The organism is Scytonema sp. NUACC21 (assembly GCF_054684315.1).
On the sequence record NZ_BAAFZH010000054.1, the window covers coordinates 1 to 57,671 of the forward strand.

48 protein-coding genes and 7 pseudogenes are annotated in these 57,671 nt (G+C 42.2%); 30 read left to right on the forward strand and 25 right to left on the reverse strand.

Going from position 1 to position 57,671, the window contains the following annotated elements:
• From nifK to ACYRY3_RS07560, 7 genes are all read left to right on the forward strand, one after another.
• Positions 1–1,003, forward strand: a 1,003-nt coding sequence (gene nifK, locus ACYRY3_RS07530) for a nitrogenase molybdenum-iron protein subunit beta (protein ID WP_460201080.1), incomplete at its 5' end; no start/stop codon positions are given.
• A gap of 135 nt (positions 1,004–1,138) precedes the next feature.
• Positions 1,139–1,465: a Mo-dependent nitrogenase C-terminal domain-containing protein gene (locus ACYRY3_RS07535; protein WP_460201081.1), complete on the forward strand. Its 327-nt coding sequence runs from the start codon at positions 1,139–1,141 to the stop codon at positions 1,463–1,465.
• Positions 1,466–1,572: 107 nt separating this feature from the next.
• Complete coding sequence (gene nifE, locus ACYRY3_RS07540; protein WP_460201082.1) at positions 1,573–3,030, forward strand: nitrogenase iron-molybdenum cofactor biosynthesis protein NifE; 1,458 nt, start codon at positions 1,573–1,575, stop codon at positions 3,028–3,030.
• A complete protein-coding gene (gene nifN / locus ACYRY3_RS07545; RefSeq protein WP_460201083.1) occupies positions 3,031–4,368 on the forward strand; it encodes a nitrogenase iron-molybdenum cofactor biosynthesis protein NifN in 1,338 nt (445 codons plus the stop codon).
• Between the two features lie 143 nt (positions 4,369–4,511).
• Positions 4,512–4,925 (forward strand): nitrogen fixation protein NifX, encoded by a 414-nt coding sequence (gene nifX, locus ACYRY3_RS07550; protein WP_460201084.1) that lies wholly within the window; start codon positions 4,512–4,514, stop codon positions 4,923–4,925.
• Positions 4,922–5,398, forward strand: coding sequence for a NifX-associated nitrogen fixation protein (locus ACYRY3_RS07555; RefSeq protein WP_460201085.1), 477 nt, complete (start codon positions 4,922–4,924; stop codon positions 5,396–5,398). Before nifX ends, ACYRY3_RS07555 begins: the two co-directional genes overlap by 4 nt.
• Positions 5,399–5,631: 233 nt before the next feature.
• Positions 5,632–5,850, forward strand: coding sequence for a CCE_0567 family metalloprotein (locus tag ACYRY3_RS07560; protein WP_460201086.1), 219 nt, complete (start codon positions 5,632–5,634; stop codon positions 5,848–5,850).
• 271 nt (positions 5,851–6,121) lie between these two features.
• Here ACYRY3_RS07560 and ACYRY3_RS07565 read toward each other — a convergent pair whose 3' ends face one another.
• The 4 genes from ACYRY3_RS07565 to ACYRY3_RS07580 all read right to left on the reverse strand — a co-directional run bounded on the left by ACYRY3_RS07565 (position 6,122) and on the right by ACYRY3_RS07580 (position 10,155).
• Positions 6,122–7,258 (reverse strand): citrate synthase, encoded by a 1,137-nt coding sequence (locus tag ACYRY3_RS07565; RefSeq protein WP_460201133.1) that lies wholly within the window; start codon positions 7,256–7,258, stop codon positions 6,122–6,124.
• Positions 7,259–7,371: 113 nt separating this feature from the next.
• Positions 7,372–7,869: a phosphohistidine phosphatase SixA gene (gene sixA, locus ACYRY3_RS07570; protein ID WP_460201134.1), complete on the reverse strand. Its 498-nt coding sequence runs from the start codon at positions 7,867–7,869 to the stop codon at positions 7,372–7,374.
• A 76-nt stretch (positions 7,870–7,945) separates the two neighbouring features.
• A complete protein-coding gene (locus tag ACYRY3_RS07575; RefSeq protein WP_460201087.1) occupies positions 7,946–9,235 on the reverse strand; it encodes a DHH family phosphoesterase in 1,290 nt (429 codons plus the stop codon).
• Positions 9,236–9,657: 422 nt separating this feature from the next.
• Complete coding sequence (locus tag ACYRY3_RS07580) at positions 9,658–10,155, reverse strand: HNH endonuclease (protein WP_460201088.1); 498 nt, start codon at positions 10,153–10,155, stop codon at positions 9,658–9,660.
• A 336-nt stretch (positions 10,156–10,491) separates the two neighbouring features.
• Here ACYRY3_RS07580 and alr point away from each other — a divergent pair, with 336 nt between their 5' ends.
• Positions 10,492–11,682, forward strand: a complete 1,191-nt coding sequence (gene alr, locus ACYRY3_RS07585; protein ID WP_460201089.1) for an alanine racemase — start codon at positions 10,492–10,494, stop codon at positions 11,680–11,682.
• Positions 11,683–11,835: 153 nt separating this feature from the next.
• On the opposite strand, the pseudogene ACYRY3_RS07590 reads toward alr, so the two are convergent.
• The 3 genes and pseudogenes from ACYRY3_RS07590 to petJ all read right to left on the reverse strand — a co-directional run.
• Positions 11,836–12,150: pseudogene (locus tag ACYRY3_RS07590) on the reverse strand (PmbA/TldA family metallopeptidase); the annotation flags it as partial.
• A gap of 487 nt (positions 12,151–12,637) precedes the next feature.
• A complete protein-coding gene (locus ACYRY3_RS07595; protein ID WP_460201135.1) occupies positions 12,638–13,657 on the reverse strand; it encodes an aldo/keto reductase in 1,020 nt (339 codons plus the stop codon).
• A 75-nt stretch (positions 13,658–13,732) separates the two neighbouring features.
• The gene (gene petJ / locus ACYRY3_RS07600; RefSeq protein ID WP_460201090.1) at positions 13,733–14,068 is read right to left on the reverse strand and encodes a cytochrome c6 PetJ; all 336 of its coding nucleotides are present in this window, start codon (positions 14,066–14,068) and stop codon (positions 13,733–13,735) included.
• A gap of 385 nt (positions 14,069–14,453) precedes the next feature.
• On the opposite strand from petJ, the gene ACYRY3_RS07605 reads away from it, so the two are divergent.
• From ACYRY3_RS07605 to ACYRY3_RS07615, 3 genes are all read left to right on the forward strand, one after another.
• Positions 14,454–15,101: an HD domain-containing protein gene (locus ACYRY3_RS07605; protein WP_460201092.1), complete on the forward strand. Its 648-nt coding sequence runs from the start codon at positions 14,454–14,456 to the stop codon at positions 15,099–15,101.
• Between the two features lie 33 nt (positions 15,102–15,134).
• Complete coding sequence (locus tag ACYRY3_RS07610) at positions 15,135–16,586, forward strand: alpha/beta hydrolase (RefSeq protein ID WP_460201093.1); 1,452 nt, start codon at positions 15,135–15,137, stop codon at positions 16,584–16,586.
• 215 nt (positions 16,587–16,801) lie between these two features.
• Entirely contained in the window at positions 16,802–17,599 is a 798-nt protein-coding gene (locus ACYRY3_RS07615) for a histidine kinase (protein WP_460201094.1), read from the forward strand.
• A 235-nt stretch (positions 17,600–17,834) separates the two neighbouring features.
• Here ACYRY3_RS07615 and ACYRY3_RS07620 read toward each other — a convergent pair whose 3' ends face one another.
• The 3 genes from ACYRY3_RS07620 to ACYRY3_RS07630 all read right to left on the reverse strand — a co-directional run bounded on the left by ACYRY3_RS07620 (position 17,835) and on the right by ACYRY3_RS07630 (position 20,743).
• Positions 17,835–18,251, reverse strand: coding sequence for a hypothetical protein (locus ACYRY3_RS07620; protein ID WP_460201095.1), 417 nt, complete (start codon positions 18,249–18,251; stop codon positions 17,835–17,837).
• A gap of 20 nt (positions 18,252–18,271) precedes the next feature.
• Positions 18,272–19,624, reverse strand: coding sequence for a S8 family serine peptidase (locus ACYRY3_RS07625; RefSeq protein ID WP_460201096.1), 1,353 nt, complete (start codon positions 19,622–19,624; stop codon positions 18,272–18,274).
• Between the two features lie 555 nt (positions 19,625–20,179).
• On the reverse strand, positions 20,180–20,743 hold the full coding sequence (locus tag ACYRY3_RS07630; protein WP_460201097.1) for a hypothetical protein: 564 nt from the start codon (positions 20,741–20,743) through the stop codon (positions 20,180–20,182).
• 514 nt (positions 20,744–21,257) lie between these two features.
• On the opposite strand from ACYRY3_RS07630, the gene ACYRY3_RS07635 reads away from it, so the two are divergent.
• From ACYRY3_RS07635 to ACYRY3_RS07660, 6 genes are all read left to right on the forward strand, one after another.
• Complete coding sequence (locus tag ACYRY3_RS07635) at positions 21,258–21,485, forward strand: hypothetical protein (protein ID WP_460201098.1); 228 nt, start codon at positions 21,258–21,260, stop codon at positions 21,483–21,485.
• Positions 21,486–21,657: 172 nt separating this feature from the next.
• Positions 21,658–22,428, forward strand: a complete 771-nt coding sequence (locus ACYRY3_RS07640; protein WP_460201099.1) for a hypothetical protein — start codon at positions 21,658–21,660, stop codon at positions 22,426–22,428.
• Positions 22,429–22,480: 52 nt separating this feature from the next.
• The gene (locus tag ACYRY3_RS07645; RefSeq protein ID WP_460201100.1) at positions 22,481–23,707 is read left to right on the forward strand and encodes a hypothetical protein; all 1,227 of its coding nucleotides are present in this window, start codon (positions 22,481–22,483) and stop codon (positions 23,705–23,707) included.
• A gap of 27 nt (positions 23,708–23,734) precedes the next feature.
• The gene (gene rnc, locus ACYRY3_RS07650) at positions 23,735–24,454 is read left to right on the forward strand and encodes a ribonuclease III (protein WP_460201101.1); all 720 of its coding nucleotides are present in this window, start codon (positions 23,735–23,737) and stop codon (positions 24,452–24,454) included.
• Positions 24,447–25,541 carry a Gfo/Idh/MocA family protein gene (locus ACYRY3_RS07655; protein ID WP_460201102.1) on the forward strand — a complete coding sequence of 365 codons (1,095 nt, stop codon included), beginning with the start codon at positions 24,447–24,449 and terminating at the stop codon, positions 25,539–25,541. Before rnc ends, ACYRY3_RS07655 begins: the two co-directional genes overlap by 8 nt.
• Before the next feature lie 14 nt (positions 25,542–25,555).
• The gene (locus ACYRY3_RS07660) at positions 25,556–25,771 is read left to right on the forward strand and encodes a hypothetical protein (RefSeq protein WP_460201103.1); all 216 of its coding nucleotides are present in this window, start codon (positions 25,556–25,558) and stop codon (positions 25,769–25,771) included.
• Here the strand turns inward: ACYRY3_RS07660 and ACYRY3_RS07665 are convergent.
• Complete coding sequence (locus ACYRY3_RS07665) at positions 25,745–27,736, reverse strand: ATP-binding protein (protein ID WP_460201104.1); 1,992 nt, start codon at positions 27,734–27,736, stop codon at positions 25,745–25,747. The genes ACYRY3_RS07660 and ACYRY3_RS07665 overlap by 27 nt on opposite strands.
• 284 nt (positions 27,737–28,020) lie before the next feature.
• Between ACYRY3_RS07665 and ACYRY3_RS07670 the strand changes: the two genes are divergently transcribed.
• Together ACYRY3_RS07670 and ACYRY3_RS07675 are read left to right on the forward strand one after the other, a co-directional pair.
• Positions 28,021–28,716: a RibD family protein gene (locus ACYRY3_RS07670; RefSeq protein ID WP_460201105.1), complete on the forward strand. Its 696-nt coding sequence runs from the start codon at positions 28,021–28,023 to the stop codon at positions 28,714–28,716.
• Positions 28,717–28,907: 191 nt separating this feature from the next.
• Complete coding sequence (locus tag ACYRY3_RS07675; protein WP_460201106.1) at positions 28,908–29,495, forward strand: acyl carrier protein phosphodiesterase; 588 nt, start codon at positions 28,908–28,910, stop codon at positions 29,493–29,495.
• 153 nt (positions 29,496–29,648) lie between these two features.
• Here ACYRY3_RS07675 and ACYRY3_RS07680 read toward each other — a convergent pair whose 3' ends face one another.
• The 3 genes from ACYRY3_RS07680 to ACYRY3_RS07690 all read right to left on the reverse strand — a co-directional run bounded on the left by ACYRY3_RS07680 (position 29,649) and on the right by ACYRY3_RS07690 (position 32,201).
• Positions 29,649–30,287 carry a rhomboid family intramembrane serine protease gene (locus ACYRY3_RS07680; RefSeq protein ID WP_460201107.1) on the reverse strand — a complete coding sequence of 213 codons (639 nt, stop codon included), beginning with the start codon at positions 30,285–30,287 and terminating at the stop codon, positions 29,649–29,651.
• A 130-nt stretch (positions 30,288–30,417) separates the two neighbouring features.
• Positions 30,418–30,885, reverse strand: coding sequence for an SsrA-binding protein SmpB (smpB, locus tag ACYRY3_RS07685; RefSeq protein ID WP_460201108.1), 468 nt, complete (start codon positions 30,883–30,885; stop codon positions 30,418–30,420).
• A 725-nt stretch (positions 30,886–31,610) separates the two neighbouring features.
• Positions 31,611–32,201: an IS607 family transposase gene (locus ACYRY3_RS07690; RefSeq protein ID WP_460201109.1), complete on the reverse strand. Its 591-nt coding sequence runs from the start codon at positions 32,199–32,201 to the stop codon at positions 31,611–31,613.
• Positions 32,202–32,429: 228 nt separating this feature from the next.
• Here ACYRY3_RS07690 and ACYRY3_RS07695 point away from each other — a divergent pair, with 228 nt between their 5' ends.
• Both ACYRY3_RS07695 and ACYRY3_RS07700 read left to right on the forward strand, forming a co-directional pair.
• Positions 32,430–32,723: a WGxxGxxG family protein gene (locus ACYRY3_RS07695; RefSeq protein WP_460201110.1), complete on the forward strand. Its 294-nt coding sequence runs from the start codon at positions 32,430–32,432 to the stop codon at positions 32,721–32,723.
• Between the two features lie 89 nt (positions 32,724–32,812).
• Positions 32,813–32,998, forward strand: coding sequence for a hypothetical protein (locus ACYRY3_RS07700; protein ID WP_460201111.1), 186 nt, complete (start codon positions 32,813–32,815; stop codon positions 32,996–32,998).
• Here the strand turns inward: ACYRY3_RS07700 and ACYRY3_RS07705 are convergent.
• Both ACYRY3_RS07705 and ACYRY3_RS07710 read right to left on the reverse strand, forming a co-directional pair.
• Entirely contained in the window at positions 32,959–34,356 is a 1,398-nt protein-coding gene (locus ACYRY3_RS07705; protein WP_460201112.1) for an IctB family putative bicarbonate transporter, read from the reverse strand. The two genes, ACYRY3_RS07700 and ACYRY3_RS07705, sit on opposite strands and share 40 nt — an antisense overlap.
• Before the next feature lie 277 nt (positions 34,357–34,633).
• A pseudogene (locus tag ACYRY3_RS07710) lies at positions 34,634–35,653 on the reverse strand (sensor histidine kinase); the annotation flags it as partial.
• A gap of 3 nt (positions 35,654–35,656) precedes the next feature.
• Here ACYRY3_RS07710 and ACYRY3_RS07715 point away from each other — a divergent pair.
• From ACYRY3_RS07715 to ACYRY3_RS07725, 3 genes and pseudogenes are all read left to right on the forward strand, one after another.
• A pseudogene (locus tag ACYRY3_RS07715) lies at positions 35,657–37,138 on the forward strand (class I tRNA ligase family protein); the annotation flags it as partial.
• A 40-nt stretch (positions 37,139–37,178) separates the two neighbouring features.
• Positions 37,179–37,619, forward strand: a complete 441-nt coding sequence (locus ACYRY3_RS07720) for a hypothetical protein (RefSeq protein ID WP_460201114.1) — start codon at positions 37,179–37,181, stop codon at positions 37,617–37,619.
• 30 nt (positions 37,620–37,649) lie between these two features.
• On the forward strand, positions 37,650–37,928 hold the full coding sequence (locus ACYRY3_RS07725; RefSeq protein WP_460201115.1) for a hypothetical protein: 279 nt from the start codon (positions 37,650–37,652) through the stop codon (positions 37,926–37,928).
• A gap of 92 nt (positions 37,929–38,020) precedes the next feature.
• On the opposite strand, the gene ACYRY3_RS07730 is transcribed toward ACYRY3_RS07725, so the two are convergent.
• Positions 38,021–40,057 (reverse strand): ABC1 kinase family protein, encoded by a 2,037-nt coding sequence (locus ACYRY3_RS07730; RefSeq protein WP_460201116.1) that lies wholly within the window; start codon positions 40,055–40,057, stop codon positions 38,021–38,023.
• Here ACYRY3_RS07730 and ACYRY3_RS07735 point away from each other — a divergent pair.
• Together ACYRY3_RS07735 and ACYRY3_RS07740 are read left to right on the forward strand one after the other, a co-directional pair.
• A complete protein-coding gene (locus ACYRY3_RS07735; RefSeq protein ID WP_460201117.1) occupies positions 40,056–40,202 on the forward strand; it encodes a hypothetical protein in 147 nt (48 codons plus the stop codon). The genes ACYRY3_RS07730 and ACYRY3_RS07735 overlap by 2 nt on opposite strands.
• Before the next feature lie 179 nt (positions 40,203–40,381).
• A pseudogene (locus ACYRY3_RS07740) lies at positions 40,382–41,659 on the forward strand (DNA repair protein RecN); the annotation flags it as partial.
• 612 nt (positions 41,660–42,271) lie between these two features.
• On the opposite strand, the gene ACYRY3_RS07745 reads toward ACYRY3_RS07740, so the two are convergent.
• From ACYRY3_RS07745 to ACYRY3_RS07775, 7 genes and pseudogenes are all read right to left on the reverse strand, one after another.
• Positions 42,272–43,435 (reverse strand): BMP family ABC transporter substrate-binding protein, encoded by a 1,164-nt coding sequence (locus tag ACYRY3_RS07745; protein ID WP_460201119.1) that lies wholly within the window; start codon positions 43,433–43,435, stop codon positions 42,272–42,274.
• Positions 43,436–43,545: 110 nt separating this feature from the next.
• Positions 43,546–43,917: a TSUP family transporter gene (locus tag ACYRY3_RS07750; protein WP_460201121.1), complete on the reverse strand. Its 372-nt coding sequence runs from the start codon at positions 43,915–43,917 to the stop codon at positions 43,546–43,548.
• Between the two features lie 137 nt (positions 43,918–44,054).
• A complete protein-coding gene (locus tag ACYRY3_RS07755; protein WP_460201122.1) occupies positions 44,055–45,047 on the reverse strand; it encodes an acetamidase/formamidase family protein in 993 nt (330 codons plus the stop codon).
• A 147-nt stretch (positions 45,048–45,194) separates the two neighbouring features.
• On the reverse strand, positions 45,195–45,863 hold the full coding sequence (locus ACYRY3_RS07760; RefSeq protein ID WP_460201123.1) for an AIM24 family protein: 669 nt from the start codon (positions 45,861–45,863) through the stop codon (positions 45,195–45,197).
• A 158-nt stretch (positions 45,864–46,021) separates the two neighbouring features.
• Positions 46,022–47,188 (reverse strand): acyltransferase family protein, encoded by a 1,167-nt coding sequence (locus tag ACYRY3_RS07765; RefSeq protein ID WP_460201124.1) that lies wholly within the window; start codon positions 47,186–47,188, stop codon positions 46,022–46,024.
• 315 nt (positions 47,189–47,503) lie between these two features.
• A pseudogene (locus ACYRY3_RS07770) lies at positions 47,504–47,665 on the reverse strand (urease accessory protein UreG); the annotation flags it as partial.
• A 1-nt stretch (position 47,666) separates the two neighbouring features.
• A pseudogene (locus ACYRY3_RS07775) lies at positions 47,667–48,779 on the reverse strand (GAF domain-containing protein); the annotation flags it as partial.
• Between the two features lie 281 nt (positions 48,780–49,060).
• Here ACYRY3_RS07775 and ACYRY3_RS07780 point away from each other — a divergent pair.
• Positions 49,061–52,165, forward strand: a complete 3,105-nt coding sequence (locus tag ACYRY3_RS07780; protein ID WP_460201126.1) for a two-partner secretion domain-containing protein — start codon at positions 49,061–49,063, stop codon at positions 52,163–52,165.
• Here the strand turns inward: ACYRY3_RS07780 and cas6 are convergent.
• Complete coding sequence (gene cas6 / locus ACYRY3_RS07785; RefSeq protein WP_460201136.1) at positions 52,154–53,263, reverse strand: CRISPR-associated endoribonuclease Cas6; 1,110 nt, start codon at positions 53,261–53,263, stop codon at positions 52,154–52,156. The genes ACYRY3_RS07780 and cas6 overlap by 12 nt on opposite strands.
• Positions 53,264–53,722: 459 nt before the next feature.
• On the opposite strand from cas6, the pseudogene ACYRY3_RS07790 reads away from it, so the two are divergent.
• From ACYRY3_RS07790 to ACYRY3_RS07800, 3 genes and pseudogenes are all read left to right on the forward strand, one after another.
• Positions 53,723–54,472, forward strand: a pseudogene (locus ACYRY3_RS07790) (MiaB/RimO family radical SAM methylthiotransferase); the annotation flags it as partial.
• 121 nt (positions 54,473–54,593) lie between these two features.
• A complete protein-coding gene (locus tag ACYRY3_RS07795) occupies positions 54,594–55,706 on the forward strand; it encodes a D-alanine--D-alanine ligase family protein (RefSeq protein WP_460201128.1) in 1,113 nt (370 codons plus the stop codon).
• A 316-nt stretch (positions 55,707–56,022) separates the two neighbouring features.
• Positions 56,023–56,670 (forward strand): hypothetical protein, encoded by a 648-nt coding sequence (locus ACYRY3_RS07800; protein ID WP_460201130.1) that lies wholly within the window; start codon positions 56,023–56,025, stop codon positions 56,668–56,670.
• The last annotated feature ends 1,001 nt before the right edge of the window (positions 56,671–57,671 follow it).

Sequence of the window (57,671 nt, forward strand, 5' to 3'; positions counted from 1 at the left end):
CCCCGTACCTTTTGCCCACTCCCCCAGCGTCGTTGGTTCCCACATCACTGGTTACGACAACATGATGAAAGGGATTCTGTCCTACCTGACAGAAGGTAAGAAGAAAGACAAAACCAACGGCAAGCTCAACTTTATCCCCGGTTTTGATACCTACACTGGCAACAACCGCGAATTAAAGCGGATGCTGGGCTTAATGGGAGTTGACTACACTCTCCTAGCAGATAACAGCGATTATCTGGATTCCCCCAATAATGGTAAGTATGACATGTACCCAGGTGGTACTAAGCTAGAAGATGCTGCTGATTCCATTAACGCACAAGGTACCGTCTTCTTACAGCGCTACTCCACCCAGAAGACACAAGACTATATCAGAGACAAGTGGGGTCAACAAACCAAGGTATTGCGTCCTTGGGGTGTTAAGGGAACTGATGAATTCTTGATGACAGTTTCAGAAGTTACTGGTAAAGCTATCCCTGAAGAGTTAGAAATCGAACGGGGACGCTTGGTAGACGCCATGACAGACTCCTACGCTTGGATACATGGTAAGAAGTTTGCAATTTATGGCGACCCAGATTTAATCGTTAGTGTAGTTAGCTTCTTGTTAGAGATGGGTGCTGAACCAGTACACATCCTCTGCAACAATGGCGACGAGGAATTCAAGAAAGAAATGGAAGAAATCCTCAGCGCTAGCCCCTTCGGTAAGCAAGCTACTGTCTGGATTCAAAAAGACTTGTGGCACCTACGGAGTCTTCTGTTCACTGAACCTGTAGACTTCTTCGTAGGCAATTCCTACGGTAAGTACCTGTGGCGCGACACCAAGATCCCAATGGTACGGATTGGTTATCCTCTCTTCGACCGTCACCACTTGCACCGCTACCCAACCGTTGGTTATCAAGGTGGTTTAAACCTACTCAACTGGATTGTGAATACACTTCTGGATGAGTTGGATCGCTCCACCAATGTTGCTGGTAAGACTGATATTTCCTTCGACTTGATTCGCTAGGAACTACATCAACCTGCGACGTGCCAATCGACTTAGACCCTAAAGGTTAAAAGTTAAAAGTAAAAAGTAAAAAGTTATGTCTTTCACTTTTTACTTTTAACTTTTTTCTTTTACGTTTTTCTTGATTCATCTATCATGGAAACTGTCAACCACACCCACAACCATCCTAACTACCATCCACCCAATTCTAAAAAGTCTCGCTCCTTTGATATTCTATATCCTTTGCGCCGATTGGTGGATGAAATTCAAATTAAAAATGCTCACCTCGCTCATTTTCTTTGTCAAGTGATTCCCTGCTGTTGTCCCTTTGAGCGAGATATTAAATTATTTGGACGGACTTTTCACATTCCCCCATTATGTAAGCTCAATCCTTTGTATGACGAATTCGTCTCATTGCGTTTCCGTGCTTTATGTTACTTATCTGATGAATGTGGTGAAGATATTACGAAATATATTTGTTAGTCATTAGTCATTAGTCATTAGTCATTGGTATTACAGAAAAAACACTCGTACAAATGACAAAGGACAAATGACAAAGGACAAATGACAAAGGACAAAGGACAAAAGAAATGAAAATTACCCAAAGTAAAATTAACGAGTTACTGACTCAGCCCGGTTGCGAACACAATCAGAACAAGCATGGAGAGAAAAAGAATAAGTCTTGTTCGCAATTACCCAAGCCCGGTGCTGCTCAAGGGGGTTGTGCCTTTGATGGTGCAATGATTGCCCTAGTACCCATTACTGATGCGGCTCATTTAGTTCACGGACCGATCGCTTGTGCTGGTAATTCTTGGGGAAGTCGCGGTAGCTTCTCTTCGGGTCCTACAATGTACAAAACAGGCTTTACCACTGACATGGATGAGACTGATGTCATCTTCGGTGGAGACAAAAAGCTGTATAAAGCTATCCTAGAAGTAGAAAAACGATACAAACCGGCTGCAATCTTCGTTTACTCTACCTGCGTTACCGCTCTCATTGGTGAAGACTTGGATGGAGTTTGCAAAGCCGTTGCGGAAAAAATAGACACTCCCGTTATTCCTGTTAATGCTCCAGGATTTATTGGTAGCAAAAACTTTGGCAACCGCCTTGCTGGTGAAGCGTTGTTGGAATATGTTGTAGGTACAGCCGAGCCTGAATATACTACCCCCTATGACATCAACCTCATTGGTGAGTATAACGTTGCCGGTGAAATGTGGAATGTTTTGCCACTATTCCAGAAATTAGGTATTCGAGTCCTAGCAAAAATCACAGGTGATGCTCGTTATAAAGAAATTTGTTATGCTCACCGCGCTAAGCTCAATGTGATGATTTGTTCCAAAGCGCTGCTCAATATGGCAACAAAAATGCAAGAGCGCTATGGCATTCCCTACACTGAAGAATCTTTCTACGGTGTAGAAGACATGAACCGTTGTTTGCGAAATATTGCTGCAAAGCTGGGTGACCCCGATTTGCAAGAGCGTACTGAGAAGCTCATTGCTGAAGAAACTGCTGCTCTAGATGTAGCACTTGCTCCCTATCGTGAAAAATTGAAAGGAAAGCGTATTGTCCTTTACACCGGGGGCGTTAAGAGTTGGTCAATTATTTCAGCTGCTAAAGACTTGGGGATGGAAGTTGTTGCTACCAGTACCAGAAAGAGCACTGAAGAGGATAAAGCCCGAATTAAGAAGTTATTGGGTCAAGATGGCATTATGCTTGAACAAGAAAGCCCCAAGGAACTGCTGCGGATTATCAAAGAAACCAAAGCTGATATGTTGATTGCGGGGGGTCGAAATCAGTACACCGCCTTAAAAGCCCGGATTCCTTTCTTGCATATCAACCAAGAACGCCACCATCCCTACGCCGGTTATGCAGGAATGCTAGAGATGGCAAGAGAATTGTATGAAGCTCTTTATAGCCCAGTATGGGAGCAAGTTCGCAAACCCGCACCTTGGGAGAAAGCAGGAGTGGGAGAGAGAGAGGGACAATTTTCTGACTCCCTCACTCCCTCACTCCCTCACTCCCCCTCATTTTTAGAGGAGGTAATCTAAATGGCGATCGTAACTGTTACCAATTCATCAGTTGCAGTGAATCCCCTAAAGCTCAGTCAACCATTGGGTGCTGCTTTAGCTTTGTTGGGATTGAAGGGAATCATGCCTGTATTCCACGGTTCTCAAGGCTGTACTGCTTTTGCTAAATCTTTATTAGTGAAGCATTTCTGTGAAACAATTCCCCTGTCTACAACGGCAATGTCAGAAGTTAGCACTATTTTGGGTGGGGAGGAAAATGTTGAACAAGCTATTCTCACCTTAGCGCAGCGGTCAAAGCCGGAAATCATTGGTCTGTGTACTACTGCACTGACGGAAACCAGGGGGGATGATATGCCTCGCTTTCTTAAAGAAATTCGCCATCGCCACCCCGAACTAGATAATTTGCCAATTGTATTGGTTTCCTCTCCAGATTTTAAGGGTTCGTTGCAAGATGGTTATGCTGCTGCTGTGGAGAGCATAGTTAAAGAACTGGCTCAAAAAAGCGATAAGCAAAACCCCAATCCCATGCAACTTGTGATTTTGCCAAGTTCTGCTTTTACTCCAGGGGATGTTCAAGAGGTCAAAGATATTGTCGCTGCTTTTGGACTCAAGCCCGTTGTTGTACCGGATATTGCTGCTTCATTGGATGGTCACTTGGAAGATTCTTACAGTCCCATCACAGCCAGTGGTACAACTTTGACAGAACTGCGCTCAATTGGTAATTCTGCATTCACTTTGGCTTTGGGCGAAAGTATGCGGGGTGCAGCACAAATTCTGCACGATCGCTTTGGCATTCCTTTTGAGGTGTTTGACGAACTGACTGGCTTGGAAGCAGTTGATAATTTCTTACAGGCTTTGGCTGACCTAAGTGGTACTAGTGTACCAGAAACCTACCGACGCCAACGCCGTCAATTGCAAGATGCCATGTTAGATACGCACTTTTTCTTTGGTTGCAAGCGCGTGTCTCTAGCACTGGAACCAGATTTGCTACGCTCAACGGTTTACTTTTTGCAATCAATGGGTGCTGAAATTCATGCAGCAGTGACAACAACTCGCTCTCCTTTACTGGAAAAACTTCCTATCAATAGTGTGACTGTTGGCGATTTGGAAGATTTTGAGCAACTGGCTGTTGGATCTGATTTGCTGATTGGCAATTCTCATACGGTTGCGATCGCAAAACGTTTAGGCGTTCCCGTATATCGTCAAGGCATTCCCATTTTTGACCGTTTGGGTAACGGTGTATATACAAAAGTGGGTTACCGAGGCACTATGCAGATTCTGTTTGACATTGGCAATATCTTTATGGAGGAAGAAGAAGCCAAAGTTAAGCAGTTGAAGGAGCTAGTCAACACTCATTAGTTCTTCATTTTTTGTCAGAACTTTTGGATTTTTAACCCGAAACTTAAAACAGTGATAGTTATGAATTATGAGCTGTAGTAAACGTTGATTTACTGCTTATAACTCATAACTCATCACTCACAACTTGATGAGAGGAGAAAAGGATGAAAGTTGCATTCACGACCAGCGATCGAGTTCATATTAATGCTCATTTCGGATGGTCAAAAGAGATTGATGTGTATGAAGTTTCAAAAGACGGCTATACGTTCTTAGAAACTCTCAAGTTTGATGGTGACCTCAAACAAGATGGGAATGAGGATAAAGTAGGACCAAAACTTGATGCACTCGTTGACTGCAAGATTGTTTATGTTGCGGCGATTGGTGGTACTGCAGCTGCTAAGCTAATCAAAAAGGGCGTTACCCCAGTCAAGGCGCGTTCTGAAGAAGATTTAATTGGTGATATTTTAGACAAGTTGGTGACAACTTTAAATGGAAGCCCCCCACCTTGGTTGCGTAAAGCGCTGCAGGAAAAACCCCAAACTTTTGAGGATGAATTAGAAGAGGAGGCTACGGTATGACTGTATCTAACAGCGTAAACGGAACTGCTACAAGCGATATTTTAAACTCACCTTTTCTCAAGGCAATAGTGCAGCAAATCCGGGGTCAAGATAGTTATGGAACTTTCCGTAATTGGTCGGATGAGTTGCTGCTCAAACCTTTTATTGTTACCAAACAAAAGAAACGGGAAATTTCTCTAGAGGGTGAAGTTGACCCGATGACTGTATCGCGGATTATGGTATTTTACCGTGCTACAGCTGCCCGTATTGAGCAGGAAACAGGTTTGTTATCCCAGGTTGTTGTTGATTTGAGCCATGAAGGTTTTGGTTGGGCTTTAGTCTTTACCGGTCGTCTTTTGTTGGTTTCCAAGACTTTACGAGATGCCCACCGTTTTGGTTTTGAGTCATTAGAGAAACTAGCAGAAGAGGGAGAAAAGCTAGTTCAAAAAGGAGTTGATTTGGCTAAAAGTTACCCTGAAGTCAGTAAACTCTAAGAACTTTAGATTTTGGCAACGAGTAACATAACAGATGTCATGAATGGGATATCTTGAGAGAGATAAACCATGAGTTATATCCGCTACGTGCATCCGTTGCTATTCTCTAATGCTCAACAGTAACTGAAAATTGTAACCGCAGTCTGTAGCAAACGGACGCCGATATTCTTTCTTTTTTCTGCGTGCATTTGTGTCCGTCTGCGGTTCAAAAACCAAAATTTTAGGAGATGCCTATGGCTCAAACTGGTGGTGAAACAAATACTATTGAGGATTTGAAAAATCAGATAAAACGCCTCAATAGTAAGGCAGGTCAAATGAAAATGGATTTGCACGATCTCGCAGAAGGTCTGCCAACAGATTTTGAAAAACTTATGGACGTAGCTGCTGCCACTTATGAAATTTTTCGTAAGTTAGACGAACTCAAGCAACAGCTGAAACAAATGGAGCAATGAACATGACTTGGGATTATAGTAAATTCAAACAAATTGTACAAGCAGAAGAATATTTTGACTTTTTTCAGTATATCGTTGGATGGTTTTAGCCCCCCAAGCGCTAAAAGAGAATTTCTACCTATGGTATGAATTGGGTTTTGCCAATGAAAGGAGGGAGGGACGGAGGGACGGAGGGCAAGAAAATGAACGAGTTTTATGAGAAATTGAACGTAACAAACTGTTACTCAGTTATCCATTCTCCCTCACTCCCTCACTTCCTCACTCCTTTTTCCTATCTCTTCTCAATTGGGGTGTAAGAAATCTCGTGTCTACCGTTGTATACCTGGGTAGGTCGGTAAATCCGGTTTTCTTCTAGTTGTTCTTTCCAATGGGCTAGCCAACCAGCAACACGGGCGATCGCAAATATTGGTGTAAACAGGTCTGTGGGAATTCCCAATTTCCTATACACTAGACCTGAATAAAAGTCAACATTGGGATAAATACCTTTGTGCCCAAGTTTCTCCTCTACAACTCGTTCCATCTCCTGGGCAATATCATAGTATTTATCCGGGCCAAACTTATCAAACAACTGTTCTGCCATGTTCTGCAAGATTGTTGCCCGTGGGTCTTTCACCTTGTACACGCGATGACCGAAGCCCATAATCTTGGATTTATTTTCGAGACAATTCTCAATATAAGCTCGCACGTTTTCCACTGAGCCTATTTCTTCCAACATCTGAATAACTTCTTCATTCGCTCCTCCATGTAGCGGTCCTCCTAAGGTTCCCACTGCACTGGCAACTACGGCATAGGGGTCGGTTAGGGTGGAGGCGGTGACTCTAGCACTGAAGGTAGAGGCGTTCATCGTGTGCTCGGCGTGAAGTATCAAGCAGATATCAAAAATTCTCGCTGCCAGTGGTTCGGGTTCTTTCTCATGGAGCATATACAAAAAGTTGGCTGCATAATCCAAGTCATCACGGGGACGTACTGGATCGTTACCTCTTCGCATCAACTCAAATGCTGCCACCATTGTTGGAATTTTGGCTATCAGACGAACAACAGCATCTCGAATGTAAATTGGGTTGTTCAAGTCCCGCCGTGAATAAAATAAACCCAACGCAGCCGCAGAGGCTTGCAAAGCATCCATTGGGTGACCGCTTTCAGGAAAACACTTCATCATATCGCTAATGCGATATTTTATCCGCCTGTGATGGCGAACCTCGTGCTCAAATGCTGCCAGTTCTTCGGATGTGGGCAACTCACCCCAGATCAGGAGATAAGCAGTTTCCAAAAACGTGCTTTTTTGTGCTAAGTCCTCAATCCGAATGCCACGGTATTCTAATATTCCCTTCTGCCCATCAACATTACTGATACTTGATTGGGCGGCGGGAATGCCATCCAATCCAGGCTTGAATTCGCACACCATCATGGCAACACCATCTGCTTTGTAAAATATTTGCAAGAGAGCAACATACCAGAAATTTTTGTCGCCATAACAGTCTTCGTTTCCTTTGAAGTTCTTTCAAAAACGTTCCACTACTGTTAAAGCAAATACTTGGGTGGCGTCAACCAAAACATCTGACTGCGACCCAGAGGAGATCCCTTTTCTGGTAGTTTTACCCCGATCATACCCGCTTTTTTCAGGACTAAGGATCCTTTGTCTTGCCCCCAAACCAAAATTTCCGCCCAAGCGCTTAAATTTGGTTCGTGCCCAACTAATGCTAGTTGTGTTTGGTGTGTGTCATTTCTTGGTGCCAACCACTCTACAAGCCAATTGTGAATCTCGCCTGACGGGCTAAGATGGGTACATTCTTCTAACTTGGAACTCAGACCAGCAGCTATGAGGATTTCCGCTGTTTGGCGTGCTCTAATTAAGGGGCTTGTAGCAATCACATCAAAATGGAAACCCAGCTTTTTGAGTCGCTGGGCTACTTTCTCTGTTTTTTGCTGTCCCTCTTTTGTGAGTTCTCGCTCTTCATCTTTTTTAATCTTGGGTTGCTTCTCTTCGGCTATGCCGTGACGTATTAAATAAATTTCCACAATGTTTTTCCTTTGTCCTTTGTCCTCAGTCATCAGTTCTTAAAAACCAAGGACAAATGACCAAGGACTAATGGCTCTACTCTGATTGAATTGGATTATCCTTAGGATTTACCAATCTCAGCAGTTTTTGCTTAATCTGAGAATCAAAAACTTCCCATTTCATTTTCGCATAAGCAGAATTCTCATTACCTCCAGATAAAAAACCCATTGGGATTTCAAACCCACCAGCGCTCGTTCTCCCACCACCAAAAAAGCGTCCGCTGCTGTCTTGACCAAAGGCTTCCTTGATAAATTCATCGGGATCGAGAGTTAGTTTGGTGGTTCTAAGTGAACCAATCACAACTTCTAATTCATCATCTTCATCGTGAACAATGCCGTAAACTACAGCAGTATGAACATTTTCTTCTGTGACTAAAAAATCAGCTGCCTGAGGAATGGCATCGCGGTCATCGTAGCGCAAGTAACCAACACCAGCAATGGAAAAGTTATTTTGCACAATCCGGTTTTTTAGCGAGCGCTCAATCACATCCATGACTCGTTTGGAGCGATTAGCCTGCAGTACGGCATTGAGCAGTTGTGCGTCATAAAACCTACTCAGATACGCTGCTGCCATAAAATCATCTTCCTGTGCTTGCATCAGTCTATTAGTATCCGATCGCAAGCCATGCATCAAGGCAGTCGCACATTTAACATGCTGATTGATGCTATTGTCGAGCGGTAACAATCCTGCCTGTAAATATTGGGTGAAAATCGTTGCTGTTGCTCTTACAGAAGGACGAATGTCAATAAATTCTGACTTTATATCGCTCTGCAAACTATGATGGTCAATAATTGCCACCAATGGAATGCCTGCGTGTTCGATGGCAGGCACTAGCTGAGAAGTTGTCCCTTGGTTATCAATTAAGACGAAACCTTGATAAGATGACAAGTCCTTGCCTTTTAGCGTTTGTAGAGTCCAGCGCTGGGCGGGTAACCCAGTTAATTTTACCAAGGCAATATTTTCTTGGTGACTTAAAGCGCCGGCATAAATGATGTCACATTTGATATCGTATTGCTGTGCAATTAACTGGTACGTCCATGCACAAGACAAAGCGTCTGGATCGGGAAAATCTTGAAGAATCACTAGCTGGCGTTCGTGTCGGTGAGCAAGCAACATACCGCGCAGTTCTTCTGATTTCTGGTTTGTCACCGCGTTATTACGTTGACTTGAAGAACTGCTAGGCTCACTTGTCAATGCTGTTGTCACTGATTGCCGATTAAGTGGAACTTCAATTGTATCTTTGTCGTCTACTTCACCATCATCTGGTGCTGGGTCTGTTGTCAACGGAAAATTTTCAAACTGAGTTAGGGAAGAATTAAGTCGCATATTTAACGTTTTTACGTGTGAGGCCCTTTTCTGTCGTTAAAAAATACTACAGGTACTGATTTGCTACTTCAGCCACACGTCTACAATTTTCGCAGAACTTTTGACGACTGACACTATATCTGTCAGTCTATGTCTTTGGAAAAACCATTTTATTAACTTTTTTTTAAGGTCGCTTCTGTTGAAGAACGCTTTGTCGGCCACTTTTTTCAGAAATTTATAGCGCACCCTGGTTGCTTTTGAGTCAATATATGCTATATTAACAAAGTTGCTTACAAGCTTGCTAAAAAACTTGCAGCATCCTCTGCTAGCTTTGGGTGTTTGCATCCAAAAGAAGTCACACGCAGGCAAAGCTTCACCAAGCTGAGGGCAACAACGCGATGGTCTGAAAATCGGCTGCCGTTATTTAATTGGGACAGCGAGTGTCAGAGACCAATAACGTATTTTTGCCATTCGTTGTGCATTCCACTTTTCAGGTGTTTGCTGACCTCAAAGTAGAGACTACTGTAAGGTCTTCGGGGATAATGCCGTAGCATCATGTGAGCTTCACTCGGTGTACGATTTCCCTTTTTGACGTTACAGCGGACACAGGCTGTAACAATGTTCTCCCACGTATCGCCTCCCCCACGCGATCGCGGTATAACATGGTCTAAAGTTAAGTCGTCTCCCGTGTAACCGCAGTATTGACACGTATGGCCATCTCTATGCAGGATATTCCGACGGGTGAGAGGAATTTCCTTATAGGGAACCCGCACGTAATGCCGTAACCTAATAACGGTTGGCAGTGGAAAATCTGAGTAGAGTTGCTTATTGTTGAATTCAACCCGCTCAGCTTTACCTTTTATCAACAAGACCACGGCTCGCCGCCAGCTCGTGATATTGAGCGGTTCGTAAGAAGCGTTTAGAACTAAAACCTTCCCCATTGATAAACGCTCAAGCTATTAATTTTACATATATTAACACAAATCTATCCACCTTGGTTGATGAGGATAAATTATACTTCTTACGAAAGCAGGAATTTGGACAATAGTCAAGGGTTCTTTGTCGTTTGTCATTAGTCGTTTGTCATTAGTCCTTTGTCATTGGTCATTGGTCATCAGTTATTTTCACTCCCTCCCTCCCTCACTCCCTCCCTCCCCCTCAATGAACTTGTGCGATTTCCAAAAAGAACGTTAAACTGTTCCGATCGACTACAAAAGGCTTTGAGTAATGGGAATAATACTTGCAGCCAAAAAGTGGTGTGATAGGAGTAGGTTCAAATGTTAAGCCACGAAAAACAACATCTTACCTTCAATCAACAGCATGATAGCTATGCCTGGATGTCCCAACGCGCTTGGGTAGAAATAGACTTAGCGGCGCTATCGTACAACGTGCGTCAACTCATAAAGTTACTGTCACCAAGTACTCAACTGATGGCAGTGGTGAAAGCAGATGCTTACGGACATGGGGCAATAGTCGTTGCCCAAACAGCATTAGAATCAGGAGCAAGTTGGTTGGGAGTTGCCACAGTTCCAGAGGGAATACAGTTAAGAGAAGCGGGTATTGAAGCCCCGATTTTGATTCTAGGTGCAACCCACACCCCAGAACAAATCCAGGCTATTGCACATTGGGAACTTCAACCAACCCTGACAAGCCCGAAACAAGCTCTGGTATTTTCTGATACTCTAGAAGCGCTCGACTATAATTCCCCACTGCCGGTACATATTAAATTAGATACGGGTATGTCCAGGCTAGGAACAAATTGGCAGGAAGCTGGTGATTTTGTGCAGTTAGTGCAGCGCTTACCACATCTGGCTATCAAGAGCGTTTATTCCCATTTAGCAACAGCAGATAGCCCCGATCCTGCAGTGATGAAACAACAGCAACAACGGTTTGAGCAAGCGATCGCTAAAATTAGAGCATTGGGAATAGAACCTCCTTGTTTGCACCTGGCCAATTCAGCTGCCACCCTGGCTGAAAAATCATTGCACTATGATATGGTACGTGCCGGTTTAGTTATCTACGGTCTTTACCCAGCTGCTCATTTAAACTCAAGCATTGACCTGAAGCCAGTTATGCAAGTAAAAGCGCGAGTAACGCAAGTAAAAACTATTGCTCCTGGAACTGGTGTCAGTTACGGTCATCACTTTATAGCACCGCAAGAAATCCGGTTGGCGGTAGTGGGGATTGGTTATGCAGATGGGATACCTCGCAATCTTTCCAACAAAATGCAAGTGTTAATTCGAGGTCAACGAGTGCCACAAATTGGCGCAATTACTATGGATCAACTCATGTTGGATGTGAGTGCAATACCAGATGTACAGGAGGGAGAAGTCGTGATTTTACTGGGTAAAGACGGGGAAGAACAAATTTCTGCTGAAGATTGGGCAAATGAGTTAAATACAATCTCTTGGGAAATTCTCTGTAGCTTCAAACACCGCTTGCCTCGTGTAGCATTGGGCAATGATTAATTGTAGAAACGCTTCAAACAGGGCGTCTGGGATTTAGCGATGGCGCGTCTAGATTTAAAATTATCTATTGCCACAGACAATTTGTTGTGATACTATAAGTATCTGATGCGGATGTGGCGGAATTGGCAGACGCGCTAGATTTAGGTTCTAGTTTTCCAAAGCTGCTTTCAAGCCAGTAAAGGAAAGATCGTTTGTGCTGACGTAGCAATCTGCTTTACCACGAAACACTCTCACTCCCGCACCTGTAGAAAGACGGGGTGTAATACTGGTGATGGTGTCTTCTTCTGCAAGACAGCTAATATAATTGACCCGTTCTAAGAAAAATTCAATAAAGTCCGCACCAGCTGCGCGTCCCAGCCCTAGTAAGGTAGATAGGGGAGCTTCCCAGGTTTCATCGAATCGCTCTGGGGTGAAGGAGTAGTTTAGGGTAGGCAGTTGATTGGAGACAAGTGGAGTAATTGTAAGCATTAGTATTCTTGGTAAGCTGGGGTGATTCGGAGTTTTACAACGGCTCTGACTCGGACAAGAAACAATGAGCCCAACGTGACTGTGTATAACTTATAATTAATACCCAACCAGGGTCTTAGCACTAAAAAAGAAACTGATTTTGTATTAACTCCTTTTAGGCATTGCAATTAGTCTAACAAATACGTAGAAGTCGCTGTTGGAATGAAAGCGGTGTTGATTTCCACCCTTGGTCAAGAGTTCGTGCAGTACTTTGGCTGAAACGCTTCTAATGTAGGGTGGGCACTGCCCACCTGCAACCTCTGCTGCTTTGTCTTGGCTGCAATTTATCACATAGATATCTTCGGAATTGATTGTGTTTTATCTACAACCGTTGTAAAGACGCGCCATGGCTCGTCTCTACATTGTTTTTCGGGGATACCTAATGTAGGGTGGGCACTGCCCACCTGCACCCTCTGCTACAATTTCTCAATATAAATCATAAAAAATGTCATCTACGATACTCATCACCGCAGTCACCAATTAACTTGTATAAATCCCGTGACTTGCCAGACACAGCATCTATCCGATCCAAATCTTCAGCATCAAGAGTAAAGTTGAATACTTTGGCATTGTCCTCTAGATGTTCGGCTATACTGAGCCTTGCACCAACAATGACCCCTGCTACAGTTGGCTTGTCTAAAATGTAACGTACTGCTACGTTGGGAATACTAACGTTATGTTTATCAGCTATTTGTTTTAGGGTAGAAAGTAATTCTTGAAATAGCTGCCAACCACCCCAAGAATCTATCATATTTTTATACTTTCTTAAACTAACAGTGGTCAGTTCAAACCCTTTTGGTTCTGGAGCACCCAAGTATTTTTCTGATAAAAATCCACCACAAAGTGTACCGTAAGTCAACAGTTGTATATTATGCTTTTGGCAAAATTGAACCATATTCACTTCAGGGCGGCGATCGACAAGAGAAAACTGCACTTGATTGGAAACTATTTTGATACCTGCTTCCGCAATAATTTGCAGGTGTTCTGTATCAAAGTTAGTTAAGGCTAAATGCTTGATTTTCCCCTCTTGTTGCAGTTCTGCCATATATTTGAGGGCATCTAAATAATTCTTGTCTCGGTACTCCCACCAGTGAAATTGCATTAAATCCAGGCATTCTACTCCCATTCGTCTCAGGGATATATTAATATTTTCTTCAACCAATGCTTTTGTCATTTTGGTAGGACGTGGTACCCACTTTGTAAAAGCTTGAATATTAGCTAAAGCCTCTTTACCACGGGTCGCTATAAGTTGACGGCGGAACTCACCAATAAAGTCTTCTGCTGGACCATAATGATCTGCTAAGTCCCATGTGGTATAGCCTGCATCCACATACTTGAACATGGCTTCGATCGCTGCAGTTGGGTTAATGCGTCCGTGTGCGCCGGAAACCTGCCACATTCCGTTTAGCACGCGACAAATGTTTAGATCGTTCGTGAATTGTAGACGACTTGATATGGGTAGATTCATAGAATTAGTCATTAGTCATTGGTCATTTGTACTAGTTATGAACTATCGGCGCTTAGTCACCTTCTGAATCTCTAATTACCGCCAGCCTTTTTCAGCTTGCTCTAAAACATAAGCGGAGACGTCTTGTATTTCTTGCTCGGTTAAGCGGTCTTTGTAGGCTGACATATTGTTTTTGCCATTGGTAACGATCGCGGAAATTGCCTCTACAGAGTCCATACCATATTTTCTGAGTGCTTTCAGTTTCAAGTTTTTGCCCCGTCTGACGATATTACTACCGTTAATATGACAGCCAGCACAATTAACGCTAAAGATTTTTGCCCCATTAGCTGTATCTGCAGCTAAGGCAGTAGGTATGAAAAGTAAGTTGAAGACAATCAATGTTACCAAAATAAAGTTGATTAGCTTTTTCATGCCCACATTGTATAAGTTCGTTTGCCCCTTCAGTAAATATAGCAAGTTTAGCTTTCCAAACTTTACTTCTCCTTCAGCCAAAACATTTCCCCACTCATACAATTGCATTAACGTCAAGGTGCAAAATTTTGAATGGACTTGGGAAAATGCTAAAATTTTTGTAAAATTAATAGTTACAGGCTATTTTTTAAATAAATTTAAATTGCCAAATGTATTGTGTAGGTTGGGTTTCATTCCTCAAGATTGCCCAGACAAGACAAGCAATTGCCCGCAGCAATATGGATTAAATGTTGGGTTTCGTTCCTCAAACGCCACTTGCTTCAATGGGGGGAACCCCAGAACATAGTGGCTCCCAACCTACGGTTTCTATGTCAATATTGGGTGTATGGATTATTCTAATATTTTTATTAAACAATTAAAATTAAGATGGGAAAGTTTGTTACAACAGTTTGATGCAAGCAATCAAATTGGAGATGATATATTTATAGGAATAGTTCAAGCTTATTCTAATCCCAATCGATACTATCATAATTTAAACCATATTGAGCAAGTTTTAGATAAGATTACAGAATGCAGTTATATAGATTGCGATCTATCAACGGTTAAACTGGCTGCTTGGTTCCATGATGTTATTTATGACACTAAATCTCGGAACAATGAAGAGAACAGCGCTGAATATGCGGTATTGGCTCTAAGTAAACTAAAAATAGCGATCGCATCAATAACCAAAGTCAAAAGCCTGATTTTGAAAACTAAAACCCATCAACCCTTCCTAGATGATATAGAAAGTCAAATTTTAATAGATGCAGATTTATCAATATTAGGAGCATCCGAATTCAAATATATGAGTTATGCTCAAAGCATTCGCAGAGAATATTCTTGGGTTCCGGATAGAGAATATCGTCAAGAAAGAAAAAAAGTTTTACAGAGTTTTTTGCAAAAAGAAAAGATATATTCGACGGAACATATGTTTTTAACACTAGAAGAAGCAGCAAGGAAGAATATCAAAGCAGAAATATTAGCATTGTCGTAGTACCAATTTTATTTCTGAACGATCGTAAATTAGATGACTCGCAAGCGTTTATTGTTGATGGTCGCTGCACTTTTGTTAATTGCCTTGTCCTGGTGGGGTGTAGCAGCAGCACGGGCTGGGTTAGTTGTGCGTAGTCTTGAACGTGAGGGAGTGCCCATGTTGTATGTGACACCGCGTAACGCAGAAAAGATACCCGGTGTCCTCATAGCACATGGTTATGCAGGTTCCAAGCAATTGATGTTGGGTTATGCCCACGTTTTCGCACAAGCAGGTTATGCTGTCATGCTATGGGATTTTAACAGTCATGGAGCTAACGCCCAACCACTAGAACAGGGTTCACTTCAGGAAAATCTGAATGTTGCTTATGAAACCCTGACAGAACAACCAGAAGTAGATGCATCACGCATAGCATTGCTCGGTCATTCTATGGGAAGTGGTGCGGTGATGTCAGCAGGAATCCGGGATATCAATCGCTTTGCCGCTACTATTGCTGTTTCGCCCACAGGGGCAAATGTCACACCTTTTGCACCCCGGAATTTGCAACTGCAAGCAGGAAGTTGGGAAGGTCGTTTTGTTGCCAATGCACACCGATTGCTAAAAGCAGCTGGAGGAGAAAATCAAAATTTGGCTGGGGGAAAGGGACGTTCTTTTGTCATCGTTCCCAATGCCGAACATATTACTATATTGTTTCGCAATCCCAGTCACCAAGCCGCTAAAGACTGGCTTGATTCTACCTTTGGAGTGCAAAGCAGCAGTAACTATGTTGACCGCCGAATGATTTGGTATGGTTTGCACTTACTGGGATGGCTGGCTTTACTGGGTGCTGTTGCTCCTGCTTTGGCTTTGCCTTCCACCATATCCAAACTCACGGTCAATCAGTTAAAAAGCTGGGGTGGTTTACTTGCAGCCCCCTTTGTGGCGGGTGGTGTACTGACGTTATTGAGTCGCAGTGGCGATATTGGCAGTTTGGGCGGCTTGCTGGTAGGTGGTGCGGTGAGCATTTGGTTTGGTGTGGCGGGCTTGGTTTGGCTGCTTGTTATGTTTCGGATGCCACGTCCTACATTGCAAGCCCTGGGGTTGGGAGTGGGAGTGTTTATAGTATTGTGGATTGCTTTTGGTGCGATCGCGCAGGTAGTCTGGCTGCAGTGGTGGCTAATTCCAGCACGTTTGAAATTATTTCCCCTTCTATCACTGGTTTGTCTTCCTTGGTTTTTAGCATCAGGAGTCGCACAACAAAGCAGTGGAATTGGAAAGCGACTTTTGTGGTGGATGGGGCAAAGTGTGGTTTTGGTAGGAGGGTTTATTTTAGTTCTTTACGTATTACCCGAACTTGGCTTTATTTATCTTTTGCTGCCATTGTTTCCCCTAGTTATGGCTATTTTCTCATTTACTGCCAATTTGTTTAAAGAAAGTTGGAGTTATGCCATTAGCAGTACGCTCTTGTTTGGCTGGATGTTAGCAGCTGCTTTTCCTTTGGCTGGTTAGGTTTTTTCTACCTAAAGGATGTACACAACTTAGAAAATACTGCGTCACAATATCAATGTAGGATTATGAGCTTATAAATTTTGGTGTTGTATAGCTGAAAAATGTGATTTTGTAGAGGCTTCTTTATCCACTCTATTGATATGAAATCATGCAGCAATTATACAACACCTACATTTATCCAAATAAGTTGTTAAATCGCAAATTGGTAGTAGAAAATGCCTAATAATATCAAAGAGCAAATCAAAGCCGACCTTCAACAAGCAAAACAAACCGGGCAGCTAAGAACCGAACGCGTTCGGGAAATTGTGAAATCCGCTGTTTCCCAAGTAGCTGCTGAATTCAAAGAAGGTTCGGGCGAACTGCGTACTCTTGTCAAAGACGCAATTTCCACAGTCATTGAAAACTTGCAGGATAGAGGTAACGAACTCAAGGAAGATGTGACCGCTTCTATTGAAGGAGCGTTAGAAGCTGTGAATAGCAAAAGACATGAAGCTATTGTACAAACTCAGGCAGAAGTTAAGCAGCTTCAGGCAAAATTGGATGAACAAGAAAATAAGGTGCAACAGGAAGTTGAAGGTATCCTAGCAGAAATTCAAGACACGAGCAAAGAGAAATCTACTCATATAAAAAGTGCCCTTGACTCGGCTATCCATGGTATTAGAGATAGTGAGGAATTTACATTGCTACAAAAACGCTATGCTCAACTACAAGCACAACTCGCTATTGTACGAGCTAATTTAGCTGCCCGTTATGGTGGACGTTCTGAGGAAGTTCAAGGGTATCTAGACGAAGCTAAGAATTGGTTCAACAAAGCTCGTCCACAGGCAGAGGTTATGGTTACCCAGGTGCAGGAAAAGCACGCTCAAGTTGACCAAAAACTTGGTGAAGCAGGTACCGCATTAGCTAAAAAAGAGCGGCAAATCAGACAGATATTGAGGGACTTATTGCACACAGCAGCTGACAGATTTAAAGATAAAGAACCTGTAAAAGATAAAGAGCCTATTAATAAATAGAGCGTCATTATAATGATTGTAGGGTGGGCAATGCCCACCTTTTTTTATTAAAGTATGAAGTATCAAGGATGAAGGATGAACGTAGGTTGAGTCACGAAACCCAACAAATCACCAATTAATTGTGAACCTTATACAAATGACCAAGGACAAATGACCAATGACGCCAGATTTAAAGGCAACGGTCTATGAAGCTCGAAGCCCATCACTTACCGCGCTTTTCGGTAGTGTGGGTAGTTCACCACTCACTACTGTGAAGGTATACTCTATTCATAGAATGTGGCGGAATAATTTCTTGTTCCTCCATAACAGCTTTCACCGCATCGGATGCAGCAAGAGCTTTAACTCCTGCCACAGATATTTCAATAGCAATTGAGCCCAAGGCATCAGGGCTCTCTGCCAGTTGTTTGCCGCCAAAGTCCTGTAAGATTTTTCTGATGTAACCTAAGGACTTGTTTGCCGAGTTGCGTATGCCCTCTATAGTAGCTTTTCGCTCAGCTCGGGATAAACGGCAGTTTACAGGTTCGTCAAAATTCTCGAGCTTAAGAAGCACGATAACGCTGACTTTCTGTTGGGGTGCTAGGTTACTGAGCCGACAAGCAAACTCGGAACTTATCTTGTTTTTCTTGATAGTAGTGTTGTTTGTTGTGTACATGATGCACTTCCCGAAGACGCTCAACTAAGAGCCTTCAATGCTTCAACCGGCTGAACCACACCCCATCCCCAGCGATTGTCGGGACGACGGTTGTTACCACCTGGATGTAGAGCTGTCTCCTTTATTGCTTGCATTATATCTGTTACAGGTGCTGTTGGCTTAGCTGCCATCAATAGTGCTGCAACACCTGCTACATGAGGAGTTGCCATAGAAGTGCCATCCATATAGTTATACTCGTAGGTTCCGTTTGGTGTTTTCGTCGGCGGTATACAAGAGTATACTTGAGCCCCAGGGGCGACAACGTCTGGCTTTGTTACCAAACCGTTTGACTCGTCTCCAGGAAACACAAGGCTTGCTCCGCTACTAAAGAAAGCGACATCAACCCTGCTGTCTGGCAGTTTTTCTATTGCACCCACACTGAAGGCATTGTAAGCATTTCCAGGCGAGCTCGTATTACCGTGGTTTTCGTTGCCGATCGCTACTACTGGTAAAATACCATACTGTTTCACGAGGATGTCAAGTACCTCAGCGAAGAGTGGTTCGTAATAACTTAGACCCAAAGACATATTTATAATATCCGCGCCTTTTTCAATTGCCCAAGAAATGCCTTCCAACAAAGTTCGCAAGGTTGTATCTCCAATCAATACCCCAGCCACTAGCAAATTCACTTGTGGTGCAACACCGATAGATAGACCTTTTGAGGTTTGACCTCCAGCGATTGTTCCACAAACATGAGTACCATGCTGTCCGCAATCAAAAGCAAGAGACGCCTCAATTCGTCTTCCCAGGGGATCGATGACGACAAATTCCTTCACTCGTTTCTGGAGTGCTGGATGAGCAGCATATACCCCCGTGTCTAAAACAGCGACGTTAATGTTTTCACCTGTGGTTGTCTCCCACATCTTAGGAATTTCTAGTTGTTTGAGTCCCCAGGTAAAGTTCTCTTTATTTTCCTCAGCGAATAATTCAGAATATTCAATTTTGCGAGGCTGGATCAGGTGAATTTTTTGATTTGGTAAAATAGCAACCACATTAGGTTGTTCCACCAAAGCTGCCAAAGTCTTGGGAGTCACCTCCACTGTTGCGACTGGTAATGCACCCGAACCAATGGTAGAAAACTCTAGAGGTTCATCGTGGTAACCTTTATCAAGAGTTGCTTCCTGGTAGTCATCAAAAATTTCAGCGGCGACTAGAATCGTTGCCTCCCGTCGAACTTCAACTAGCCGCTTCTTGAGTTCCCGCAGACGCCCCCGAGGCGGTAAACCTTCTGTTGGGGGTGCTTCGTAAATTACGATCGCATCCCGTTTGTCATCCTCACCCATTTCAGCAAGAAACGGTTCAAAAGCTGGTGAAATTTTGTTGTCTAGAGTCATTGCAATCTACCTCTTACTCAATTAAGTGTTATTAGCTTAGTGGTTGACTATAGTAAAACTGCTGATTTTTAGCTCTGCTTGCGTATTCATTGAGTGCAAACCAATTTTTCCCGTTCGGGCATCCTACTAGGGAGTGAAAACTGTGTTTGTGTTAGTAGAACAATTCCTATGGAATTGATGGGCACCTTGATAGGGGGACGAATTTTCCTTTGTATAGTCCCCTGCTACTTTCAAAAATAGCAAAAATTTAATTTATTATGAATTTTTTATGTACTATTTGACGTTTGGCTGAAAATTGTGCTAATAATTTTTGCCAGCAAGTTTAAATAGAAAATCATTTATTATATGAATATACTCTATCTTACATAAAGCTGTCATACCAATAGAGTTTTAGACTCTTTAAATAATTTTGGGAAAACCACAATCAAAATCTCGCCTATATATATTATGTCGTTGCCAGTCATTACCAATCTTAAGTCTTTCTCAAGATAGATAGCTCTACGAAGGGAAATTCCCTACTTAGAAACTTTAATTTTACCCAGTGAGTTTTAATTTTTATTCTGTCGTCCTACTTAAAATTGCGGCTGCTTCCTGTAAAAGATTGTCTTGTTCTTGTTGAATTTCCTTGAGACGGACAGAAATTTCTGCTAATCTTCGCTGTCGGTCCTCGTGAACGGATTGAGCCATTTCGGGTATTAAAGTTGGTAAGCGATCGCTCTTAGAAGAATTGGACACTTGTTTGACAGCTGAATTACCTATTTTAGCTAATGATAAAAGACTAATTTTTACAAGAAAATGAATTCCCTTCAGTGGAACTTGCACAAGGGACAAACTAGCTGTTTCAATTAACCGACTTATTGCTTTTACAAAACTGCTGATTATAGCAAAAGTTATAAGCAGAACAACTATACTGATGATTGGGTGATGAGCCGCCCAATCCAAAATGTTTACAACCCAAAAAAGCATGGGATGTTGCTCAACCCATTGACCGATAGAAGAAGAAATAGCAGTTTGAACTGTTTGCGACGTTGTATTTTTTATTTTCTCTGCAGATTGTAATGTCTGCTCTAAAGAAACTTTTGCTTGCTCAAAGGTTGTTACCACTGTATCAAACGTCATCTCTGGGAGTCGTTATAAATAAAGTTAACAAGTTTTGGTTGTCATTAGTCATTTGTAAAGGTTTAGGCATTAGGGCGGGTGAGGTTATCTGTGATTACCGAAAAGCGTAGTAGCGGTCACGACCTGACTTTGTCTTCACACACCTACAAAAAATTAATCTTTACTTTACAAATGGTCTTTTATACCATATTGCAATACCTTTATGCCAAGCTTCCAATAAGTTCAATCGTTACGGATGTACCGAGAAGTTACATAAAATCTTTGACTGGTGTATCATGATAGTGTGAAGCTTTTGTAAAAGCTTAGAATGTCTTTGAACAAGCTAGTAGAGCCATACAGATCTCACATAAACTGCATCTACTCCAGAATAGGTATTCTATTAGGCTAGATAGAAATCTATTCTGCTCCCACCTAGGATGTTTACTATAATCGCTCTGAGGTAGGAAGAAAATAAATGTTACTCATTGTTAAAAATAAGACAAGTCAGCTAAAAAGCGACTAAGTAACAGTACGAGTGCCTTCTATCTGCCCATACGAAGCAGGCATGAAACAGGGTGCATCTTCCTTTGCCTACTCGGTAAAGCCTAATTCTCATGGGGGTTCAATTCTTAATATGACGATTAAGATAGCCAAACCATCAAAAAAATTCTTGTCCAAAGCGCAACCCGCTGATGTTGGAATCTGGCTGTTTTTGCTGCTAATAGCTTCTGAGAGCTTCTTTGACGCCGAAGTTCTAACTTAAGGAAGATAATACAACGTTTATTTAATTATTGTCAAGTTTTTCTCAAGACAAAAACTTAAGTAAACTTTTGGCTTTATTCATTTACAACGAAACACATTTTTTATTGGGCGGGTGCCTACCTATTTTAGTTGAAATCCCTTTGTGATAACACGTAATGCAAGCCTCACTTATTATGATTATTCGTTTATTAAGCACGTGCGCTCTTTCTGTCTCTGCATTGGTTATGATGTCTGCTGTCACCAACGCACAGACTACACCAACAACTCCCAATACTCAACCAACAACAACTACCGAAACTCAACCAGCAACGACTACCGAAACTCAACCAGCAACAACTACCGAAACTCAACCAGCAACGACTACCGAAACTCAACCAACAACGACTCCCAACAGCCAACAAGCAACTACACAAAAGATTTGCTCGTACAACACAGTAGAGGGTCTGTTACCTCCACCATCAAGCTCTCAAGGAAACTCTCCACTGTCCTATCTTGCAGAGCAAGGTTTTGTACAAAAGGCTGATGGCTCTTGGCTTTGCTATGCTAGCGATCCCCAAAAACCAGGGCGCTATTACACCCTTTTTAAAGTCCAGCAAGTTAATGGCGCACTCGTAGCAACTTCTTTTCTAGACCGAGGCAGCCTACTTCAAGGACAACGCGATCGCAGCGTCGATTTGTTCATGACGCTTATCCAGAATCATACAAGAGCAAATCCAGACAACCAGCAAAGTATCCAGAGATATTTAACATCCTTCGTTTCCTTGGTTGAAGAAGGTAAGATACAACCTTCACGTCGGGGTTATCTCTTCGACCAACCAAGTCGCGGTCTTGTTTTATATCATCCCGTGACAGGGGGAGATCTTCAAGGTACGGGAATCACGATAAATATCAACTCTCCGCAGAACTTAGCTTCGTCTCCTGCGTCATTAAAGTTTGGGCGTTGAGTTTTTCAATTTACACTACCAAAACTATACCAAGGGTGAATGGAGGTTAAGTTTGTTTAAATCCCGTATTGTCAAAACTGCAATTGCGTTCTCATCATATGCAGCCGCAGTACTAACTGCTCCTCAGCAAGCATTAGCGCAGCTGAATGTCGGGCGTTATGGCATCCAGCCAGGATTAGAGTCAAATTATCTTCAATACCAATTGTCTGGGCGGGATTTGAGTCAAATGAGAGTCATTCCTGCTTGTAATGTTGGTTTTGGTGCGGGGTGCAATAAGGCTGCAACAGTACTTCAACAAATACTAGAATCCAACAACGGACCAAGCTATCAAGAATTGTTAATCCGGGCAGCTGGAGGGGAAGCTAACTTCCGCAATTTTGCCTCCTTCTACGGCAACAATCCCAATCTCTCATTGGTTCCCTATGCCTCATTTTGGGCAAATGACGACCCCTACATTCTGGATGGATACAAATACACTCTGGGACAGACGGTAACTCGCACTCCAGTACAAGGTTTGGGTCAAGTCACCAAAAACTTCTACTGGTCACCAGAAAGAAGTAGTAACTCCGAAAGCCTCCGAGATGGATTGTTGGATTTGAAATACTCTTACGGACGTTTGCTTTTAGAAGAAGTTGCCAAAATTCCCAATGCCCAACAACAAATCCAGTCTTTAGACTTACCACCAGAAGTCAGACAGTTTTATGCAAATCAGACCTCTCAAGGATTGCGTGCATTGGACAATGGCAACCAAACACAGCTCCAACAAAACATTCTTGAAGTACTCTCACGACCATTTACTCCAGAGAGTGCAGCCTTTGGGCGTCCTCCTCTTGGTATTCCTGAAGAGTATGGTTCCTTAACTGGGATCGCTTTACCAGGAGATGTTCTCACAGCTGCTGTACCAGCAGAATTGCCAGTCGGAGAAGCCGCTAGCTTGCTTCCTCCTTATTTAGTTGAAGGAAATGTTGTAGCACAGGCACCACAAGGTGGACGTGGCGGTGGCTTTCCTTTCTGGATTCTTGGTGGTATTCCCTTAGTGGCTCTACCTTTTCTATTTGGCGGTGGTGGGGATGATGATGATTCCTCAGATACAGTAGCTGCAGCACCACCAGATGTTATTCCTCCTGTAGGCGAACAACCACCAGGCGTGACTCCCCCTGGCGAACAACCACCAGGTGTAACTCCTCCCGGCGTGACTCCCCCTGGCGAACAACCACCAGGTGTAACTCCTCCCGGCGTGACTCCCCCTGGCGAACAACCACCAGGGACCAATGACTAATGACCAATGACTAATGACTAATGACTGATGAGTCTCGCTTATCCACGCCGTCAACGGCAGCTCGAAAGCTTAGTAAGAAAATTAGGTCTGTCAATAGCAGCCCCTATAAAGTGGCAATTGCTGGACTTAGCACTGACTCATCCCACTGTCTCTGAGTCAGCTAATTATGAACAACTGGAGTTTGTTGGCGATGCCGTTGTGCGATTGGTGGCGGCTGTTGTGTTGTGGGAAAATTATCCAGATTGTTCGGTAGGGGATTTCGCTGCAATTCGTTCGGTTTTGGTGAGCGATCGCATTCTCGCCCAATTGGCAAGAGAATATGGTTTAGAACTCTACCTGCTTGTTGCTGGAAGTGCTACAGCTGATAAAGTTGGTCAAGAGTCCCGGCTGGCAGATGCTTTTGAAGCAGTTTTAGGAGCACTTTACCTCAGTACTCACAGTCTTGAACTTATCCGCCCCTGGCTAGATCCTCACTTTAAACAACTCACTGGGGAAATTCGTCTCGATCCAGCTAGACTTAACTACAAAGCTGCTCTACAAGAGTGGACTCAAGCACAGTATAAAGTTTTACCAGAATATCGAGTTGTAGAAACAAGTCAACCACAGCACATCCAAGAGCGTTTCCTTGCAGAAGTCTGGCTACACGGGCAAAAATTGGGAGACGGGAAAGGACGTTCTATCAAAGCGGCAGAACAAGCTGCTGCAAAAGTTGCTTTTCTCTCACTTAATACTCAAGAACATGATTAAACTTGCTGTAGTCGGCGTTGGTCGTTGGGGCGTACATTTGCTACGGAACTTTATAGAACATCCACAAGCTGAGATAACAGCAGTGGTAGACCCAAGCCCAGAACGGCTCACAGCAGTGAAACAGCAGTATAACTTAGATGACAAGGTATTACTGACAACTGAGTGGCAAGCAATACAGCAAGTTGCAGGTTTAGAAGCAGTTGTCATTGCGACACCAGCCAGCACTCATTACCCCCTCATTGCCGATGCTTTGAATTGGGGTTACCACGTTTTAGCAGAAAAACCTTTAACTCTGAATCCAGCAGAATGCCAGGAACTTTGCCAACTTGCAGAACAACAGAAACGACAACTGATGGTTGACCATACCTACTTATTTCATCCCGCAGTTGAACGGGGGAAAGCAGTAGTTCAAGCAGGTGAATTGGGTGATTTACGTTATGGATATGCTACCCGTACCCATCATGGACCAGTCCGTCAAGATGTTGATGCTTTGTGGGACTTAGCTATTCACGACATTGCCATCTTTAATACTTGGCTGAATCAATTACCTGTAAAAGTGCAAGCAACAGGTACAGTCTGGCTTCAAGAGAACATAGGGAAGAAGGGACATGGAGATGCTAGCCATCGAGAACTCTCCGTGTCATCTACACCTCAAAAGGGATTAGCAGACCTTGTGTGGGTAACACTCACATATGCAAATAACTTTCAAGCTTATATTCACTTGTCCTGGCTCAATCCCGATAAGCAACGAAGGCTTGGAGTTGTCGGCAGTCTTGGCAGTCTTATCTTTGATGAAATGTCACCTGCATCTCCTTTAACCTTACTACACGGTGAATTTGAACAAAAAGGCAACCGATTTATTCCAGTTAATCAAAGACAACAAGTGCTGGAAATAAAAACAGCAGAACCATTAAAGCAGGTATGCAATAGCTTTATTCATTGCATTTTAGATAATACTCCCTCAGATATTTCTTCTGGTTGGGTAGGCGCAGAATTAGTGCAAATTCTTACTGCCTTGACAGAATCTCTCAACCAAGATGGTAAACCCGTTTTGATTAATGAAAATATGGGAATTGTTCGTAATTAATGAAAATATGAGGATTGTTCGTAGGTTGGGGAGCCACTGCGTTGTGGGGGTTCCCCCCATTGAAGCAAGTGGCGTTTGAGGAACGAAACCCAACACAAACCCCCTCTATTAAGGATTTGGAGCAACTCCAACAAGAACATCCAGAATGGCAAATGGAACTGGTAGACGGGAACATCATTGTTATAAGTCCATCAGATTATGAGTCAGATGAAATTAGCTTTCGAGGATAAGAAGTTTTTTGTGTGGGTTACTTCCCCTGACTGTGCTGTTGCAGTTGCTTGTTCACTCCCTGAAGAAACACCAACATTTTCTGATTCCTTGTCCTCGCCAGAATCATTCAATACAGCGGTATCAATTAAAGGCAAAATAATAGTAATTGTGGTGCCTAAATTGTTACCCTGACTTTCAAGAGTAATAGTGCCACCCATCAGCTCTATTAAATTGCGTGAAATTGCCAATCCCAGTCCCGTACCACCAAACTTACGGGCACTAGCGTCATCAACCATAACAAATGGACGAAAGAGTTTTTGCTGTTGTGCGGGGTCGATCCCTATACCTGTATCTTTAACCTTGACAATGACTATAGATTGACCATCATTTTCCTGAATTTCTATAGTAATTGTAATGCTTCCTTCTTCAGTAAATTTAGTTGCATTACCAATAATATTGATAAGTACCTGTTTTAGCTTTGCCGAATCTGCATTAACTGGAATAGGTTCGTCTAACGACGGAATATTCAATTGCAAACCTTTTTTCTGAACGTTAACAGATTGTATGTTGATAACGTCTTTCAATACTTGTCTGAGATCGATAGGTTCTAGGACTACTGATAGCTTGCCTGCTTCTATTTTAGAAATATCAAGTATATCGTTAATAATACCTAACAAATGAATTGCTGTATCATCAGCACGCTTAAGAAATTCTAGTTCTTCTTCCCGGTCATCACACATCCCTTCTCTAACCAAACGAACACAATTAATAATAACGTTGAGTGGATTTCTGAGTTCGTGGGAAGTTGTAGCTAGAAATTGGGTTTTAACTTGGTTGGCATCTTTTGCTTCTTTCCATGCTATGTCCAGTTCCTCTGCCCAAGCCTTCAGTCGTTCCAACATTTGATGGAGTGCTTGCGCCAATTGGTTAAATTCCCGGATTTGGAAGTTATCAGGAACTGGTTCTGTGGATTGGTTGAGATGAAGATTTAAAGCATAATCTCGCAATTTTTCTACAGGACGTGCCAAATAACGAGCCACATACAGTGAAGCCAAGACACTTGCGCCTATCAAACCAAATGTCAAAATAACTAGAATTATTTTTATTTCTTGAAGACCATAAAGAGCATCATCTAAGCTAGTAACTGATATAACAATCCATTTTTTATTCCGTCCTTTTGTGACAGGGCTGGGAATAGCAGTATAGCCTGCTAATAACTCTTCCCCTTGTTTTTCAAAAAATAGGTGTAAAAAATCCTGCCCTCCGGCTAGAGCATTTTTAACAATACTTTGCAGTCTTGAAGCATCGGCATGCTGTTCTATATTGGTTCCTACGCGGGATGCGATTGGATGTGCCATAATTGTGCCATCATCAGCAATTATGACTGTAGAACCTGTCAGCAATCCCAGCTTACTTTTCATTTTTGGCTGCATTATGACTGATTTAAGACTCAAGACATAACGCATATTCCCTTCGTTATCGTAAACTGGAGCAGATAACATTAACTGCAGATTATTCCGTATATCTCTCTTACCACTTGTTCCGATCTTTGCTGGCAATATTGCTTCAACATTCAAGCCTTCACTAGAAAAAGGAAATTTTAACTCACCAATTTTTTGCGTGCCACAGGTACTAGCAATAATCTCATTATTTTCTGGTTCCGTTAGTTGAATGCACTCTATTTGTTTTGGCAGTAGTCGCACCATTTGGCTGAGAAATCGTTGTACTTCTTGAGGTGAACCCGATTTCACAATTGTTGTTTGACTGGCATTTATTAAGTTGGTTTTTAAAGCTGCACTTGCTTCTACAAGCTTTTCTCCTTTAATGATGGCACTTTCTGTTAAATTTTGCCTAGCTGTTTCCAACAGACTAGAGCGTGCCTTTTTATAAGCTACAATCTCCCCTATCAATAGAACTGGAACTGACAGTAGCAAAATTTTCGACACTAAAATTCTACGAAAGGATGATTGACGGGGTTTAGCCATTGGCAGTCTCTCTTAATTATGTGCCAATCACAGCAGCAACTGTGCTTGAGTCGCTATTGTTCTTGAGTTACAAAATTCCCTATCTTACAACCATATTAAAAATATAAAATAGTTTAATAACAAAAAGAAGCCCTGTATACAAACCCTCATAAAAACATTTGTTGAGGCAACTGTTGTTACACACAAATCATCATGATGAAATCTGGAGATAGAAAGTTTCCAGCATCATATTGAGTAGTGACAACGGTTCTTAGAGGAAACAGAAAAACGCTCAATTCAAATTCATGATGCAATACCGTCCTCATACCACAGTAATTTTAGCAATGAGTGCAGATGGCAAGATTTCAGATGTTAAGCGATCGCCTGCCCGGTTTGGCTCACAAATTGATAAAGCCCATCTAGAAGAACAAATTGCTTTGGCTGATGCTGTTTTATTCGGTGCTGGAACTCTCCGTGCTTACGGTACAACGCTGACCGTATCGCATCCACAACTGCTGCAACAACGAACTCACGCGGGCAAACCTCCCCAGCCGATACATATAGTAACTACAGATTCTGGGAACCTAAATCCGGAAATCCGCTTTTTTCAGCAGAAAATTAGCCGTTGGTTACTAACTACAGGAGCAGGGGCTCTTTTTTGGCAAGAACGTCCAGATTTTGAGCAAATTTTAGTTTTTGAAAAAACCACAGGAGGAATTGACATAAAAGCTAGTTTAGAACAATTGACAACATTAGGCATAAAACGTTTGGCAGTTCTAGGTGGTGGTAATTTGGTCTCCTCCATGCTGAAATCAAATTTAATCGATGAAATTTGGCTAACTATTTGTCCGTTGATTATAGGTGGTGCTGCTGCACCTACACCAGTAGACGGGGATGGATTTTTACCAGAATTGGCTCTTGGACTGGAATTACTGGAAGTTCGCACCATAAAACAGGAAGTTTTTTTGCACTATCGTCTCAAAACATCAGAGCAAAAGTAAAAGACACAAGGATCGGAACTGCATCCGAATCCAGCACCCTATAGTAACAAATCCCCACTTTAGGCAGCAAAGTGGCAAAGTGTTAAAATCTAACAAAACCCGGACTCAAATACAAGTGAAAACATAGAAACCAGATCTTCCGATGCTGAACCCACAGACTTTTTTTATACCAACAAAAATCAATTTTAGCAATGAACTGGCTAGCCCATTTATTTTTGTCAGAAAATAACGTAGAAAGCCGTTTGGGGAATCTCCTTGCCGATGTAGTCAAGGGTTCATCTCGCCAAGGCTTGAACGTTGGTATACAGCGAGGTATTGAGTGCCACCTAGTCATTGACGCTTTTACGGACTGTCATATCCTTGTCAAACGAAGCAAAGGCAGAATTAGCCAAAGATACAAACGCTTTGCTGGAATACTTGTAGATGTCTTTTATGATTACTTTCTAGCAAAGAATTGGTCTGTGTATACAGATATACCTCTTAAAGAGTTTACAACCCAAATTTATGAATCATTTCAAGCTTACTCAGGACAAATACCCGCAACAGTGAGAGAAATGTTGACCCGGATGGCAGAGGAAGACTGGTTGGGGTCTAACCGCCACCTGACTGGTGTAGAAAGAACCTTGACTCGGATATCTCACAGGTTATCGATGCGACTCTCTAGGTCTTTCTCCCTACACTTAGCTGTCAGTGAATTAACAACCAACGAGGGTGAATTGGAAAATGACTTTCTAGAATTTTTCCCAGAACTACTAGCTCACGTACAAAACTGGTATTAGCTATAAAGAACGATAGATTAGTTCAAGGAAAGCAAAGCTATTTTGAGATTTCTTTTCTTTTGGAAACCCCCGATGGTCGAACAATTAAAGCCTCGCGATTCAGTTGCTTGGATTAACAAAATTGCTGAAGTCCCGCAAGATGCGTGGGATGCTTTAGCTTTGCCCCCAGTAAGCAATACCGCCGCTTTCCATGCCAATGTTAGTAGGTGTCTCTAAGCTAGCAACTCCATAGAAAGCTTGTTGAATGAACCAAAATCCCAAAAAGAAGAATGCTGGGACACGAAATGTTGGGAAGAAAAATCCTAGAGGTATTATGCCGAGAATTTCTGCTTGGGGAAACCGAAGAATATATGCTCCCATAACACCAGCGATCGCACCACTCGCCCCCAAAGATGGAATAGCAGAATTTTGTGCAAAGTACCACTGGCTCAAGGATGCTAAAATACCGCAGGTCAAATAGAAAAATAAATATTTGACGTGACCTAACTTGTCTTCGACGTTGTTGCCAAAAATCCATAAAAACAGCATATTGCCGCCCAGGTGCAGCAAACCACCGTGGAGAAATTGGGAACTAATCAAAGTTGCCCACTCTGGTACTGGCTGGTTAACTGGAATACCCGCAAAGCTAGCTGTGAGTTCTCGCGGTACGACAGCAGCTAGGTGTAAAAATCCATCTAATTCTTCAGCAGGCAGACTTGCTTCAAAAAGAAAAGCTATGACGTTGACGGCAATCAGCCCGTATGTAACGTAAGGCGCGATCGCCGTAGGATTATTATCTCTGATTGGAACCACAGATGTTTTTGCCCTATTTGTGAAAAAACCTGCCTCAGAATATCTGATTTTTCCAGAAGTTTCTTCTAACCTGTGACCGAACTCGGAGTTAGAAATCGAGGAGCGGGCAAACAGATAGCGCCCTGGCTCCTTAATAAACTTTCATCGCCCGCTGCATTTCGCGCTGGTCTTGGCGTTTCTTGATATCTTCACGTTTATCGTGAATTTTTTTGCCTTTTGCCAGGGCAATACTCACTTTTACCCAGCCGCGCTTAAGGTACATCTTTAGGGGGACTAATGTCAAACCTTGCTGTTCCACCTTACCAATCAGCTTGCGAATTTCATCTCTATGCAATAGCAGCTTGCGCGTGCGACGCGGTTCGTGGTTAAAATACTGTCCACTTGCGGTGTAGGGAGAAATATGCACGTTAATCAGCCATGCCTCTCCTTCACGAAGTAAGGCATAGCCATCTTGAAGATTTACCTTACCCGCACGAATTGACTTCACCTCGGTTCCCGTCAGCTGGATTCCAGCTTCGTATGTCTCAAGAATTTCGTATAAATACCGGGCTTGACGATTGTCGCTAACGACTTTGTAACTTTCGCTTTTGTTACTCATCTAGAATTTTACTTACCTATAATGTGTCAGAAAAGAATAGTATAAAAAAACAAGTGAGCCTATACAAAAATGTTAAATTAACATAAAATTTTGTCAGAATATTAGCCTTCTCTTACTAATTTAGCTTTTTTATCCTGTTTTTGCTGCTTTGTATTGTTAATTAATCTTTCTCAATGGCTCATGACTCTCAACATAGTTGTATTTAATTAAAGTTTACATACTATCTCCCTTTGTTGTAGGTTAATTCCGTCGCCAAATCAAAATTTATTAGACAATAATCTTGACCCCAATATTCAGGCTTTTCTAGCCCTTGAGAAGACTTAGACATAAAATGTCCATCATCATAATTACCTGGATCAAATTAAATGGTTTGTTTTTGGTCGCGAATCCTGCGGAATTTTGCAATCTTTAATCCTCAAGGAGGATTTGGTTTCTTGTCTTTACCCTTCCCAAAAAACTTTTCTTGACGCTTGGTTTTAGTCCAAGCTGTATAAGCCTAAAACAATGCATTGTCTGAGGCATGGGCTATTTTTAAATTTTTGCACCACCCTGGAATAATTTCTTCTCCGAGCGTTTTACAAAAACTCCTAAAGGCTGTCTTGCCGTGTGTTTTCTTACCTTCAGAGTTCAAGTATTCAAAGCCTTGATACTTGTTTAAATAAGCTATTGCGTTGTTATATACCTGGCGATAAACGTGTATTCTCAGCATCCATACTTTTTTGGTTTCACCCTTTGGATAAACCCTGTAAGTCAGGGTCTTCTTTAATTTTTTGCTTGTACTTTTTGAGTCCATAGAGTTTGCAACTGAATACATGGATGATGGCAAGAACATCTTCCAACATTTCTCGCTCTGGGCTAAGTATGTTGTTGTTGAGAACCAAAACCTTACACCCGCTTCGCTCTGCAAGCCATGCAATCAGATCGAATCCGAACCGACAAAGTCGGTCTTTGTTGGCAACGACAACCATTCCTATGTCCCCTGACAAAACTCGTTCCAATAAGGCAAGCAAGCCTTTTCTTTTGAAATTGAGTCCCGAACCGATATCTTTAATGACTTCACAACCGGGGTAGTTAGAGATAAGAAACTCAATCTGTCGCTCAAGCTCAGACTTTTGACTATGGCTCGAAACTCTGGCGTAGAGAACGGTTGGCTTATCGCTTGGTCGAATATTGATAATTGAATCGATGTCGTACCTTCTTTGACCTCCTTGGGTACGATATGCTTTGATTTTGCCTTCCTTTTCCCAGCGTTCAAGAGTTTTGGAGCACACTCCCAATCGTTGGGCAGCCACTCTTGGTGGTACATATTTGGACATTTCTATGTCTGTGAACTACATCTCAGTATACAGAAGATGTCGGGTTTATTCACGGAATGTTCTAGTTTTTGTACTTCTAGTATTTACTCTTTTGAAAAAGTTGCGATCGTTTTATATATCTCCAGCGTGAGTAAAAATATATGTTATTTTACTGCCCCGGATTGATTTTGTTTGGGGATGGGCTGGATAAAGTTGTGGTTGAACGCGAAAGGGATAGGGACTTTAATTATGAAAAACAACAAACTTACCACCGCAATCAGCGCCAGCGTCATCGGCTTGAGTCTGGCTGTTATGCCCGCGATACCAGCTTCTGCCCAAACCAATAATACGGATTCCGGAGCTACTACAGGCACCACCACAACTGATACAACAAGTTATCGTGGTAATAACGATTTTGATTGGGGTTGGTTGGGCTTACTCGGACTTTTAGGTTTAGCGGGTTTAGCTGGCAGAGGACGCCGCGAAGAAACCACCCGCTATCGTGACCCCAATGCTGTTGGCAGCACTGGCTATAGAGAATAAGAGCTGTAGTGCTTACCGAAGGTTTGCATCGCAGAGAATTTAACATTTTTTACTAGCAAACAAGTCACTCGAAAGCGAGCCTTAGGAGGATGATTCTAAGGCTTATTTTGGTTATTGTCGTAGATGTGACTGCCTACCAACTACCACATCAGGCGCGAATAGCAGATGTAGGGTGGGCACTGCCCACCAACTATCGCATAGGGAGAAAACAGGCGCAACTTCAAATGTCAACTAACTACATTCGGCGGTCAGTGGTTCGTGGCAATGGTTTGTAGTAGCTAGCAATTAAGCCAACCATCAACCACCAGACAGTATTGACTTCAGGGCGGAACCAGACGGTATCAACCGTATTGTGAGCAAGCGTCCCAGTCAGAGCCGCGATCGCACCAATCACCCAAAAACCATCCACACTATTTAATTCTCGCAATCTACGCAGTTGAAGAAAAGCCGTATTAAAAATCACAACGAGCAGCCATAGGAAACTAGCTAAACCAATGAACCCAGTTTCGACAGCTATTTCTAAGAAAATAGAATAGGCGCTTAAAGCACTATAACGGGGAAGTTGGTAAAGAGGGTATATTTTGTTAAAAGCATTGTGACCGGGTCCGATACCAGTGAGAGGGTAATCCTCGATCATCTTAAAAACAGCAGTCCAAACGTTCTTACGAAAGTTATTACTACTATCATTTCTATCAGCAAAAATACTGAAAAAACGTTCCCGAACAGGTTCAACAAATACAATTGCTAGGAGCAGTGCCCCTGTTAAACTACCTAACAGTATCCACAGCGACCACTTGCGCCAGAAAGGGGGCATACGGGTACTTAACCAGAAGTAGAGTAAACCTAACAGAGTCAGAGTTGAGACCACCAATCCAATCCAGCCACCACGACTGAAGGTCAAAACGAGACAGGCACCATTAACAACAAACATTGTTAGTGCTAAAGCTTTGGTCAACCAACTCCGCCATGCAAAAATGGCAACTGCGCTTAAAGCCACCGCAGGCAGAAGGTACCCAGCTAATAAATTGGGATTCCCCAAATAACTGTAAACCCTTGTCGTTTTAGATAAAGGAGACATTGGGTCAACCCAAGTTGCCAAGGGGGGTGCGCCAAAGAACCATTGCCGCATTCCGTATACGCTCACAATCAGGGATATGTGCAAGTACAGCCCAACTAGCCAAGAGCGAAAACCCTCAGACTTGAGCACTCGGGCGCACAGTGCGAACAGCAGCAAATAGAGTGAGAAATTTCTTAAATCCATTAACGCCGCTTGTTTTACGGGTGATAGCGCTGTAGCTACGACAGCAATTCCCCAATAAAGTAGTATCGGCAGATGAATAGGGGTAACGCTAGAAGCATTCGGTGAAGCTGTTTCATCAGATACAGTCAGTAGTAACCAAAATCCCCCACAAGCTACCAATATCAACCCCAAGAGCTCGTTAGCCACAAAAGGAGCAAGCCCATACACCAAACTGAGTAAGGCAGTTGCTATTGTTTCTCCCCATTGCATGAGGATGCTGCTTTGTCGCCAAGAGCGCAACAGCCCCACAACAGAACGGTGTAGGTAACTGGTGGCAAGATATTCTTTTAATGGTAGGTAAGATAAAGTGAATCGTTGCCAGACTAAATTCATATACGACACTACGACACTGTGAATAGTGAGCACTCCCACACAGACCTTCGACAATCATGATAATCCGTGATTTCAAAAAGTTTATGGTGCCGATTGCAAATTGTAAGTTGCTAGTCGTTAATTGTCTATTATTAGTCGTTTTACGAACCACTAACGACTAACCACTAGCGACTAACTCTATATTTGTCAGCCCAGTTCCCAACAATCTGGACAATTTGCAATCCTGATTCAGGACAGTAACTTTGTACTCTCTGCATAAATGCAAAGTCAACCTAAATCAAATGTCGCTAACAGCTTCCACAGTACCTGAATTCATCAATGGTAAACTTAACACATAGCGGTATCCTGATTCTGATGAACCTTGAATTGAAATCTGTCCACCATGAAGCTCTGCTAAATGACAACTGAGTAGCAGACCTAAGCTTTCACGAGACAGAGTTCCAGATGGTTTAGTTGAATTTACACCAGTGACCATAGAAAGGAGATTGGAATTGGAGCTATTCAAGTCTTGTGGCTGCTCGGTCAGTATCGGTAAATCTTCTACCTCTTCCTCCATATTGGAATGATTATTATTAACATTACTATAAGTAGGAGAACTGGGTGTCAACTCAAGCAGTGGCACTAAATTTTTCAGGCGGAAATAAGGATCTACGTCTGTTATGCCGTCACCAAGCCAAGGATGTGATACCCAGACTGTAATATTAAGGGTATTTTCCTTATAAGAAACATGAATGCGAACAACGCTACCCGTAGCAGAAAGTTGAATGACACTAAAGACAAGATGGTATAGAATCTGTCGTACCTTGTCTTTATCTAAAGGTAAAATGCGACTGCGTCCGGGTTCTATAGACAAACGAATATCTTGCTCGCGTCGGTTAGCTGCTTCCTCTAAAGTATTGATAGCTTGTTGACACAGCATTTCAATGTCAACAGGAGCTAAATTAAGCACTAACGGGTTTTCGTCCATTGTCCCCAGTTCAGAAATCTCATTTACCAAGGAAAGTAAATACCGACCGCTGTGCTGGATAATCTCTAAATACTCTCTCTGTTTAGTTGTTAAAGGACCATAAATTTCCCGTCCCAAAACACTAGCCATACCCAGTACGGATGTCAAAGGAGTACGCAATTCTTGAGTCAATTGTGCTAACAGTTCTAATTTGAGTTGATTGGTGGGAATTGTCTCTTTTTGAAAAGTAGTTGGGCTGATTCGGATTTCACTTGTGCTAATGTCTTTGAAAGACCAAGAAGTAGGGGCACTCATGGAAGTACTGTTGTTTGAGTTTGCTTGCAGCAGTCGGGGGTTGCCAGGATGACAATGATGGGTGGGCATTTTACGGAACAAATGCCGTTTAAATCGGTTTACATCCACGGGTTGGTGCTGGATGAGAACGGCAAAAAAATGTCTAAGTCGGCTGGGAATGGCATCGACCCACTGCTACTAATTGACAAGTACGGTACCGATGCATTGCGTTATACCCTTATTAAGGAAGTCGCAGGTGCAGGTCAAGACATTCGGCTGGATTACAATCGCAAAACAGATGAATCGCCATCGGTGGAAGCAGCCCGCAATTTTGCAAACAAATTGTGGAATGCAGCTCGGTTTGTGATGATGAATTTGGATGGACAAACTCCCCAACAACTGGGTAAACCATTCAGTACGGAACTGAGCGATCGCTGGATTCTCTCCCGCTACAATCAAGTCATCAAACAAACAAATGACTACTTTAGTCAATACGGCTTAGGTGAAGCAGCAAAAGGGCTTTATGAATTTATTTGGGGCGACTTCTGTGACTGGTACATTGAACTAGTAAAATCTCGTTTACAGAAAGACGCTGACCCAGCATCTCGTCGTGTCGCACAACAAACCCTTGCCCATGTTCTAGAGGGGATTCTGAAATTACTTCATCCCTTCATGCCTCACATTACTGAGGAAATTTGGCAGACCCTGACTCAGCAGCCAGCAGATTCCAAACAAAGTTTGTCCTTACAACGTTATCCAGAAATTGAGGCGAATTCAATTGACTCGGCTCTGGAGGAACAGTTTGAATTGCTGTTTGGTACGATTCGCATAATTCGCAACTTGAGGGCGGAAGCAGAGATTAAGCCTGGGGCGAAAGTCACGGTAAATTTACAAAGCGAAAGCGACAAAGAACGGCAAATTCTCAATGCAGGACAGCCTTATATTAAAGATTTGGCTAAGGTTGAGAATTTAACTATTGCCACCGAGCAAAAGAAAGAGACGGTAGCTAGTAGAAAATCTCAGATAAATTGGGGACAAATAGCCGCGATTGTCGGAGTGATTTACTTGTTTAAACTTGGTCTTGCAGTGGCTGATGCTGTAGATGATATCCCCTTAATTGGAACTTTCTTTGAAGTCGTTGGTTTGGGTTATTCAGCGTGGTTTGCTTCCCAAAATTTATTGTTTGCTGAAGCAAGACAAAAATTTTGGGCGCAGTGGTTCCCACCCAATGAAACCCAAAATCAGCCGCAAATCGCAGCCCAAGAGCCACAAGAACCAGAACAAGCGATCGCTGGTGTTGTTGGTACAGTACAAGTGGTTATTCCGCTCAAGGGGGTTGTCGATGTTGATGCACTGCGTGCCAAGTTAGAGAGAAGCCTGAGCAAAGCAGAAAGCGAAGCTCAGTCCTTACGTGGAAGGCTTAGCAACTCCAAGTTTGTAGATAAAGCACCACCAGAAGTGGTACAAGGAGCGCGAGATGCTTTGGCAGAGGCTGAAAAACAAGCAGAGATTTTACGCGATCGACTTCGTGGGTTAGCATAGCAATCAAGTAAATTGCTATGCTAAAACCCAAACAACCGTCATGCTTTATCTAGCTCAGGTGCATAAAAATGACTTTCTAGACCAGCTTCAGTTGCGGTTGTTGGCACGTCAAGAAGCTGAAAGTATGTGGGCGCTCATCCCAGAGGAAGCTTTTATTCTTTTGGGGAAAGGCAACACTTTAACAGAGAAACTACTTGTTTTAGTGGAGCTTTCGCCCACAGGTGATATCGAAAGCTTAGAAGAAGCCACAAATTGGGTGCTGGATTTAGTCCAAACCTATCTTGCCACTGGTATCACTCCGGATTTCTTGCAACAGGAAGCCGAACGGGCAGAACAGTGGCGACAAAACTTAACGTTGCAAAATCAAGACCTCGCCCGTCGTTCTTTAGAGCTGGAAGCCCGTAGAGAGCAAATTCAAGCACTCGAAGAAAGCCTGAAACGGGAGAAAAACGGTGTTAAGGATGAAGGCGCTGGATCTTAGACGTAGAAAATAAAGAATCTGTAGGTTGGGTTGAGGAACGAAACCCAACACAGTTTTCTCAATGCGATCGCAAAAAACAATTTTCCATTTGTTACGTTAAGGAACGAAAACCAACACAGTTTTCTCAATGCGATCGCAAAAAACAATTTTCCATTTGTTACGTTAAGGAACGAAACCCAACACAGTTTTCCTCAATGCGATCGCAAAAAACAATTTTCCATTTGTTACGTTGAGTCACGAAACCCAACACATTTTCCATTGGTTGGATTTTCTTTTAATGCTAAGTGCGATCGCAAGCCACAATTTTAGATTTGTTGGGTTTCGCAATGCAAAGCGCGATCGCAAGCCACAATTTTAGATTTGTTGGGTTTCGCGCTTCGCTCAACCCAACCTACTTTGGTTTATTTAACAGGTGGTAATGCTAACCTAACAGGCTGGTTTACAATACCATCATCATTCCTATCAACTTCTTCCGATACCTCTGATGCTAACAATTGACGAATCAATTTTGCGATTGCTTTTTGAGCCAACTGGTTAGCTATTTGTTGACCCAAACGCTGCACTCCTGGATTAAACAATAATTGAGTAATTTGAGGTACTAGTTTGGCTGGGTCAAAACCACGAGTCTCTTGAAGAATATTCAAGATACGTTTGATGTGCTCCAAAGTTTGTTGTTGTTCGGTTGTGGCAGATGGAGTTTCATGAATTGCTGTTATCCCGACTCTTTCGCGCAGGAGATATGTAAAGTTATGCAAAATATTTCTACTTGCAGCATCAAGACTTTTGACAATTTCATCTACTAGTTTATCGCGGATAAAAGCGCCGCGTTCGGAAGACAAAAAGTCTACACCTTGGTTAAGTACTAAATTCAAGTCATAGTCTTCATTATTACGGGCATTGCGTAATAAATTTTCTAATCGATTCCAACGGAATTTACCGTCTTTAAACAACAAATCTCGCAAAGACGCTCTTAATTCTGGCGCTGGGTCAGTTAAGAAACGTTTAGCAACATAGGGATAAGCTTCACTAAGAACTTTAAAGTTAGGGTCTATGTAAATAGCGATTCCTTCCAAGGTCACTAAAGAGCGAATAATTAAAGCATAGTATGGTGGAACGCGGAAGGGATACTCATACATTAAAGCCGAAAGATCGTCAGTAATACTTTTGATATTAAATTCGGCTACAGTAGCTCCTTGGGCATTGGCAAACACTTTAGCAAAAGCCGGAACAATTGGAGTTAAATCCGTATCCGGTGACAAAAAATCTAACTTGACGTAATCTTGAGTCAAAGCTTCAAAATCGCGGTTGACAACGTGGACGATCGCTTCAAGCAAACCGTAACGCTGAGGTGGTTTAATTTCGCTCATCATCCCAAAGTCAAGATAAGCCAATTTGCCATCTCGGGTAGCTAACAAATTGCCTGGATGGGGATCGGCGTGAAAAAATCCATGTTCGAGTAACTGGCGTAGCGAACATTGCACGCCGACTTCTATCAAATAACGAGCGTCTACACCTATAGCACGAATTTCTTCTGGCTGGGTTAATTTAATACCATTAATCCACTCCATCGTCAAAACACGACGGTTGGTATAGTCCCAATATATTTTGGGAACGTAAACATCTTTAAGGTGACCGTAGAGTTGAAAAAATCGCTCGGCGTTTTCTCCCTCATGAATGTAGTCCATTTCTTCAAAAATTCGACTACCCAGTTCATCAAGAATACCTGCTAAGTCACTCCGCACTCGTTTGATTTTTTTCTGTCCCCATATAGCCAGTTTTCGGAGTATGTATAAGTCAATAGTAATTCGTTGTCTTAGATCGGGACGCTGGACTTTAACAGCAACTTCTTCACCAGTACTCAGCTTACCTTTGTAAACTTGACCCAAGGAAGCTGCTGCAATGGGTTCGCTTGAAAGTTCGGTATAAATTTCTTCTGGAGGAGCACCAAGTTCTTCTTCTATAAATCTGTATGCAATTTCATTGGGAAAAGGTGGTAGCTTATCCTGTAATTGGGTTAACTCTTCCAAATAGACTGGCGGAACTAAATCCGGTCGGGTTGACAAAGCTTGTCCAATTTTAACGTATGCTGGTCCAAGATTGGTTAGCAGTTTTCGCAACCCACTGGCTCGGTTTCGATCGTTCTTGACATCCACTCCTCGTTTGCTATCCCACCATAACCCAAGAGCAAATGCAATAGTTGGTGCTAAAACAGCGATCGCACGACGCAAAACCCGTAGGGGTCTTTGCTGGTAATACGCTGCTATTTCCCTTGCATTGTAGTGTATTGCTTGAGATTCACGTTGCCTTACTAACACCACCCGCTCTCTGTCCTGGGCTGGTAAGCTAACAACTTCTACTGGTGCATTATTTGTAGGTACTTCTTCTTTAAAAGAGTCCTCGTTTGGTTTGGAAGTAGGGGGAACTGTCTTAACAATCATGAGCTTACCACCGCATCAGAGTCTATATGTTAAATATTGTAACAATCTGTTATCTCAGAAGTCAGCGATCGAAAATGGGCGATCGCTTGCCAATCACGAGATTCAGGTCACTGGTCACCGCTTTATTGGTTACTGTTACCTGTAACCTAATAAAAAAGTTTATCGTCAGCACCAATCTATACGAAAGTCAAACTAAACTAGTTTTGGTACACTCAAGGGGTCTTTGTTTAATGGTACTAAGTACTGCCAATAACTGAGAGGTCATCCTCAGTGTCTCTTGAATTGAAAATATCCGGCGTCTGTCCTCACGGAGAATTTAACTAGATGTTGCTCTCTCTGCGAATAGAAAACTTTGCGCTCATTGACCAACTGCAATTGGAATTTGGCGCTGGGCTCAATGTATTGACAGGGGAAACCGGCGCGGGAAAGTCGATTATCCTCGATGCACTTGATGCTGTACTCGGCGGTAAAGTGTCGAGTCGCGTCATTCGCACTGGTACCAGTCGGGCAATAGTAGAAGCTACCTTTAGCTCTAATTCTGCATTAGGGGCTTGGTTGAGCGAACAGGAAATTGATTTGATGGATGAGAACTCCATTATTCTCAGCCGAGAAATTACCGAAACCGACCGTAACATCCGCAGTCGTTCGCGGGTGAATGGAGTGTTGGTCAATCGACAAGTCATGGGAGGTCTGCGCGATCGCTTAGTAGAAATCACCGCCCAAGGTCAAACTGTACAGGTGGGACAATCTGCCCAAATTCGTGATTGGTTGGATGTTTATGGTGGTGATGCTTTAATCCAAAAGCGTCAACTTGTTGCTACTGCTTTTAGTGCCTATCAACAAGCTCGTATAAACTTAGAAAAACGTCGGACATCAGAACGGGAACGTCTACAACAACTGGACGTGTTGACCTATCAAGTCCAGGAATTAAAAGCTGCAAACCTTAGCGAACCTGACGAATTAGATAAACTCTTACAAGAGCGAGAACGCCTCAGCCATGTAGTGGAATTGCAACAGATGAGTTACAAGGTCTATCAGGCTTTGTATCAAAATGATGATGAAGCTCCAGCAGCAGCCGACCTCCTGGGAGACAGTGAAGTCACTTTGAATGACATGGTTGAATACGATAGCCAGTTACAACCACTGTTAGACATGGTCAGGGATGCTCAAGCAACTTTGGCAGAAGTTGCACGCCAAATTAATGCCTACGGGGAAGGATTGGAAGCCGATCCACAACGGTTGGAGGAAGTGGAAGAGCGAATTCGAGAATTAAAACAAGTTTGCCGAAAGTACGGACCCACCCTTGCAGAAGCTATTGCGTTTTACCAAAGTATCCACGAGCAGTTATCCCAGCTCAATGATAGCGAGCAATCCTTAGAAAGCCTCGAACTGCAAGAAAGGGAATGCTTGTCCATACTGACTCATTTGTGTCAGGAGTTAACTCAATTGCGGCGTAGTGCTGCTACTGCTTTAGAAGCAAAACTTGTGAGGGAACTTAAGCCGTTGGCAATGGATAAAGTGAGGTTTCAAATAGACATTGTTCCCATTCCCCCAACGGCAGCAGGAGCAGATAAAATCACCTTTTTGTTTAGTCCCAACCCTTGAAAAAAGAATGCAACACTTGGATAATACCCCTCCCTCACCCTGACTTTTCACGTGATGTGGAAAAATTAGCGCTCGACCTAACCCCCTAACCCCCTTCCCTTGTAGGGAAGGGGGAGAATTCAAAGCCTCTCAAAAGCAGGAGAGAGGAATGGAAGTGAGGTTTTCCAGAACCCGTGAAAAGTAAGCTCCCTCACCCTCCCCTTATCAAGAGGAGGGAACTGGATGTGCAAACATTTTTTGAATGGGTATAAGTAATATTACTGAATCTTTATCAAAGTTTAAAACAATCTTCAATATAAATTATTGTTATTTTGATGCTGAGATCGCATTTAGAGGTGTGTATTTAATACTATTTAGACTAAAATTCAATCAACCACTGTTTTCAATAGCAACGATATATGATACTGGCAATTGCTTTGAGTTTATTATGGCTTGGACTTTTGATTGGATTCGTTATACCAAAAGTCTATGCAGTATCAGTTTGGAAAAAACAAAAAGACAAAAATAGAAATCGTCCAGGATGGTTAGAATCAGCTTCATACATAGTAGATAAATACGAGCCGTAGGTCAAAATAAAAAACGTAAAATGACTTAGTGCTTCTGACCGATTTAGCTAAAATCCTCAAATTTTTCTTTAGGAAGCATCCCTTCTACTCCCGCAACATACCAATTCATAACCAGTTGTTCCCTATCAGCTAATAACTGACCTTTAGGCACTCTCACTACTCCTTGTTGGTTTTTCACCGGACCATCAAAGGGATGCGCGATACCGTTAATAAATTCTTCCCGCTTTGCCATGACTAGTTGCTGGACATCGTGAGGAATGATTGGATTCATAGGAGAAATATCTACCATTCCCTGAGCAATTCCAGACCAAACAGCTTCTGATTTCCATATACCGTTAATCGCAGCCAAGACTTTATCTGTATAAAATTTTCCCCACATATTAATAGTTGATGTTAAGTGAGCTTTTAGACCAAAACGACTCATATCAGTGTTAGAACCAAAAACAAAAAGACCTTTTTCCTCAGCAAATTGGATAGGTGCCACAGAGTCAGTATGATGCGTTAAAATATCAGCACCCCCATTGACCAAAACTTGTGCTGCTTCTCTTTCTTTTACTGGATTATACCAGTTTTGCACCCATACGACTCTCACTATCGCTTTGGGATTTGTTGCTCTTAATCCTTGCGTAAACGCATTTATTCCTCGAATGACTTCAGGAATTGGATAAGACCCGATAAAACCAATGATATTTGATTTTGTCATCCTACCAGCAATCATACCAGTGAGATATCGCGGTTCTTCAAAGCGTCCCAAATAGGTTCCAACATTCTGCAAGCGTTTCCTACCACCGCAATGTTCAAAAAACACATTGGGAAAATCTTGTGCTACTTTTATTGATGGATTCATATGACTAGAAGAAGTTGTAAAAATTAATTTATTTCCCTCCTCTGCTAGCTGACGGATCGCTGTCTCAGTATTCACACCTTCACTAACATTTTCAACAAAAGTTGTTTTTACCTTACTTTGAAGGTTGGCTTCCATTTCTCTACGTCCCAAATCGTGGGCATATGTCCACCCAAAATCACCCACAGGTCTTACGTAAACAAAGGCAATTTTAAGAGGTTCACTAACAAACGCAGGTGTAGCCGAGGTAGGGGCTTCACTCTGTACATCAATTTGGGGATTGGATTTACCCCTGTTACAGCCAGCAAAGGTAAAGCCACTTCCTGCTAAAGTAGTATATTTTATAAACTGCCGACGCTTCATGTCTATAAATTTTTCTACTTACAAAACAGTTGAAAACAAATATAGATTGTATTTTTACAAAAGGGTGAGTTTTCCCACCCCGAATAGCAAGCGAAATTGTGAATTGCTGTTTAGCGCCAGAAAATATATCGTACCCCAATAATTAACAGAAAGAGTCCGTATAGCTTCTTGATTGTTTCACTACTGATATAAGGTTGATTGGCAAACAATGCACCAAACAAATTACCAACTATAAGACCAACTGCAATAATCACAGCATATTTTATATTTAAATTACCGTTTCGATAGTAAACTAGGGCAGCTAGAATACCAATTGGCAATATTTGAGCAGCGATAGAAGTACCTGTGGCAAATTTTTGATCCATCCCTAATAACAAAACCATAGCCGGCACCATAATTGCACCACCACCGATGCCAAACATACCGCCTGCGACACCTGCAGCTAAACCAATAAGCAACAATTGGATGAGGATATTAGACATAAAACTGGTTGGTAGATTGCTAATTTTACTCTAATGTAAAAGGAGTCACTAATGACAAATGACAAAGAACGGTCAAAACCTGTGAGCTGTATGTGTACCGACCTACTTATTTTTCTTCTTGAACTTAAAATGAAGCCTCATAGAAAACATGACTTAGCAGAGACAGGGAACGAAAATTCTTTGGGTAAAATCGATTTGGGCAGCATCCCATGAACACCTTTTTGTGGGCTGTTGACAACCTGAGTAATACGAAAATTCACAGCTAAGCTACACAGAACATAAGCATCTTCAGGTACCAAATTGACGAAGCGCTCCAAAAAATAAATCATATTTTTTAAAGCTAATTCTAACGCTTCATCTAATGTGTGACCAAATCCCATTGTAATAATATCTGTGGGAGTTTCAGCAATTGGTATTGTGAGGTGCAAATTCTTGTGAAGGTTTAATTGGATAGTGCCATTCATGGAAGTTTCAATTGCAGTGACATTAACTTCACCATCTCCTTGCGCTGAATGACCATCTCCAATAGAAAATAAAGCACCTGGAACAAAAACAGGCAAAAAGACTCTAGAACCAGTTTGTAGTTCTCTATTATCAATATTACCACCGTAGTGACCGGGAGGAATTGAAATTCGAGATGCTTCGGGTGTAGCAACACCAAGAATACCAAAAAAGGGTTTCAGGGGAATTTTAATACCGCTGCCAATGGGGTATTCTGCAAGATTGTTTTCTAAATCAAGGGGTATGAATCTGAGGGCGGGTTGATTAAACTGGTGCGGTAAAGCACCCCAACCCGCACGAATAGCATTGAAGCCAACGGGTAGACTGGGTGTAATTGCTTCTAACTTGACTTCCAATACATCCCCTGGTTCTGCATCCCGCACGTATATTGGTCCTGTAAGCAAATGCGGTCCTGCTGCAATTTTGCGTTCTGATGGAAGATTGTGACAAATGTCAAGGAATTCTAGTGTCAGAAATTCTGGTGGTGCTTTGTCAAAAACGTAATAACCAGAATAAGTTTCCACTTCGACAGTATCGCCAGAATCAATTGTCAGTACTGGTTCTAAATAGTGAGAAAAACCACCTAAATGTACAGTTTCTCTGGTGGCTTTGAGAACGTGGTGAGTCATTGCAGCTAACGTGCATCCAAAAGAGTTATTGCCTAGAATAGCGGGTTTGATGCTCACCAACACGATCGGTCAACAAGTTTGTCCTTGGTCATTTGTCATTTGTCATTTGTCATTAGTTCTACGGCATAACCCATTTCTCGCCTGCTGTTAACCCGAGTTTTTAGGCATTGCTGCTGTAATGTCACGTAGTAACTTCACTTGCCAATAAGGTACAGGAGCAAGTAAGACGGTACCTGTTCCCTCGAAGGTATTGACTAAAAACTCACCGGAAGTCATGGAACCTAAAATAGACTTAGTGGCTTTTTCAACACGATAATTTAACGTAGTTGTGCGGGCGATCGCAAAATTCCCATCCACAACCAAGCGGTCATTTTGCAACTGAATGGTTTCTACAGGTCCTTGCGCCATCATGACGACTTTACCCCTGCCTTTAACTTTTGTTTGAAACAAACCTTCACCGCCGATTAAGCCAGAGATTAATTTATTACGCTCAACACCGACTTCCACAGTGCCATCACTTGCCCAATAAGCACCACTGTCTAAAATCCACTCAGTACCGTTTAATTCCATAACATGGAATCCAGATAAAGACGGCTCCAGATATAACTCTCCAGTTCCTGTATATGTTGGGCGAAAAATATTTTCACCAGTTGCTAGAGATTTCAAAAAACCACCTGCTGAGGGTGCTTTAGACTGCATGGTAATGTTACCGAGCATGTAATATAAAGCACCTGATTCCGTTCGCACTGTTTCGTTTTGTAAAACGACCTTGACTAAGCGCAAACCTTCTTTTTCTATCATTTCATAACTTGCCATTACTTTCCTCTTTACAAAGATACGTTAGACGGATAGTGTTAATATTCTTCAATTCTGGCATCTGTGTTTACGGATAGCTAGGAAAAAAAGGCTAAAGTATAAAGGCTAAAGGATGAAAGTAACAGAACCACTAACCGCTAATCACTCACTACTAACTACTATCCACTAACCTTCCTCTTCAAGAAATTAGACATAAATGGTCGTTCAAATACCAAGTAAAAGCAATAAGCAATCAGTAGCGATAATGGCACAGCTACTATGTAAAATATAGCTATAAAGTTCACTCCAGATAATTGGAGGTTCAAAAGCAAATTCCCCACGACTGATACTATAACTCCATGAGTGAGATACAGACTGTAAGAAAAGGTTCCTAGCGCAACTACCCAAGGCTTTTCAAAGATCTGTAAAACAAGGGGTTGCTTTTTACCTTCCATCGCAAAGTTAGTGCAATAAATCAGCAGACAAGCAGTTGCCAAAGCGCAAGCACTATGACTAATCCATTCATCAAATCCTAGTTTTTGCCATTCCGTTATAAAAGCAACAACAGCGAATATTATTGCCAATACACTCCAAGATAACGATTTTCTCATTTTTATCAACTTAGGTTTTTGAGAAAATCCAATATCTGCTGCTGCCATCCCTAGGGCAAATAAGCCTAGAAACCAAGAATGTGCTGCATCAAATCCTTTGATAAGATAAAGTGGTAACAAACCAACTAAAAAAGCCACAAATACTGTTGAGAGTAAATTGAAACGCCGCCAGATAGGTATTAGTAATAGTGGAAATAAAAAATAGATCTGCCACTCAACTGCGACACTCCACATGGGTGCGTTAATAGAACCAAGTGTGCCGCGACTGAAATTATGAACCAGTAGCAGGTGAGTGACCACATCCTTCAAGGAAAAGAAAGGATGGAACTCTCCATAACTAGGAGATTCATGCCATCTAAAAATGGACAACTTATCAAGTTGCACCATGACGAAACCTAAGAGCAAGCTACACAAAAGAGCTACATAGTAAGGTGGCAAAATTCTCCGCGATCGCCGCTTAATATATGGTAACAATCCTTCTGCAAAAGAGCCCCCTTGCGAACGCGCTACTGGTAGCATTAAAACATAACCGGAAAGAACTATAAAAACAACAACAGCAAAATGCCCGTATCTCAGGATTTTGCCCATTATTTGTAGCAATAAGGAGGATTGTTCTCCCATATACCGATTTATATGAACCAAGACAACATACAATGCTGCCAGTCCACGTAACCCATCTAAGTAATGAAGGCGCAATCTCTGTTCGGTAGATTTTCTGGATACTGATATTTCCACTTAAAACCTCAGACATTTATAAGAATTTTCTTAATAACTGACTTAAGATTTAACTATTTGTCAGCAGAAAAAGTCTGTACTTAAGTACATTAAAAAAAAATGATAAAATTAAATGTAAAGAAATAAAAAATAATTATAAAGCTCTTTTAAAATCTTATTTTTACTTACTCCTTTTCCGCTCTAAAATTACCTCAAAATGTAGGTAATCGAATGGCGGGAAGGGAGTAGTTGTAAGGGGGCAATGCCTTGCAACCCTACCAGTGATTGCAAGGCAGTGCCCACCCTACTCTTATTAAAAGCACTCGATATTTGGTATCAGCAAATATTTGTAGCTACAAACTGAATAACTTCGCTGAGTCCTGCCTTTGTTTTCAAATTCGTAAAAACAAAAGGTTTATCACCGCGCATTTTTTTGGCATCTCTTTCCATGACATTTAAATCTGCACCAACATGGGGAGCTAAATCTGTTTTATTTATGTGGCATACAAAGTAAGCTACAGGTCCGATAGCCATTCTGTTGGTCTATTTGTTTGGCTGTATCGGAGTCTGGATGGTCGTATAAATCAAAGGGAATATTGAGGGTCTTACCAGTTGCGGCTACTATGCCTGCAAAACCCTTGCCAATCGGTACTCGTAACTCTTTGGTTGAACCGTCATCTTGCGTGATTTTCGTCCACAATTGCTCTGCTTCGCGGTCTATTAACCATAGGGTACTGCGATCGGCATTCATGAGTTCTTTTGCCTCAGCCATCACCCGCTTGAGGGTTTCCTCTAAGTCAAGGCTGCTTTGACTGAGGGATTTAACTGCCTTCATGAGTGCTGCTGCGGCTCTTTGTTTTTGAGTTGCTACGTAGAAGGAGCGCGAGGATTCTAAAATCAGCCTAATGGAGGGAGCGAATTCTTGAAATAACTGCTTGTCAGCTTCTGTAAACCCTTTTATGTCAATTCGTTCTGACAGGGGTGTCTCGGAATTGTTAGGAAACTTTAATTTATTGAGCAATTGCACAACTGCAACTAGTTGCCCTTCTTCGTTTAAAAGTGGCAACGCTAGCATTGTGTATGTCCGATACCCGGTTCTTTTTTCTTGTTCTCGAGCAAAGACCGAGCGGGGATCGTCGTAGAAATCAAAGGGAATATTGACCACTTGTTTAAAGGTGGCAACTTCACCCGCAATGCCTTTATCTGCAGGGATACGAATCTCTAATGAGCGATTACCCTCTGCCTCTGCCACAATTGACCAGAGTTCTTGTTTTTCTTCGTCTAGCAAAAAAATTGTTGTGCGATCGGCACCCAATAACTCTCCAGTTTTTAGGGTAATAGAATGTAGCATTTCTTGCAGAATTGTTTCAAACCCCTGAGTATCCAGCATTGATAGGGTTTGATTGACAATCCGTAGTTTTTGTTCAACTTCGGTAACAACCTGCTTAAAAGTATCTTGAGTTAGGGGCGCGAGAAAGGTAGATATAGTTCCCTTGCGTTTGGCAAGAGCACCCACAGCAGCAGCATTTCGCTGCAAAGCGTGGTTTTCGTGACTGGCAACACCAATAATTAAATCAGCGGTAGCACCGCAACCACGTTGATGAACTGACATAACTGGCTTTTGATATAGAATTTGACTTTAGTGATGTTTAACAGTGGCATCTAATGTATGTAAGTGTTGCTACAAGCAAACAAACAGAACATAACATAATCCACAGTGTAATCTTTTATCAACTCAGCGTCACCTTCTATAGCCAGGAGTTAAGAATTAAAAGGTAAAAATTTAAAAATCCTACTTCAATTTCACCCACAAGGGGGTTGGCAATGGAAAAATTGCATCTACTTCTTATACAATTTCCTTTCTCGTAGTTCAACGGACACTGGGGGATCGCAATGTTGGAATTGGCTTTCAGTACATGGGGTCGGCGCAGTCAATATATAGCCCTTTTGAATGGGTTCGTTGTGGTAGGAACTTTCGCGATCGCAGAAAATTGTGCAAGGGCTCAAAGTACTATCATTCCTGACAATTCTTTGGGTACTGAGGCTTCGGTAGTCACTCCCAATGTTGTCATCAAAGGAGTATTGAGCGAGGAAATCTCAGGTGGGCTGATTAAAGGAACTAACCTCCTACATAGCTTTGAGGAATTTAACGTCAGTCCAGGACGAGGAGCATACTTTACTCCTCCATCTGGTGTTGAGAACATTCTGACTCGCGTCACCGGGGCAAATCCTTCCCAAATCTTGGGAACCCTTGGTGTCACAGCTGGTAGTGCCAATCTGTTTTTGATGAATCCCAATGGCCTTATTTTTGGACAAACTGCGCGGCTGGATGTGATGGGTTCATTTGTTGGAACGACAGCAAATGCTATTCGCTTAAGTAACGGGGACATTTTTAGTGCCAGACCCAATCAATCTCTGCCAACCCAATTGTTAAAGGTTAATCCTAATGCTTTTTTGTTTAATCAAATTGCCAATCAGTTAGTTCCTGCTATTCAAGTAAACCAAGCATCTCTATCTGTTAGAGACGGTATGAGTTTGTTACTGTTAGGTGGAAATGTCACCTTAGATGGCGCAAATGTACAGGTATTAGGCGGTCAAATAGACATTGGGGGATTATCAGCAGAAGGAACAATTGAGCTTTCGGGTAGTGCTAACAGTTTCAATTTACGTTTTCCAGAGAATATACAGAGATCTGATGTATCGCTTGTTAATAAATCTCGTGTTAATGTTACTGATAGGGGTCAAGGAAGTGTAGTAATTAATGCCCGAAATCTAAATATTGTTGATGAAAGTAGCATTTCTGTCGGCATTAGATCGACATTAAGAGCACACGATTCAATTTCACAAAACGTAACATTAAATGCTAGTGGTATTGTCAAGATAAACCAGAATAGCCAAGTAAGAAATGTAGTAGAAACTGACGCTACTGGCAATGCTGGGAACATTAATATTAATGCTGGGAAAGTAGAGGTCACTGGCGGACAAATTCGCACTCGTACTTTAGGTAATGGCAATGCAGGTAATATCAATATCAAGGCTGGTGAGATTTTGATAGATAACCCAGCTTATGTTAGCGAGGCTAGTAGACGTACATCAGATGATAAGCCTGCTATTGACGCCAGTAACTTTAGTAATGACTCAGTCAAAGGAAGAGGGCGTAGCGGTAACGTATCATTAGCAGCAGATGGCTCGATCGTTTTGATTGGGCGGGGTGAAGGCTCGACCTATGATAATAAGGTCATTTCCACCTACAGTGCTTCACGAGGTCGGGGAGAAGGACACGTATTACTGAAAGCCAATGGTTCTATTTCTCTAGACAATGCTTTTATTGTCACTAGCACGTTTACCACAGACACAAATGCGGGAGAGATATTACTGCAAGGTCAAGAAGCTGTTTCCTTGAAAAATAACAGTTCCCTTGTTGCTACAAGCTTTGCTAGGGGGAATTCTGGAAACATTACACTGACATCCTCTGGTCTTGTACTTGTCGAAAATAGCTTGATGTCTGCTAACATCGGTGCGGCACAAGGATCTTTCCCCGCTCAAGGGAATGCAGGTAATATCTACATATCCGGAAACTCCGTTTTTGTTACTGCTGGTTCGGAAGTGACAACAAGAAATGCTTTGGGTGGTAACTCTGGTAATATTCAAGTAGATGCTACGGATATAGTAGAAATTTCTGGCAGAGTCCCAGAGTTATTTTCCAAAAAAAATCGTTCAAACACAGCTGTCTACAGTACTTTACTGACAACTGCTGAAGAAAGGGCTACTGGACAAGCTGGTGATATCAATATTAATGTTCCAAGTGGAACCTTACTCATAGCGGATGGGGCAAGTTTGAGGGCAGAAAGTCAAGGAATTTTTAGAGGCGGTAATATTAATGTCCATGCCAAGACAGTGGAGTTGAATGGGGGTGGGAAACTTCTCACGAGTGCCTCTAACAGTGGTGATGCTGGTAATATTACTCTCAGTGCGAGCGCTCGCATTACCATCGCCGGAAGTAATCCCAATTTTGATGAAGTTTTTCAGCAAGCAATTATCAGATACGGCAGTAGGAGAGAAGCAGAGATTAGACTTGGTACTGTTGGTGGTGCTAGTGGAATATATGCCAGTACATCTGAGACTTCCACTGGAAAAAGTGGAGATATAAACGTAACGACTGGGAGGTTAGTTGTTCGAGATGACGCACAACTTAGCGTTAGCAGCGGTCAAAAAGATGCTGGTAACTTGGAGATCCAAGCTCGCTCTATCTTTTTAGACTACAGGGGAAAACTACGAGCCGCAACTGCATCTGGTAAGGGGGGAGACATAAACTTGCAAGTGCGCGACAATATCTTAATGCGACACCAAAGTCAAATATCTGCTGACGCTGGCAATAACGGCAATGGGGGTAATATCAACATCAATAGTCCTAATGGTTTTATTGTTGCCGTCCCTTGGGAAGATAGTAACATTCTTGCCAATGCCGAACAAGGAAAGGGAGGTAACATCACAATTGTGAGTTCTGGAATTTATGGCTTTGAAAATAGCTTTTTTTTAACGTCTTTGAGTGACATCAACGCTAGTTCAGATTTTGGATCGGATGGTACAGTTCAAATTGAAATCCTTGGCATCGATCCCGATTTAAGACCAGTTAATTTCCCTACAGAAATAGTTCGAGCAACATTAAGTCAAGGCTGTCAGAAAAATGCCAGCCAAGAGGAAAATAGATTTTTCATCACTGGACGTGGTGGTTTACCGTCCAATCCTTACGAACCCCTCACCAGTGAGAGTTTCATGGCAGATTGGATAACTCCCAAACCTAATTCTCAAGTTCCTTTGGGTTTAACTACCGTTGAGCAAAATTCACACAATCTGACTTCAAAATCTATTGTAGAAGCTACTGGATGGAAGATAGATCCTGAAGGAGAAGTTGTTTTGACTGCATCTACCTCTACGATTCCGCCTCTAAGTTCTCAATTAGGAGCTTCTGTATGTGGCAGCCGATTAATTCCTTAATATTTTACGCGCCAGTTTAGCATAAGTTTTCACTGTTTCGTAGGGCATATCTAAATCTTTTGCTATGTCTTGCAAGGATTCCCCCATTTCTCGACGTGCTAGAATTGTTGCTCTTGTTTCGCAGACAGATATTGCTCTCTCACCTCCTGTACGTTTCTGCGTTGCCATCAGCATTTCTGTTAATTGAGTGACTCGCTGTTGGAGTTGTATTTCTGGTACTGGTATCTCAACAGCAACAGAGGCTTCTGTCCAACCCAAGCGTGTCTGACCCAAACCAAATGTTGTTTTGTGTCCTGTTCCGCAATAAGGAGCAAACTGACTAAGTGCTTTGTACAACTGCACAAATTCAGGTTGTGCTGGTACATCTTGAGCTAAGCCGTATTCTATTGCACCAGTAAATCCTGTCACTGTGCCTTTTTTACCACCTGTAACTTTTGCTGTTGCTAGTTGGTGGCGGTGGATAATGACATTTTCGTCTACCCAGGCAAGAAAAGCATCCATATCTACGGGTTTGCCAGAAAAGTCGTTCCAACGACGTAGATAGCTGTGAAAGACGTTATAAGGTAGTGGTAAGGGAAAATGATGCCCTTTGCGACGAAAACTGGTTGGGCTGATAAAACTTAGGGTTGTGGTGTTTTTTGTTTCTGCTGTCAGTAAGTTGCTATAGGTTGTGGCAGCATGAGCTATGGATACTTTTTGAATTTTTAGGGTGGCTCTGTGAATATTAATATTTTTTGGTAAATTTTGTAACCAATTACTCATCCACTGTACTACTCGGGATGACAAGGCTGTAACATACCAGCGGTAGGAAGAATTATTGACTAATTGTAATTGTTTGCCAGCAGTTAATAGTTCTCCTTGTAAACGGGAAATGGTAAAAGGCTTTTCTGATTCCCCATCATGGAGATAGGCTGATAGTTCTGGGTTGGTTTGGCGTACTTGGTCTAAAAACCAAGCATGGAGGGCGATCGCGTATTCTGGAAATAAGGTAGCATTTCCTTCCGGGACGACATCAAAGGCTATGCCAACTAACTCAGTGTTATCTGGCAAATAATTGTTACTCTTTTTTGATACAGTTTTTTTCCTAGTAGGTTGCATATTAATCACAGGTCTTATTTGAGATCCACTGGTTCCATGCCAAGTCCCTACCCATAATTTTAATTTGGGTGTGGTTAGCGAAGGGAAACCAATGGGCATTTTGTATTTGAGTGTGTTCTTTGCCCTGAAAGTACGGTTTTCCCTACTCCACAACAAAAAAATTCTAGCTATATTTAGTCAAGTGTCAGGTTAAGGAAAGCAACGCTGACACGCCGAACCAAGAAAAAAAGATATAGTTTGAAAGCCAAAAACTAGGTGCAAGCGCTTTGAAACTATTGCAGGGCTTAGGTTGTGAGGTCACCCCCATCCAGAAAAAAGAAACGGGTGAAAAAAATTTAGAGAAAACCCTTGACAAAGAGAAATAGGGTTGTTACTCTAGATAAAGTGTGAAGCGCGAAAGAGGCGCAAAGCACGCAACCGAACCAAGATAAAGTAATAGTTTGAAAGCCAAGCATTTAAAGTCATGGGCGCGATTTACCAGGGGTAACGCCCGAAGGTCGGCACAAACACACTTTGACGGATTTACTGTACTACGTTCATGATGTAGCAGGAGTTGAGCGAATTCGTTTTGCTACCTCCCATCCACGTTATTTCACAGAAAGGCTGATTAAAGCTTGTGCGGAATTACCCAAGGTATGCGAACACTTCCACATTCCCTTTCAATCTGGGGATAACGAGGTGCTCAAACGGATGGGGCGGGGATATACTCATGAAAAATACCGCCGCATCATTGAAACAATTCGGCATTACATGCCAGATGCATCGATAAGTGCTGATGCTATCGTTGGTTTCCCAGGAGAAACGGAAGAACAGTTTGAAAATACCCTCATCTTGGTCAATGACCTTGCCTTTGACCAATTGAATACAGCAGCATACTCTCCGCGTCCGGGAACACCCGCAGCAAATTGGAATGAGCAATTGAGTGAGGAAGTCAAGAGCGATCGCCTACAAAGATTAAATCATCTAGTCGCAGTGAAAGCGTCTGAGCGATCGCAGCGTTACATGGGGCGCATTGAAGAAGTGCTGGTGGAAGACCAAAACCCCAAAGACAAAACCCAGGTAATGGGGCGTACCCGTGGAAATCGTCTGACGTTCTTTACTGGTGACATCAACGCACTCAAGGGTAAGTTGGTGAAGGTAAAAATTAACGAGGTTCGTGCTTTTAGTTTGACGGGTGAACCAGTTGAGGCGTTACTCGTTCGTAATTGAGAATTCCTAAGTCGTAATGGCTAATCAATTATGAATTAGAAATTACAAATTCGTTTGTTCCCACCTATATGCCCTGGTTGTGCTACGCTATCTGGATTCTCAAGTGATAGAGGTATTTCAGATGACAAAGCTGCGGGTGGGATTATTATTTGGGGGTCGCTCGGGAGAACATGAAGTTTCTATAAGTTCTGCAAGGGCGATCGCTAGTGCTTTAAGTGCAGAACAAAATGCTAGCAAATACGAAATACTGCCTTTTTATATCCAAAAAGATGGTCGTTGGTTGGCAGGAGATGTGCCACAACAAGTCTTGGCATCAGGCAATTCACTGCAATTAGCAGAATCTACCACTGAAAATCAAGTATCGAGTGCCAATTCCGAGTTATCTGGTGACAAAACTCAAATCCTCAGTCGTTGGCAATCTCCTTCCCAAGTTGGGGACGTAGATGTTTGGTTTCCCATTCTTCACGGTCCTAACGGTGAAGACGGTACAGTTCAGGGGTTACTGACCTTGATGCAAGTTCCTTTTGTCGGTTCTGGGGTGTTGGGTTCGGCAGTGGGAATGGATAAAATTGCCATGAAAACAGCCTTTGCCCAAGCAGGATTACCGCAGGTCAAATACATTGCATTGAATAGAGCGCAAATATGGTCTAATCCTTGTGTTTTTCCCAAATTGTGCGATCGTATTGAGGCAAATTTGGGATATCCGTGCTTTATTAAGCCTGCTAACTTAGGTTCATCAGTAGGTATTGCGAAAGTGAGATCGCGACAAGAGTTAGAAAAAGCATTGGATAATGCCGCTAGTTACGATCGCAGAATAATTGCAGAGGCTGGAGTTGTTGCACGGGAATTAGAGTGTGCGGTTCTGGGAAATGACCAACCCAAAGCTTCCGTCGTCGGTGAAATTACTTACAATAGTGACTTTTATGATTATGAAACTAAATATACTCAAGGTCAGGCAGATTTACTGATGCCCGCACCTGTTTCAGAAACGATTACCCGTCAGATACAAGAAATGGCTTTGCAGGCTTTTGCGGCAGTTGATGCTGCTGGATTAGCAAGAGTCGATTTTTTCTATCTGGAAGCAACAGGAGAAGTATTAATTAATGAAATCAATACCCTGCCTGGTTTTACAGCAACGAGTATGTATCCGCTTCTGTGGTCCCATAGTGGTGTCCCTTTCCCCGAACTTGTTGATACGCTGATTCAACTCGCCCTTGAAAGGCATTCTCGTTAGAAGGCGTCTATCTAAAAGGCAGAAGGCAGAAGGAAAGGAGAAGTTAGTAAGAGAACAAAGTGGAAGCCAAGAATGGTGATGTGACTAAAAAAAGCGATCGAATTCAATACCAACAGACAACCCATTCTTCTGCCCTCTGTCTTTTACTTTTTTTGCTATGTAACAAAAAATACCTAAATAGAAAAACAGATATTTAGAGCAAGCCAACTAATCTACATAAAAAGGCTACTTTAATCCAAATAACGCTACGGATATCATGATGCTTGACCCTTAAGTACAATTTAGTACTTGAGGGGAACTTCAAACTACAATTATTATGGAAAACACTCAGAGTGTACAACAGCAGGCATCCCAAGCGGAAGCACCGACACCAGGTTTGAGAAAGAAAAAGTCAAAGAAACCAGCAAGCAAGAATTTTCTGATAGACTTGTTTGCTAAATATCCTTTGTTGTTGCCTGTTGGTTTGTCAGCGATTTTTTTAGGTAGCGGTGTCCTTGCTCTGTACAGTCTAGGACATGTTGAAAGTCCAGAAGAGGAAGAAGTAGAAACATTAGAAGCAGAAGTGGTCAAGCCAATTACTACGCCTACTGAGACAGCTAATCCTATGCCCTTATGGATGGTAATAGCGATCGCTTTGAGTTGTGGAAGTGGCAGCCTAATGTTGTTCCTACTTCTAAACCGCCCAGCACAGCGTCAAATGGTTAAGAATCATTTCAACCGCTACCAAGCTCGTTTAACACAACGCAGCCAAAGAATGGAACCACGCCCTCCAAAGAACAAGCCAGTCTATGTGCCATCGAAAGTAAGGCAACCTGCTGTAGCTATGTCAGTTCAAGCACAACCTGTAGTCACAATTCTGCCTCCAGAACAAAATAGTTCCCGGAATTCAAATGAAGAATCTTTAGCAAGTGTATTTGATATACGCAAACACACTCCTTTATCTACAATCATACGTAAAAATTAGATATTGAAAAATTACAGGGATGCTCGCCTCTCGGCACTCTGTTAGGCTTGGGTGCTCAATAAATAAGTCAGCGCTAACAAACACCAGTTTGAATGAGGTCTGTTAGTGGTTAATAGTTATTGGGAAAAACAGGAGATCAACATTTCTTTACATAATTAGGTTTATCTGCGCCGACCTGTCTAGAGCGGATGAATAGTTCTCATTAAATCTTTGCTAATCTATGCATACCTTGCCTTAATCCAAAATTTTAGTAATGTGGACACGGTAGTAGGGTGGGCTTGCCCGCCGTTAGCTGCTTTGCGGCATAGTCCTACCTACAAAAATCGGTAATTTTAGACCAAAAAAGGAGTAGTAAAAACAATTAATAAATTGTTGTCTTCATTTATAAATCTGTAATAGTTTGAACATTTACTGAAATGAATTAAAAACTTGCCAAACTGGCACCTACGATAATAAAACATCAGATAAATTGAAAATACTAGATAACTGTAAAGGTATTGTTTTTAGGACGATCGCATATAAAAAAATCCTGATAAACCTACCAGTAAAGAAGGCATTTCATTAAAGATAACAAACTATATAACAAGAGTTCATTAGCTATGCATAGTAATTAAAAGTTACTGTGAAGGCATCCAACTAATACCGTTGCCATATAAAGATGCATAGAAAAAACACCACCACCTATGACACCAGCCCTTAATAAGGAGAGGTTAGGAGGGGTAAAAATAATGTACTGCTTCACAGACAATTGGTATAAACCGTGGTTACAACAGGAAAACAAATCGAATGTTAGAATTAATAAATTGCCATTCGAGAAAAAAGAAATAGAGCAATTATTGTTATTGTGTAATTATTTGAATATTTAGTCAACTAATAAAAAAATGCCAAAATGACTGCTTAAGTATAGATAAATCAGATATATTCAAAAAAGTTAAAGATGGTAAATGACTTTAAGGGTGTTATTATTATAGTGTATCACATATTCTATTATTTGTGATACA

Excerpts from the sequence above, each read along its gene's own strand:
- ACYRY3_RS07535 (WP_460201081.1), top strand. The coding sequence starts at position 1,139 with ATGGAAACTGTCAACCACACCCACAACCATCCTAACTACCATCCACCC.
- nifE (WP_460201082.1), top strand. The coding sequence starts at position 1,573 with ATGAAAATTACCCAAAGTAAAATTAACGAGTTACTGACTCAGCCCGGT.
- nifN (WP_460201083.1), top strand. The coding sequence starts at position 3,031 with ATGGCGATCGTAACTGTTACCAATTCATCAGTTGCAGTGAATCCCCTA.
- nifX (WP_460201084.1), top strand. The coding sequence starts at position 4,512 with ATGAAAGTTGCATTCACGACCAGCGATCGAGTTCATATTAATGCTCAT.
- ACYRY3_RS07555 (WP_460201085.1), top strand. The coding sequence starts at position 4,922 with ATGACTGTATCTAACAGCGTAAACGGAACTGCTACAAGCGATATTTTA.
- ACYRY3_RS07560 (WP_460201086.1), top strand. The coding sequence starts at position 5,632 with ATGGCTCAAACTGGTGGTGAAACAAATACTATTGAGGATTTGAAAAAT.
- ACYRY3_RS07565 (WP_460201133.1), bottom strand. The coding sequence starts at position 7,258 with ATGATGGTGTGCGAATTCAAGCCTGGATTGGATGGCATTCCCGCCGCC.
- ACYRY3_RS07575 (WP_460201087.1), bottom strand. The coding sequence starts at position 9,235 with ATGCGACTTAATTCTTCCCTAACTCAGTTTGAAAATTTTCCGTTGACA.
- ACYRY3_RS07580 (WP_460201088.1), bottom strand. The coding sequence starts at position 10,155 with ATGGGGAAGGTTTTAGTTCTAAACGCTTCTTACGAACCGCTCAATATC.
- alr (WP_460201089.1), top strand. The coding sequence starts at position 10,492 with ATGTTAAGCCACGAAAAACAACATCTTACCTTCAATCAACAGCATGAT.
- ACYRY3_RS07595 (WP_460201135.1), bottom strand. The coding sequence starts at position 13,657 with ATGAATCTACCCATATCAAGTCGTCTACAATTCACGAACGATCTAAAC.
- petJ (WP_460201090.1), bottom strand. The coding sequence starts at position 14,068 with ATGAAAAAGCTAATCAACTTTATTTTGGTAACATTGATTGTCTTCAAC.
- ACYRY3_RS07605 (WP_460201092.1), top strand. The coding sequence starts at position 14,454 with ATGGATTATTCTAATATTTTTATTAAACAATTAAAATTAAGATGGGAA.
- ACYRY3_RS07610 (WP_460201093.1), top strand. The coding sequence starts at position 15,135 with ATGACTCGCAAGCGTTTATTGTTGATGGTCGCTGCACTTTTGTTAATT.
- ACYRY3_RS07615 (WP_460201094.1), top strand. The coding sequence starts at position 16,802 with ATGCCTAATAATATCAAAGAGCAAATCAAAGCCGACCTTCAACAAGCA.
- ACYRY3_RS07620 (WP_460201095.1), bottom strand. The coding sequence starts at position 18,251 with ATGTACACAACAAACAACACTACTATCAAGAAAAACAAGATAAGTTCC.
- ACYRY3_RS07625 (WP_460201096.1), bottom strand. The coding sequence starts at position 19,624 with ATGACTCTAGACAACAAAATTTCACCAGCTTTTGAACCGTTTCTTGCT.
- ACYRY3_RS07630 (WP_460201097.1), bottom strand. The coding sequence starts at position 20,743 with ATGACGTTTGATACAGTGGTAACAACCTTTGAGCAAGCAAAAGTTTCT.
- ACYRY3_RS07640 (WP_460201099.1), top strand. The coding sequence starts at position 21,658 with ATGATTATTCGTTTATTAAGCACGTGCGCTCTTTCTGTCTCTGCATTG.
- rnc (WP_460201101.1), top strand. The coding sequence starts at position 23,735 with ATGAGTCTCGCTTATCCACGCCGTCAACGGCAGCTCGAAAGCTTAGTA.
- ACYRY3_RS07655 (WP_460201102.1), top strand. The coding sequence starts at position 24,447 with ATGATTAAACTTGCTGTAGTCGGCGTTGGTCGTTGGGGCGTACATTTG.
- ACYRY3_RS07665 (WP_460201104.1), bottom strand. The coding sequence starts at position 27,736 with ATGGCTAAACCCCGTCAATCATCCTTTCGTAGAATTTTAGTGTCGAAA.
- ACYRY3_RS07670 (WP_460201105.1), top strand. The coding sequence starts at position 28,021 with ATGATGCAATACCGTCCTCATACCACAGTAATTTTAGCAATGAGTGCA.
- ACYRY3_RS07675 (WP_460201106.1), top strand. The coding sequence starts at position 28,908 with ATGAACTGGCTAGCCCATTTATTTTTGTCAGAAAATAACGTAGAAAGC.
- smpB (WP_460201108.1), bottom strand. The coding sequence starts at position 30,885 with ATGAGTAACAAAAGCGAAAGTTACAAAGTCGTTAGCGACAATCGTCAA.
- ACYRY3_RS07690 (WP_460201109.1), bottom strand. The coding sequence starts at position 32,201 with ATGTCCAAATATGTACCACCAAGAGTGGCTGCCCAACGATTGGGAGTG.
- ACYRY3_RS07695 (WP_460201110.1), top strand. The coding sequence starts at position 32,430 with ATGAAAAACAACAAACTTACCACCGCAATCAGCGCCAGCGTCATCGGC.
- ACYRY3_RS07700 (WP_460201111.1), top strand. The coding sequence starts at position 32,813 with ATGATTCTAAGGCTTATTTTGGTTATTGTCGTAGATGTGACTGCCTAC.
- ACYRY3_RS07705 (WP_460201112.1), bottom strand. The coding sequence starts at position 34,356 with ATGAATTTAGTCTGGCAACGATTCACTTTATCTTACCTACCATTAAAA.
- ACYRY3_RS07720 (WP_460201114.1), top strand. The coding sequence starts at position 37,179 with ATGCTTTATCTAGCTCAGGTGCATAAAAATGACTTTCTAGACCAGCTT.
- ACYRY3_RS07735 (WP_460201117.1), top strand. The coding sequence starts at position 40,056 with ATGAGCTTACCACCGCATCAGAGTCTATATGTTAAATATTGTAACAAT.
- ACYRY3_RS07730 (WP_460201116.1), bottom strand. The coding sequence starts at position 40,057 with ATGATTGTTAAGACAGTTCCCCCTACTTCCAAACCAAACGAGGACTCT.
- ACYRY3_RS07745 (WP_460201119.1), bottom strand. The coding sequence starts at position 43,435 with ATGAAGCGTCGGCAGTTTATAAAATATACTACTTTAGCAGGAAGTGGC.
- ACYRY3_RS07750 (WP_460201121.1), bottom strand. The coding sequence starts at position 43,917 with ATGTCTAATATCCTCATCCAATTGTTGCTTATTGGTTTAGCTGCAGGT.
- ACYRY3_RS07755 (WP_460201122.1), bottom strand. The coding sequence starts at position 45,047 with ATGACTCACCACGTTCTCAAAGCCACCAGAGAAACTGTACATTTAGGT.
- ACYRY3_RS07760 (WP_460201123.1), bottom strand. The coding sequence starts at position 45,863 with ATGGCAAGTTATGAAATGATAGAAAAAGAAGGTTTGCGCTTAGTCAAG.
- ACYRY3_RS07780 (WP_460201126.1), top strand. The coding sequence starts at position 49,061 with ATGTTGGAATTGGCTTTCAGTACATGGGGTCGGCGCAGTCAATATATA.
- cas6 (WP_460201136.1), bottom strand. The coding sequence starts at position 53,263 with ATGCAACCTACTAGGAAAAAAACTGTATCAAAAAAGAGTAACAATTAT.
- ACYRY3_RS07795 (WP_460201128.1), top strand. The coding sequence starts at position 54,594 with ATGACAAAGCTGCGGGTGGGATTATTATTTGGGGGTCGCTCGGGAGAA.
- ACYRY3_RS07800 (WP_460201130.1), top strand. The coding sequence starts at position 56,023 with ATGGAAAACACTCAGAGTGTACAACAGCAGGCATCCCAAGCGGAAGCA.